Here is a 54,022-nt window from a genome sequence, read left to right as displayed (position 1 = left end):
ACGACCCCTTCGCCGTCTACGACAGCCTCTTTCTGGGCGCGCTCGGCAACCCCATCAACCCGCTGTTCCAACCGCTGCAGGGGCAACTCGCGCCTCCGTTCCGCAGAGGGTGGACGCCGCTGAACGGGCAGATGGCGGTCACGCTCCGGGAGACGACGATTCTCATCTTCACCGGCCTCGGCGTCGCGCTCGCGTTCCGCGCGGGCATCTTCAACATCGGGATGCAGGGCCAGCTAGTCGTCGGCGCGCTGGCGACGGCGCTCACCGTGCTGTGGGCATCCCCGCTGGTCTCGGGCTTTCTCGGCACGCTCGTGCTCGTCCCGTTCGGGCTCGTCGTCGGCGCGCTCGCGGGCGGCCTCTTCGCCGCGATTCCGGGGGCGTTGAAGGCGTACGCCGACGCCAACGAGGTCATCACGACCATCATGCTGAACTTCGTGGCGACGAGCGTCGCGCTCTTCTTGGTAGCGAACCCGTTCAAAGACCCCGAGAGCCCGGCCAACGAGACGGTCGGTCTGCCCGACTACGCCACCATCCCGCCGATTCTGTACGAACCGCGCGACGACTTCTCGCTCGTCGCGCTCGGCGTCGCGCTCGCGCTCGTCGGCGCGGCGTACTACCTGCTCGAACACACGTCGTTCGGATACGACATTCGAACGAGCGGGATTCAGCCCGAAGCCGCCGAGTACGGCGGCGTCGACGCCGCGCGAACCATCGTCTCCAGCATGACGCTGTCGGGCGCTATCGGCGGCGTCGGCGGCGCGATGTACGTGCTCATGATTCTCGGCAACTACCAGACCGGCGTTCCGGCGTACGGCTTCGACGGCATCACCGTCTCGATTCTGGCGGGTAACAACCCGCTCGGCGTCGGCTTCGCCGCTCTCCTGTTCGGCATCCTGAAGAGCGGCTCTATCATCGTCGACGTGAGCACTGACGTGCCGCCGCAGCTCGTCGGCGTGCTCCGGGGGCTCATCATCCTCTTCGTGGCGATGCCGGAGTTCTTCCGACTCGTCGGACAGAAGTTCGTCGTCGACACGAGCGACGAGAAGGCCGTGGCGACGGATGGGGGAACCGAGATGGACGCCGACGACTCGGCCGCGGCGCTCGGAGGTGAGACCGATGAGTAACGCGACGTTCAGTCGCGGTTCGGAGCTCTCGACGCGCCGACTCGCGGGCATCGTCGCGCTCGTCGCCGCCGCCGTCTTCGTGCTGTGGGGACTCGTCGCGCCCGGTTCGACGCCGGGTCGCATCCTCCGCGTGATGTTCACCAAGAGCGCGTTGTCGGCGACGCTTCGGCTCTCGGTGCCCATCGCCTTCGCGGCGCTGGGCGGCATCTTCGCCGAGAAGAGCGGCGTCATCAACATCGGCCTGGAAGGGCTGCTCATCATCTCGGCGTTCGTCGGCGTCTACGCGACGGACGTGACGGGCGACATCTGGCTCGGCCTGTTCGTCGGCGTCGTCGCCAGCATCCTCCTGGCGGCGCTGTTCGCCGTCGTCTGCATCGAGTTCCGCGCCGACCAGATCATCGCCGGTCTCGCGGTGTGGCTCATCGCGCTCGGTCTCGCGCCGTTCGCCTCGCAGGTCATCTACGGCGGGCCGAACACCGCCAGCGTCCAGACGTTCGGCACCATCACGGTGCCCGGCCTCGCTGCCGTCCCGTTCTTCGGTGCGCTGTTCGACGCGACGCCGATGGTCTACTTGATGTTTGTCGCCACCGCGGCGTCGTGGTACACGCTGAATAGAACGTCGTTCGGTCGGTGGGTCATCGCCAGCGGCGAGAACCCGAAGGCGCTCGACACCGCGGGCGTCGACGTGAACCGCGTCCGCTACGCGGCGGTGCTCATCTCGGGACTGCTCGCGGGTCTCGGCGGCGCGGCGCTGTCGCTCAGTCTCGGCCAGTTCGTCGGCAACGGCCAGACGATGGTCAACGGAAAAGGGTTCATCGCCATCGTCGCCTACCTGTTCGGCAACTACAACCCCGTCGGGGCGCTGCTGTCGACGTTCCTCTTCGCCGGACTGGACGCGCTGCAGCTGCGTCTACAGGCGGCGGCTATCATCGCCGTCCCGCAGTCGCTCGTCCGGACGATTCCGTACGTCGCGGTCATCGTCGTGCTCGCGCTGTTCGGGAAGACCCGACTGCCGGAGGCGGCGGGCGAGCACTACGAGTCCGGCGAGAACCGGTAGTCGACGTCGCCGTCTTTCCGGCTCTGCTTCCGCGGAGTGCTCACTCCGGAGCGCGTAGGGACCCGACCACCGTCTCGACGAACAGTTCGGGGGCGGTGTTCGTCGCCTCGTGGCCCTGACCCGGGAGCGTGACGATTCGGGTGTCGGGCAGCGCTTTGTCGACGAGCGCGGTCGCTTGCTCCATGAACAGCGGGCTCTCGCCGCCGGACAGAAGCAGCGTCGGGACCGTAAACGCCGCGAACCGGTCGGGATCGACGCGGTAGCCGTCAAGGGCGCGAACCTCTCTCGGGACGGTGTGCGCCACCTCGATGCCCACATCCCAAGCGGGGCCGGCTTTCAACGTTTCAATCTCCGCTTGCGACTCGCCGGCGACCTCGCGCAGAAACACCGTGAGCGCCGCTTCCCGGTCCCCCTCCGAGAGCAGCGTCTCGATACGGGCCACGGTCTCCTCGGGGACGAGGCTCTCGCCCGCCTCCGTAATCGGCGGTTCGTAGAGCACCAGTCGTTCGAGGTTGTCGGTCAGGAGCGCGGCTTCCAGCGAGTAGAGCGCTCCGGCGGAGTGGCCGAGCAGGACGACCGGGTCGTCGACCACGTCGACGACGGCGGCGACGTCCTCGAACTCCCGTTCGAGCGCGTACTCGTCGGAGTCGCCGCTCTCGCCGCGTCCGCGACGGTCCAGCGCGTACACGGTGAACTGCTCGGCCAAGCCGGGGAGCACCAATCGCCAGTCGGTGCGGTCGCCCGCGGTCCCGTGGACTAACACGAGCGGCGGTCCCTCACCGGTTCGTTCGTACGCGATTTCGGTCCCGTCTCTCGACGCGACGCGGGTCACCGCGTTTCCGGAGCTCATCGAGCGGCTCCGGTCGCCCCGTCCGGCACGACGTTCTGGTTAAGTCTGAACAGGTTCTCCGGGTCGTACTCGCGCTTTACGTCGACCAACCGGGCGTAGTTCTCGCCGAACAGCGTCCGAGCGGGGTCCTCGCCGAACCCGGGGAAGTTACCGTACGCGCCGGCGGCGACGGGCATCTCCCGGAGCTCGGCGAGGCCGTTTCGAGCCCACGCGACGTTCGCATCGTCGGTCTCTGGGTCCTCCCAGTTCGCCTCGAACGTGACCATGAACGGCGCGCCGCGGTGCCAAAAGGCCGTCTCGTCGGGGGCGACGTCCGAGATAGCGCCGCCAAGATGCCAGATGTCGACCGTCGACAGCGGCGACGGACTCTCGCGTCCGTATCGAACTACGAGGTCGACGACGTCGTCGGTGAGTTCCCTCACGTAACTGGCCTTCCAGTAGTACTGGAGGCCGTCGGGAAAGTCCTCGTCGAGCATCGACTGAAGTTCCGTGTACTCCATCACGCCGCTGAAATCGACCAGCGGGTCGGCGACGGTTCGCAGCGCCTCGAACTCGGCTTCGGCGTCTCCGATGGCTCCGTCGTAACAGCCGAGGAATACGACCGTCGACTCGCCCCACGCGTCCTCGGGGAACTCGTCGAGTTCGGGCACTGTCGCGTAGAAGGGTAGCACGCTCCCGTCGCGGGAGGCGTCGGCGGCGTAGTCACGGAAGGTCCGGAGCGCCGTACTCGCGTCGTCGCCGCGGTACCAGACGAAGAGGCCGAACACCTCCGGACCGACCTCGTGAAGTTCGTACTCGAAGGCGGTGACGACGCCGAAGTTACCGCCGCCGCCGCGGACCGCCCAGAAGAGGTCGGGGTTCACCGTCTCGCTCGCGGTTCGAACCGTCCCGTCGGCGGTGACGAGCTCGACCGAGACGAGGTTGTCCAGCGCGAGGCCGTACCTCCGGCGGAGGTGGCCGACCCCGCCGTTGAGCGTGAGCCCGGCGATACCGGTCTCGGAGACGACGCCGAGTGCTGTCGCGAGGCCGAACAGTTGGGTCTCGCGGTCCACGTCGCCCAGCGTCGCGCCGCCCTGCGCGCGGACCCGTCGCGCGTCGGGGTCGACGAACACGCCGTTCATCGCCGAGAGGTCGACGACGACGCCGTCGTCACAGACGGCGGTGCCCGCGACGTTGTGGCCGCCGCCGCGGACCGCGAGCGGCAGTTCGTGCTCGCGGGCGAACCGCACCGTCTCGACGACGTCGGCGGTCCCCGAGCAGCGGGCGATGAGCGCCGGCCGCCTGTCTATCATCCCGTTCCAGACTCTCCGTGCCTCCTCGTAGCCCTCGTCCGACGGGAGCAGTACATCGCCGCCGAAGGCGTCGACGAAATCGTCGACCGCCTCCGGAACGAGCGTCGAACGCCGGTCGTCCGCGGGAGTTCGTCCTTGCGAAGCCATGACAAGATAAGTACGTCTCCGGAGGAATTAACGGCGTATTTGGGGTCGTCGTGTAAGTCGTTTCGTCGGCGAACAAAACTCCGTGTACGGCTGAGACTCGCGCTTCGCAGAAGTTGGCGAGAAGGAATACTGTCGTCGTCGACGGGACAAGTTCGGGAATAAAGAGTTTTGCTTCCGCCTGCGAGAGTCACGACCAATGACTACGCACGAGTACGACGTCGTCGTCGTCGGCGCGGGAACCGCCGGTTGCTACGCCGCCGCGACGGCGTCGAACGCGGGTCTCGACACCGTCGTCGTCGAGCGGAAGGACGCAGAGGAAGCGGGCCACATCGCCTGTGGCGACGCGCTGAAGGGCGCGGACGCGTTCCCCGAGTCGATTCCGAAAGAGCAGATTCAGCCCGCGTTCACCAACACGGGCGTCGACCACGGCCGCTTCGAGATTCCGAGCCACGACACAGTGCTGGAAATTCCTGTCCCCGGCGAACTGGCGGTCATCGACCGCTGGGAGTACGGCCGACTGCTCATCGAGGGAGCGGAGAACGCCGGTGTCGAGTTCCACTACGACACCGTGGTTCAGGACGTGACGCAGGCCGACGACGGCACCGTGACGGGCGTCCGCGGTAGGCACAAGGGCGACGTCGTCGAGTACGAGGCTGCGGTCACCATCGACGGCGCGGGGTCGCTCTCGCTGCTGCAGGACAAGGTCGACTTCTCGGGTTCGACGTTCGACACGAACGTCCGCTACTCGCAGTTCTGCTCGGCGTACCGCGAAATCGTCGAGGTGAAGGAACCCGTCGAGTGGGACGACGCGCTCGTGTTCAAACCGACGAAGCGCGCGGCGGGTTACCTCTGGTACTTCCCGCGCACCTCGACGACCATCAACGCCGGCCTCGGCTTCCAGATGAACGAACAGCCGATGAAACTCGTCGAGGACCTCAAGCAGGACCTCCGTGCGCGCCCTGAGTTCGAGGGTGCGACGGTCACCGACAAACTCGGCGCGGCGCTGCCGACTCGCCGACCGTACGACTCCGCCACCGCGCCGGGGTTCATCGCCGCGGGCGACGCCGCGGGCCACGTCAACCCGACGACCGGCGGCGGCATCGCCGGGGCCGCCTACGCGGGCAAGTACGCCGCCGAGCAAGCCGTCCGCGCCATCGAGGAAGGCGACGTGAGCGAGGACGCCCTCTGGCGCTACAACGAGCGCGTGATGGACCACTTCGGCGGTCGCTACGCCGGCCTCGACGTCTACAACGTCCTCTCGACGGCCGTCGACGTCGACGACCTGATGGGGCTGCTCGCGGCGCTCCCCGGCGAGAAACTCGCCGAGGCGCTGTACTCCGGTAAGACCTCGATGAGTCCGCTCCTGATGGCGCAGACCGGCTTCAAGAGCCTCAGCTACTGGCGGGAGATAAAGATGTTCTACCAGACGAAGCGGCTCGCCGAGAGACTGATGACCCACTACGACCGCTACCCGACGCGCCCGAGCGCGCTTTCGGGGTGGCAGACCCACCGCGACGACCTGATGGACCAGATCTACGAGACGACTGGCGCGGAAGCGAAGTACTGAACTCGCACCTCTTTGCTGCGAGGGGGTGCGCGGAGCGCACTCCCGCTTGCAAAAATCTGCACCAAAAAGGCGCTCGCTCGTTTCACTCGCTCGTGGTGTGACGAGATACCGACTACCCGCACGGGCGTGCGTCCGCCGAACGGACGAAAGAAAAGCGCGTCCGCGGTAGGGGGACGATCACCGCCCCCGCGGCCGGACGTTCCGATTCGAGCGGAACACGTTTTCGGGGTCGTACGTCGTCTTGACCTCGACGAGGCGGTCGAAGTTGTCGCCGTACGTCGCTCGGATTCGCTCGTCGCCGTCGTCTGCGGTCTGGAAGTTGACGTAGTTTCCGCCCGTGGAAAACGGACGAAGCCGCTGCCACGCGCCACGGACCCACCGTTTGAACTGCTCCTCGTTCGGTTCGTCCGGGGGCCACATCCCCGCCGCACCGTAGACGAAGCGGGCGTCGCGGTTCCCGACCGCTCCGTCGTCGGCGTCGCGGTCGTTGAGGGATCCGCCGATGTGGGCAACTACGAGCTGCGCTCCCGGGATGGGGCACTCGGCGGCCAGCTCCCGCAGCGTCGAGAGGAACTCGTCGCTCAGTTCGGCGGCGAACTCGGTCTTCCAGTAGTAGTGGTTCCCCTTCGGTTGCGTCGCGTCGAGCGAGGACTGGAGCTCGGCGTAGGGTCGCGCTCGGAGCTGATCTATCACGGGAGTACCAAGCGCACGAATCGGGGCGAACATCTCGTCGACGTCGTCTAAGTCGCCGCTGTAGCAGACGGCCATGGCGCAGATTCGCTTTCCGTGCCACTCCTCGGGGGCAAAGGGGGCGGGCGGTGCCCGGCGAAGGACCAGAAACAGCGTCAGCTCCCGTGGCGCACCGGCGGTAATCTCCCGGTAGGCCGACAGAACTTCGTCGGCGCGGTCGGCCGGCCAGGCGATGAGCCCGCCGTAGACGGTCGGTCCGACCTCGTGGAGCCGATAGGTGAACGACGTGACGACGCCGAGATTGGCACCGGCACCGCGGACGGCCCAGAAGAGGTCCGCGTTCTCCTCGCGGTTAACGCGGCGGACCCTCCCGTCGGCGGTGACGACCTCCGCTTCGAGCAGGTTGTCGACGGTCCACCCGAACCGGCGCGAGAGGTAGCCGAACCCCCCGCCTAACGTCAGTCCGGCCACGCCGGTCTCGGAGACGAAGCCCAGCGCCGTGGCCAGCCCGTACAGCTGGGTCTCTCGGTCCACGTCGCCGAGGAGACAGCCCGGCTGGACCGTCGCGGTTCGCGCCGTCGGGTCGACGAAAACCCCGCAGAGTCCGGACATATCGAGAGTCAGACCACCGTCGGTCAGCGCCGTGCCGGCGATGTTGTGGCCGCCGCCTTTCACCGAGAGCGAGAGGTCGTGCTCGCGGGCGAAGTTCACCGCGGTCACGACGTCGACGGTGCCCGTCGGCTGGACCACCAGTGCGGGCGATTTCTCGACCATCCCGTTCCAGAGACGCGTCGCGCTCTCGAACGCCTCGTCTTCCGGGGTCAACAGAGACCCGCGCAGTTGTCGTCGGAACGCTTCGACGGTCTCCTCGGGCAACGTGACGGCCGATCCGTCGCTGGTGGCGACGATGTACTGGGCCGTTAGCCCCTCTTTCCTAGCCGATTCTCGTGCGTCTGACATTGTCACTCACATCGCATACTGCTACGACACTTGTCAGAATAAACTAGCATAGCTCACGAATTGATACTATCATCGGACGGTTTTGACCGAAACACGGAACGATTCGCGCTCACGAGGTCCTCGGCGGCGAACGTCAGTTCTTCTAAACCGAGGGTGACGGACGCGAGCTCCGTTTCGAGCGGCGATCTGAGGGCGTCGCGTACCGCGTCTGCGCTTTCGACGTCGACCCGTCCCGCGTCGACCCCGCCGCCACGGGCACGCCTCAACCGTTACCCGTCTGGGCGTTGCCACGACCCCATGAGCCAGACGGTTCTCGTCACGGGCTGTTCCTCGGGTATCGGACGCGCGACCGCCGAGCGGTTTCTCGACGGCGGCTGGACCGTGTACGCGACCGCGCGCGACGTCGACGACGTCTCCGACCTCGACGCTCGCGGCTGTCGCACCCTCGAACTCGACGTCACAGACGACGAGGAAGTCGAGCGCGCGGTCGACCGCGTGTTCGACGAGCAGGGGCACCTCGACTGTCTCGTCAACAACGCGGGCTACGGGCAGTTCGGCCCGGTCGAAGACGTGCCGATGGCGGGCGTCGTCGAGCAGTTCGACGTCAACACGTTCGGCCCGCTGCGGCTGATTCGCGCGGTGGTCCCGCGGATGCGCGAGCGCGGACGCGGCACCGTCGTCAACGTCACCGCCGGCGTCGGCGGCCTCACGGTTCCGGGGCTCGGTATCTACACGGGCTCGAAGTACGGCCTCGAATCGGTGACCGACGCGCTGCGCCAGGAGACCGGGCGGTTCGGCGTCGACGTGGTGACCGTCGAACCCGGCATCGTCGCGACCGACTTCTACGACCGCGTGCTGACGGAGGTCGCGGAGGCGGACCGCTCCTCGGCGTACGCCGACCTCTACCGCGTGCTCGACGAGATTTCGGTGGTCGAGACGAAGCCACCGGGCGTCAACTCACCCGAGCGGGTCGCAGAACGGCTCTACGACGTGGCGACCGTCGAGAACCCGAAGCCAGTGTATCGGGTCGGCCCGAGCGCCAAACTCGGGACGCTCGTCGGCGCGCTCGTCCGCGGTCGGGTTCGTGACGCCGCGTCTCGATTTGGACTACGCGTGCTCTCGAGCGACCCGGCGATACGCACCCTCCGGTGGTGGCGGAACCGGCGGAGCGGGTAGCGACCGAGGGCAGCGTTCCGGGCGATGACGTCTCGTTTACCCTTCGCCGCCGCGCGGCATCTCGGCCGCCGTGTTCTGGAGATACCGCATCGCAGTGGCGATGGACATCAGTCCGCTCATGAGCGCCTGCTGGCTCGCGCCGTCGGGGTAGATGCGGTGTTCGAGTTGGATGGAGTGCGCTTCGGCGAGCGGACAGGAGACGCCCTCCTCGTCGAGAAAGGTGTAAAAACCCGGCGTCGCCGCCAGCACCGGTCCGAACCTCGTGAGCAACTCCTCGCGTCGGGCGTCGTCCTCGACGAGTTCCACTACCTCGTCGGTGTCGAAGGCGTTGTTACCGACCAGTCGAATCGGCCCCCACGTCTCCTCTTTGATGACGTGTAGGGGAAGCCGCGAGAGTTCGAGCTGGAAGTTGAACTCGGTCTCGTCGCCGGAGACGCGCTGGACGTCGCGGACGACCTGTTCGTCCAGCCAAGAGCGGACCTGGTCGGCACTGACGTGTCTCGTCATAGGGTGCGGGCCACGGGGACGGGGAAAAGAATTCGTCTCGGACTTCGGCCGCCCCGACAGTTCAATCGACCGACGAGATACCGATACCGGACTATCTGACTTCCGACTCCTGTCGCCCCCAGCACTATCTATCTGGGCGTCGTCACTACCCTATGACGTACCGAACAACCATCGGCTGGTCGCTTTTCACCTCCGGCCTCGTCACGCTGCTGCTCGCGTTCCTGCCCGGCGACTCGTTCTGGTACGGAATCGCGCTGCTCGTCCTCGGCGGCGTCGTCCTCGCCGTCAGGCGATAAGCGGAGGCGAGCGAACGAGCGGCGGCCTACGGCCGCGTCGCCGCGATTTCGAGAATCGAGTCGGCGAGCACCTCGACGCCCAGGTCGAGGTCGTCCTCGTTCACGTCGAACGTCCGGGTGTGGTGGCCACCGGGGTGGTCGGTGCCGACGCCGACGTAGGCGGCTTTCCCGCCGTTGTCCTGTACTTTCTGCATGAGGAACGTCGCGTCCTCGCTGCCGCCGAGCACGTCGCGTTCGACGAGCGACGTGACGCCGTCGTTGCCGCCCGCGACCGCCGAGACGACGTTCACGAGGGCGTCGTCGCTCCGGGCGCTCGGCGCTTCGCCCTCCGTCGACAAGGAGACCTCACAGCCGTGCATCTCCGCTGCGGCCTCCATCACGCGGTACGCCTTCTCCCGCATGTACTCCATCAGTTCGGTCGTCTCGCCGCGGACCTCGCCGTCGATGAACGCCTCCTCGGGGACGATGTTCGTCGCGGTGCCGCCGCCGACGAGGCCCGCGTTGATGCGGGTCGCGCCGTCGGCGTGGCGCGGAATCGCGTAGAGGTTCTGAATCGCCGCCGCCATCGCCTGCACCGCGTTGTCGCCCTCCTCGGGACGCGCGCCGGCGTGGGCGGGGTGCCCGGTGAACTCCGCGCGGAAGTGGTGGACCGCGAGGAACCCGTCGACGCCCGCGACGATCTCGCCGGAGGGGTGGTCGAGGCCGATGTGGACGGCCAGGAGGTAGTCCACGTCGTCTACGTGGCCGCTCTCGGCCATCGGCCCGCCGCCGGAGACGATCTCCTCGCTCGGCTGGAAGAGCACCTTGAACGTGCCCTCGAAGTCGCTGTCGACGACCGCGTCCAGCACGCCGAGGCCGATGGTCGCGTGGGCGTCGTGGCCGCAGGCGTGCATGAACCCCTCGTTCTCCGAGCGGAAACCGCCCGGTACCGGCGCGTGCCCGTCTTCGTCGGCCTCGGTGATGGGAAGCGCGTCGATGTCGACGCGGAGCGCGACGGTCGGTCCCTCACCCTTCTCGACGACGGCGACCGCGCCGGTGTAGCCGCCCTCCAACCGTTCGAGGACGTCCTCGCGCGCGCCGGCCTCGCGGGCTCGCTCGAACCACTCGTCGAGTTCCGCGTCGTCGGGGACGCCGGGGCGGTCGTCGGCGAGCACCTCTCGGCCGACGTAGAGCGCGTCGAGGTCGCGTTTCTCCAGTTCGTCGACGATACGGGCGGTGGTGTAGAACTCCCGCCACGCCGGTTCGGGGTGCCGGTGCAGGTCGCGGCGGAAATCGACGTAGTCGAACTCGCTTTGGCTCATGTCGCGGAGATTGGGAGGCGTTCACATAAAGCCGGAGAAAAGGGCAATCGGAGCGCGCCGCGGACACGTTTCCGCGCTTTCAGGTTCCGAGACGCATCGCTTATTTGCCCGGCGGGAGTCGACAGAACTGATATGAGTCGTGCGGAACTCGGCGACGACTCCGAGGGCCCGCCGCTGCGTTTCCGCGGCGGTCCGCTCGCGAGCATCGTCCCGATTGCGTTCTTCATCGTATGGGCCATCGTACAGAGCGGTCTCTTCGGCATCGGCGACACGACGGGGCTGGTCGCCGGGATGCTTCTCGGCCTCATCCTCGGGATGCTGTTCGTGAAGGGAGACTGGAAACACTACGCCAACGCGCTGTTCGAGGGGATGACCCAGCGCGTCGCCGTCACCGCCATCGTCGCGTGGCTGTGGGCCGGGATGTTCGCCGAGACGATTCAGGTCGGCGAGTTCGTCTCCGGTCTCGTCTGGGCGGCGGACGCGCTCAGCGTCGGCGCGGCGCTGTTCCCCGCGCTGACGTTCCTGCTCGCGGCGGTGCTGGCGACGGGTATCGGGACGGGCTACGGTACCGCTATCGCCTTCACCGGCCTCGTCTTCCCGGCGGGCGTGCTCCTCGGCGCGAACCCCGTGCTGCTGTTCGGCGCGATCCTCTCGGGGTCGGTGTTCGGCGACAACCTCGCGCCCGTCAGCGACACGACCATCGTCAGCGCCGTCACGCAGGACGCCGACATCGGCGGCGTCGTCGCCTCTCGATTCAAGTACGCCGTCATCGCGGCCGTTCTCGCGTTCGCGGCCTACCTCGTCGCGGGAAGCGAGATGGCCGGTGAACCGATGTCGGTCGGTGCGTCCGTCATCGAGGGCGCGACGGCGCTCGGCCTCGTTCACCTGCTCTCTATCGCCGTCGTCATCGTGACGGCCGTCTCGGGCCGGCACATCGTCGAGGCCATCTCGTGGGGTATCATCCTCGCCATCGTCCTCAACCTCACGCTCGGACTCGCGCCCGCCAGCGAGATGCTCGTGTTCAACGCCCCGGCGTCGTCGGGCATCGCCACCGCGCTCGCGGACGCGCCCGTCGTCGGTGCCGTCGTCGAGACGGTTCCGGTGGGCGCCGACGCCGACCCGTCGGTCGGCGGCAGCATCTACGACGGTGCGGCGGGCTTCTTCCCGCTCATCGTGCTCGTGTTGCTCATCGTCGCGGGCGCGAAAGTGCTCCAGCGCGGCGGCGGCTTCGAGGCGATTCAGGACGTGCTGTTGAACCGCGTCGCCACCAGCGTCCGCCGCTCCGAACTGACGATGGTGCTCGGCACGGCGCTCGTCAACGCGATGATCACGATCAACACCGCCGCCGAGATCGCCATCGCGCCGTACGTCTCGACGCTCGGTCGCCGGTTCAACATCAACGGCTACCGCCGAGCCAACATCCTGGACGCCAACACCTCGGCGCTCGGCTACATCTTCCCGTGGGGCGGCGGCGTGCTCGCGGGCTACTCGGTGATGCTCGGCCTGCCCGACCAGTACGAGTGGTTCACCCAGTCGATGCTCGTCAACCCGGCCTCCGTCTGGCCGTACGTGTTCCACGGCTGGTTCCTCGTCGGCGTGTTCGTCCTCGCGGCGATAACCGGCTACGGCCGCGAGTACGTTCCCGACCGCGTCTCCGAGGAGGTGAGTCGCGTATGAGCGACCGACGGTCGCAACGCGACGCGCGGGCCGACGGCGGAGGGGCCCTCCGAAAGCTCCTCGCCGGATGGACGTTCCGGACGAGCACGCCCTCGTACGACGTCGGCGACGAACTGGTGGCGTACGTCACCGGCGTCGACGGCGACGCCCCGGTCGTCCGCGTCGGCGACACGGTGTTGCGGCTCACGAAGACCGCAGACGACGTCGGTCTCGCTCCCGACGGCGACCTCCTCGACCGAAAAGTGCGACTCCGCGTCGACTCCTTCGACGACGCCGCCCACCAGGGGACCGCCGAGTTGCTCGCGGTGTCCGACGAGTCGGGAGCGACGTTCTGAGGCGGGCGGCGGGGGTTCGCAGAGAAGGGTTCAGTTCGCGCTAAAGCGGGCTCGTTCGCGGTAAAGCGAGTCAGTTCTGTCGGTGGCCGAGCGGTTTCTTCTGTTCGATCTCGATTTCGACGTGGACGCTGTCGGGGAACTGCCGCTCGGCGACGCGTCGGGCGACCTGGTCCGCGCCGTGGATTTCGAGGCGGCGCGTGTACACCGTGTACGACCACGGCGAGAACTCCCGGCCGCGCGTGAGATTCCGGTACTGCGGGACGCTCAGTCGGTCCGGCGGCGAGGAGTGCGGGCCCTTGCACTCCGCGCCTTTCCGTTCGAGCATCCGCTTGAGATCCGTCACTACGTCGTCGAGGACGGCGCGGTCGCCACTTTCGAACGTGAGTTTGGTTACAAAAGTCATGAGTTGGGGTTACTCTCTGTTTCAGACGCGGAGCGGTAAAAACACATCTACAGCGTACGCGGCACGTGACAGTCCCGCACGGGGACTCGCGTCTCGGCGGTATCGCGGCGAGCGAACCGGTCGACGCCGGGTCACTGATAAAGTAGGGTACGTTTCCGTAGAAATCGCGCCGCCGAGCGTCGACTGTGCGAGACTTTGCCGACGCCTCCGATATTCTCTTAACATGGGATGGTCTACGTGGGTGCAATGACGGTCGAAGCGGTCAGTGCTGGAGCCATTCTCTTCCGCGACACCCGCGGCCGACGGGAGTATCTGCTCCTGAAGAGCCGACCCGGGGACTGGGAGTTCCCGAAAGGCGGGGTCGAAGGCGATGAGGAACTGCAGCAGACGGCGATTAGAGAGATCGGAGAGGAGGCGGGAATCGACGACTTCCGCCTCGTCGACGGATTCCGCAGAGAGTACGACTACGTGTTCGAGGCCGGTGGCAAAACCATCCACAAGACGGTCCACCTGTTCATCGCGCGCTCGTTCGAGGCCAGCGCCGAGCTGTCGAGCGAACACCGCGACCTGCAGTGGCGCGACTACGAACAGGCCGTCAACACCATCACGCAGGACGGCCCGCGCGAGATTCTCGAGGAGGCCCACGAGTATCTCAACGAGCTCGCCGCGGAAAACGGCGAAGAGGAATCCGAACGGAGGTACCTCGCCTGAGTCGGCCGAGACACCGCCTCTTCGAAGACGGTACCGTAACACGAATAGCGGCCGCGCTCGCACCCTCTGTGTGAGCTATCCGGCCGACTCGGAGTTCGTCTTCGAACTTCTGACCTGTCGGTGGGCCGAGCGAGCGTGGCCGCCCGACGGCGACAGGGACTCGGCGCTCGTCGTCGCGCGCCAACTCGGCACGAAGCGGCGGCGCTGGGACACCGTCGTGGTCGAAGCCGACCCCGACGCGCTGGCCGCGCGCGCGGCGTTCGGCGACGACGAACTCGACTCGGACCTCCTCCACGTCGTCCGCCACGCGCCCGCCGAGTGGGCGTGGTACCGCGACGCACTGCCGCATCCGGGCTACCCGTGGCGCTACGTGCTCGCGGCCGTTCACCGCGCCGCCGCCCGCGGCGTCGTCGAAAAGCGCCGAAAGGGCAGACGAATCGAGATTCGCTGCGTCGCGCCGTACCCCGACTGGGTCCGTCGCATCGTCGCCATCGAGAACAAACCCGATCTGGACGCCAGCGCCGCCCGCGCGCTCTCGGGGCAGTTAGAGCACGACGTGGGAACCGCGCTGGCCGACGAGGTGTGGCTGGCGACGGCGGCGACGGGCGCGGCCGTCGAACCCGCGCTGCTCGAAAACATCCCCGTCGACGTGGGCATCCTCGCGCTCGATTTCGCCGACGGAGTCGACGCCGAGGCGGGCGAGGTGGCGTGGTATCCGAGTTCGCTGTCGCCGGTCGCGGGCGAAGAAAGGAACGGAGACGGCGGAGAGGACGACCGAGCGGAGACGCGTCTTCAACTCGCAGAGCGCGCCTACGGCCGCGGCTGGCGGTCGTACCACGGGACGATGCGCCCGGACTGTCGGTATTTCGAGCTTCGGCGCGCGGGCGACGCGTTGCTCCCGTGGTGTGCGGCGAAAGAACGCCACCAGACCGCCGCCGAATGCGCGGGGTCGTGCGATTCGTTTCAGCCGGAACCCCCGCAGTGGCGAACGAAGGGGTGGCCCATCGAGGGCGGCCCGGGTAAGGGAATCAAGCGCCTGCTCGAACGGCGGCGAGCGCGCGTCCGCGAGCGCTCCGCCCCCGACTCCTGAGACGTCTCACGCCGGGTCGTCGTCGATACGGCCGAACGCGTGCCACGTACCCGGGTCTCCGCCGTCGACGCAGACCCAACCTATCGGACTACCGGGCGAGGGGTCGGTGTTGCGCACGCGGCTTCCGACGTCGAACCGTCCGTCGGCCGGTGGCGCGGACCCCGGGAACGTCAGCGTCACGTCCGCGCAGTCGGAGCCGACGCGGACGTCGGCGTGGGGCAGTTGCCCCTCGACGTCGACCGAATCCGACAGGAGCGTCGACCGCTCGAACCCCTGGGCGTCGTTGTCACGGAAGCGTAGCTCCTCGCAGCCGTCGAGGTGGTAGCCGATGTCGCCGTTTTCGCTCCCTCCGTCAGGTTCGTCGCCGCCGCCGACGACGTCGGTGTCGCGGAAGAACACCCGTCGGACGCCGAGCAGTTCGACGCCGCGGGCGACCCGCCGGCAGTCATTACCGTCGAGTCGGTGGTCGAACCCGCCACGGAGGCGGATGCCGCAGCGCGACCTTCGTGTCCCTTCGAGCGTGTTGCCCGCGATGCGCACCCGCGCCGTCGGCGTCGGGTCGGAGACGGCGAGGACGCCCACCTCGAAGCCGAACAGTTCGTTCGCCGCGACGGCGACGTTGCGGCCGCCGCGGACGACGAAGCCTGCGCCCGCGACGTTCCGGCAGACGTTGTCGGTGACGGTGACGCCGTCGCCGCGCTCGACGACGACGGCCGCCGGTTCGTGGACCGGGAGGCCTCGCAGTAGCGCGTCCTCGCGGCCCTCGTTCTCGCTGTCGCCGCCTTCGTCGCGCTCACTCGCGTCGAGTCCGACGTCGTACACGTAGTTATCGGCTACTTCCCCCGAGGCCCGACGGAGCGCGATGCCGGCCCCGCCGACGCGCTCGATGGTGTTGTCGGAGACGCTGACGCCCTCGGCGACGGCTTCCTCGAACTCGCCGGTCGCCTTGCCCGCACTGTGGCCGCCGGGGTAGACGGTGATGCCGTCGCCGCCGTGGTTTCGAACCGTGTTGTTCTCGACGGAGATGTTGCGGTAGCGTCCGTCGAGGCGGATGCCGGTCGAGGTTTCGGTTCCTTCGACGATGTTGCCGGTGATGCGCACGTCGTGCCAGTCGGTGCCCTCGTCGCCGAGGATGCCCACGTCGGTGCAGCGTCGAATCTTGTTCTGGTCGACCGAGAGGTCGTGGCCGCCGCTGCGGTGGAGGTGGACGCCGCGCGCGCAGTCCTCGGCGACGTTGTGGACGATGGCGACGTTCTCGTTAGCGGAGCCGTCGACGACGGCGTTCTCGACCGGGCCGTCCGGCGGAGCGACGACGAGGCCGCCGTGTTCGGTGAGGTTGTCGGCCTGGTAGGCGGCCGACCGGAGACCGACCGCGTAACAGTTTCGTACGAGCACGTCTTTCCCGCCCGCGACGTCGACGAGGTGCCAGCGGAGGTTCTCGCCGCGACAGCCGCGGACGGTGACGTCTTCGGCGTGGGCGACGCCGATACCGTTCGCCTTCGCGGGGTCGGCCGTCGTGAGCGTCAGTCCGTCAACGACGACCTGTCTCACTCGCTCGCCGCCGCCGTAGCTTCGGGGGACGAGCGCCGTCGCGTCGGGGTCGGGCGGGTCGAACAGGAGGGTCGCGCCGTGGCCGTCGACGACGAGGTTCGACCCGTAGAGCAGCGAGCGGGTGTGGCGGTACGTACCGGGCGGTATCGTCACTCTGCCGCCGCCGCGATCTGCCGCCGCGTCGAGCGCGGCCTGCAGGGCGGGCCCGTCGTCGGCGTCGCCGTCGCCGGCCGCGCCGAACGTCGTGACGTCGAGTGGGTCCCTGAGACGGTCGTCTTCGGGTGTCTCCGTCTCGGCGTTCGACCGTCCGGAGTCGCCGTCGTCTCTCATGGTGTCGAGTAACGGCCGGCCGATCGGAGAACGTTTCGGCGGGTCGGACGGAAGTGGAGCGATTCGGGGCTCGCTCGCGTCGACTCAGACGACCTCGACGTCGACGTCGTCGCGTTCGACGGCGAGTTTGAACGTCGGCACCGTCCGGTAGGTGACTTCGACGACGCCTTTCCGTTTGAGACTCTGCAGCGCTCGGCGGACGTCGGCGGCTTCCGGGTCGACGCCGAACCGCTCGCGCAGTTTGTTCAACACGCTGACGACGCTCTCGGAGCGCTCGTCGGGTCCGGCGACGACCTGGAACACCTGCGATTCGAGTTCGGGGACGCGGAGGACGCTCGGCGCGCCATCGTCGCTGTCGTCCATAGGCGGTTCGATGCCGAGCAGCTCTGCGGCCTCCGTCGTCGCCCGGATGAGGCTGTTCTCGTCGCGGTAGTAGTACTCCTTGAGCGTCCCTTCGAGGTAGCGGTGGACCTCGCTGCCGCTGTCGAGATCCCAGCGGTTCTGCAGTTCCTTGTTCTTCGTCGGTTGGAGTTTGACCACGTCCGCCAACCGCTCCTTGTCCTCGTCCGAGAGGGTCATTGTCGGGTGTTCGAGGAGGGAGGATATCGGTGTTCTGGAGTGTGGCTACTGCCGTGGGCTGAGATGGCGTACCGTAGCCTCGAAGAACTCGCGGCGGAGAGCTCCGGCAACGGTCGATGTACGCCGTCGTCTTCGTCGATCGGCACTCGACTGCGACCCGCCGTCGACGGCGAAAGCGTGCTCCCGTATCGACCGCGGGGCGAACGATTATCCCGAGTCGGCGTGACCCACGAGTATGTCGGATACCGTACTCCTCGACATCGACGCCGACGACGTGGCGACCGTCACCGTCAACCGACCGGACCGACTCAACGCACTCAACGTCGAGACGCTCGAAGCGCTGCTCGACGTCCTCGACGAGGCCGAGGCGGCCGACGCGCGCGTCGTCGTGCTCACCGGCGCCGGCGAGAAGGCGTTCATCGCCGGCGCGGACATCTCTTACATGCAGTCGCTCTCGGTGCCGGAGGCGCAGGCGTACGCCGAACTCGGCCACCGCGTCGCCGAGCGCCTCGAAACGTTCCCCGCGCCGGTCATCGCCGCCATCAACGGCTACGCCTTCGGCGGCGGGTGCGAACTCGCGCTGGCCTGTGACCTCCGTATCGCGTCCGAACGGGCGGTCGTCGGCCAGACCGAAATCGACCTCGGCATCACGCCCGGCTGGGGTGGCAGCCAGCGCCTGCCGCGTCTCGTCGGCGACGAACTCGCCCGGCGGATGATATACTTCGGCGACCGCGTCGACGCCACCGACGCCTACGACCACGGACTGGTCGGCGACGTCGTCGCTCACAACGAACTCGACGACGTCGTCTCCACCCAGGCCGCCGAACTCGCCTCGAAGCCGAAGTTCGCCCTCCAGACGGCCAAGGAGACGATCAACGCCGTCCACGAGGAACCACAGGGGGCGGGCCTCGTCTACGAGCGCCGGGCGTGGAGCGGCCTGTTCGGCACGCACGACCAGCGCGAGGGGATGGAAGCGTTCCTCGACAAGCGTGACCCCGACTTCGAGTGAACGGCCGCCGAATTAGATGGTGACTAACCGCTGAAACCACCGTTTTTAGTCCGTTCATAACAATGTTATATTCGTCCTTCCGCAGAGTTATGAATCCGTTCGCGGCCATCATCGACCGCTTCTCCGAGAACGGTGAGGCGACCGGTGGACCGTACGAGTGTCGAGGCTGCGGCGAGACGTATCCGGTCGAATATCACGTCTGCCCGACCTGTGGCGGCTACTCCGTCGAGAGCGACTACGAACCGGTCGCCGGGTTCCACGACGACTCGACCGGCTGACAGACGCGGTTGCGAACGCGGTTAGAGAGAGTATCCGGCCGTTCTCGGGAACGCCGAGGGGCCGCCGTCGGCGACACGGGCCCTGCTTAGCGACGTCGTAATCGTTCGCGTGTCCGTCCGGACGTGAACGCCGAGAATCGTATCACCGCTCTACATACTGCGTTCGGCGGAACACTCTCCACGGCGTTGACACCGAAGCTATGTGTTCCGAGGTCGATATCGAACTCATGAGTGAGACGATAAAACTGAGTCGAGTCGATACCGCGTTCGAGCAACTCTCGTACCCTATCGCCCGCGATGATGCCGCTGCAGAGTACGCCGAGACGACCGTGACGTTCGCCGACGGGGAGGCGAACCTCGGCGAGTTGATCTCCGAGACGCACAGCGAGACGCTCCGCAGTTCCGAGGAACTGTCCGAGGAGTTCTACAACGTCCTGCCCGTCGAAGCGCTGGGTGAACCGGGGCAGTCCGAGGGTGACGCCTGAGAGCTCAACTCGAGACGCGAGCGTCCGGACGAGCGAGCACCGTGACGGTGACGCGCGGTGACGCTGTCGGGCGGTTCCGACACCGAATCCCGACGTTTAAGTAGCCGAGTACGCTGATATCATTCCTATGGAGTTCTGCGACGAATGCGGTTCGATGATGCAGACGCAAGGCGACAACTGGGTCTGTACGAAGTGCGGCCACGAGAAACTGCGCGACCAGGCCAAAGAACAGGCGATGGTGACGACCCAGGCCCAAGAGGAGTCCGAGGTCATCGAGTCCGAAGGCGGCACGAGCGGCCTGCCGACGACGACGGCGCACTGTCCCGAGTGCGGCAACGACACCGCCTACTGGTACATGCAGCAGATTCGTTCGGCCGACGAGTCCGAGACGCGATTCTTCGTCTGCACCGAGTGCGAACGCAAGTGGCGCGAAGACGACCACTGAGCGATGCGCGTGCCGCCCCCGGCGGTCCCCGAGGACCGACTCGACGGGTGGCAGCGGGTCGAATCGAGCGTCGAGCGGCCGTTCGACGCCGGAATCGTTCGCGCGACCGCTCACACGCTCGTCTACGAGGACGAAGAACGCCGCGACCGAATCGCGGAACGGACGCGCGAGAGACGGATACGACGGTTTTTCTTCGCGAGTCGAGTTCTGCTCACGCCTCGTCCGCCGGCGTCGCGGACGCTGCTTCGTCTCGTCGCCGACCGGTCGATGGCCGGATTCGAAGACGAACTCCGCGAGCGCGGGCTCCGCTCCGTCGAGAGAGCCGAAGTGCGACAGTTCGACGTTCGGGGACACGACGCTCGCCTCGCACGGTACGACGCCCGCTCGCGGGCGGTAGCACGAGTCGTCACCGTGCAGGGGTGGCTCGCCGTCTGGCCGACGGACGCGCGCGGCGAGTTTCTGCTGGCCGGCGGCGCGTATCCGACGGGCGTCGACGAGCCACCGACGGACGGAAGCGACGACTCGTCGTTTCACGGAAGCGACGGGGCGGAAGGCAACGAGAGCGACGAGGCGGCGGCGCTCTCGGAGACGTTCGACCCGGAGCGCTTCAGAGAAGAGTTGTTCGAGTTGATTCGGACGACCCGCTGAGTTCGCTGGCGGGGTTAGCCGCGGAGCAGCGCCAGCGCGACTCCACCGAGCGAGAGGCGGGCGGGGGCGACGCCGAGCGCTCGGGAGAGATACCCCGGCCGGAGGTCCGGTCCGAGACGGGCGACGCTCACGCCGTCGACTCGGACGTCGACGGTGACGTCGGCGGCGCGGACGTTCTCGCCGAACTGTTCGGTCGGTAGTTGTCCCGCCCCGCGGAGAAGGGCGAACGCCCCGCCGAGCGAGGGGGCGTCGACGACGACCAACTCGCCGAAACCGACGACGCGAACTTCCTCACCCTCGACTGTCAGCGTCAGTTCGGCCGTGACGTCCAGGGGGCGGCGCGTGTCGGTCACTCGTCCGGTTCGCGGGTACTGATGCGCAGCGTTCCGTCGAGTCGCCAGTGCGCGTGGTCGGCGTCCTCCCCCGTCTTGCTCGGCACGTCGACTTCCATATCCTCGAACTCGTAGGTGATCTCGGCACCGCGTCCGGTCAACCGCTCGTAGAGACCGAGTGCGAGTTCGGGCCACGTTCGCGTCTCGTCGATTTCAGCCATCTCGTCCGTGCTCATATTACATCTCGTGTAAGCGTGCTGTGGACTTAGTGCTTCTGCGGCCGAGAAAAGAACTGCACGCGGCGTCGTCGTGCCGACGCGACCGCGCGCGGCCGCCGCTACTCGTTGCGCGCGAACGTCAGATACCCCGTGTGGCCGACGCCCGCCGTCGACGGGCGCGACCCCCGGTCGCTGAAGTCCATCTCCCGTTGGATAGTTTCGAGCGTCTCGACCCCGGAGAGACCGACTTCGCGGGCCGTCCGGACCGTCTCGTGGGAGTTCTCGACGAACGGCGAGTAGACGGCGACGAAGCCGCCGGAGACGAGGAGGTCGGGCGCGTGAGCGACCACCTCGGGGGCGTCGCCGGTGTCGAGCGTCAGGAGGTCGAACCCCGACAGGGAGTCGAGTTCCTCCGTCAGGTCGCCGGTCCGCACGTCGACGCGCTCGGCGACGCCGGCGAGCTCCATGTTCTCGCGGGCGACGTCGGCGAAGTCGGGGTCGCGCTCGAACGTCGTCACCTCCGCGCCGAGACGCGCGAGGTACGCCGAGAGCACGCCGGTCCCGGTGCCGGCGTCGAGGACTCGGTCGCCCGCGGCCGCCCCGGTGTGGCCGACGATGAGGCCGACGTCGCGGGGCATCATCGGTGCGCCGGTGCGCTCGAAGTGGTTGAACAGGTCCGGGCCGCGCGGGGCGCGGACGATGAACTCCTCGCCGAGATGCGTCTCCAGCACGTCGCCCGGCGAGACGTCCTCGGGGACGGTGAGTACGCCGAGGTCGGTCTGCAGTTCGTCGCCGGGGCCGCGCAGATACTCGCGGTCGCCGTGGACGAGGAGTATCACTCCAGACGCGAGATCGCCGCGGCGAGGTCGCCGTTCTCGGCTTCGAGCGCCTCGCGGGCCTCCTCTTTGCTCGCGCCGGCGCGCGTCGCGACGATTTCGACGTCCGAGTCGGGAATCTCGTCGCCACCGGCATCGCTCGCCTCGACGTCCACCGTCTCGTCAGTTCCGGCGTCGCCCGCGCCGAGCGCTCGGGACTCGGGTTCGCCGACGATCTGGTAGGTTTTCTGCCCCTGCGCGTCCATCTGCGTCACCTGCGCGTCGCTGAAGACGAGCTCCTCGTCGGCCGTTCGGATGACGACCTCCTCGGCATCGAGCTCGGAGACGTCGATGCCCATCTGCTTCATCATCTGCTTCATCTTCCGCGGGTTCATACCGCCGCCACCAAACATACCCGGAGCGTCGTGGCGGGCGGGCAAAAACGTGGCGAACGCCGGCGAGAACGCGGGGACTGCGCGGCGGTCGGCATCGGCGACCTCGACGGCACGGGTCGGTGACGCCCGACGCCGAGACGTCACCGTATCAGAGGCGTGGATGACACGCATCTTCTTGCACTCTCCTCTCTACGTCCGACCATGTACGTCGCCGACCGGACGTGGCCGGAACTCGGAGAGTACGTCGCCGAACAGTCGCTCGCGGTCGTCCCGCTGGGTTCGACCGAACAGCACGGGCCGCACCTCCCGCTTTCGACCGACCACCTCATCGCCGAGTCGCTGGCGCGCGCCGCGACTGAACGGACGGGCCACCTCTGCACGCCGACGGTGAACGTCGGCGTCAGCCCCCACCACCGGCAGTTCCACGGGACGATGTGGGTCGACCCGCCCGCCTTCCGCGATTATATGGAGAGCCTCACCCGAAACCTGACGTACCACGGCATCGACCGCGTCGTCTACGTCAACGCCCACGGCGGCAACACCGTCCACCTGCGCGAGGTCGGCCGTCGCCTCCGCGACGACGGCGACGCCTACGCCATCGAGTGGATGTGGGACGAGTCGATCCCGGAGCTCGTGACCGACCTCTTCGAACACAACGGTCCTCACGGCGGCCCGAAGGAGACGGCGATGATCATGCACATCGCCCGCGAGTTGGTCCGCGAAGGCGAACTCGAATCCGCGCGCGACGGCGGCGTGCGGAGTCTGGCCGACGCCGACCCGCGGAAGTTCGGCGCGCGGACGTTCTACGACGCGGCCGATAACACCGAAAACGGCGTGCTCGGCGACCAGACGGACGCAACGCCCGAGAAAGGAGCGGAGATCTTCGAGGCGGCGACAGACCAACTCGTCCGCCTGTTGGAGTGGCTCGACGCCCGGCCGTTCGAATCGCTGCTGGCGAAACCGCACGTCGACCCGCAACCGGGGAGTCGACGTTGAATTTCTTTTGAAGTACACTATCTCCTTTCACGACATGATACTGGGGGAAACGTTGAGATATTCGGAGAACCACTGAGTGGACGATGCCCGACTCATGTCGCCGACGGTTCCTGCACGCCAGCGGCGTCGCCCTCCTCTCGGCGCTCGCCGGTTGCGGCGGAACGCTCCTCGAAGACGAGATGCCGCCGTCTACCGCAGAACCCGCGCCGGGCACCGAGACACCGCCCGGCACCGGCGTCTCGACGCAGGGGCCGCAGTCGACCGACGGTGGGGCGAACCTCCGCGTCGTCCACGCCGTCCCGAACGCGCCGAACATCGACATCGTCATCTTCGGCGACCCGGCGCTGAAAGACGAGACGTTCCGCCAGATCAGTCAGTACCTCTACCTCGGTGCCGAACAGACCGATTTCAGTCTCGTAGCGACCGGGAACCCCAACCGCGTCTTCTTCGAGGACACCATCGACTTCGAGGTCGGAAGCTACACCGGTATTATCCACGGCGAAGTCGGGGCTGACACCGACAGACCGATCGAATTCCGCCTCTTCGAGGAAGATCTCTCGCTGCCGGAACAGGGGAGCGCCCGTGTGCAGTTCGTCAACGCCGCGCCCGACAGCAACTCGCTGCGAGTCGTCCGCGACGACGGCGAGGAGACGCTGTTCGACGGCGTCGACTACGCCCAGACGGCGACCGCCACGCTCCCGGCCGGAACTCACCACCTGGACGTCCAACGGGCCGACGGCGGCGAGACGGTGACCACGACCGAGGTGACGCTCGACGACCGCGGCGTCTACACCGCTTTCGGAATGGGGTATCTCACACCGGGTGACGCGCCGACGAACGCGCCGTTCGAGGTCGCGCTCGCCGAAGACGGCGACTGAGCGGCGTCAGTGTGGCGGAGACGAGCGGAGAGCGCGGACTCCCCGGACGATTCAGCGCGGTTCTCACAGAAAACTTATCACTCACAGTACGAGTCGATGCCGTGTGAAGCGCAGAAACGCCCTGAACGCGACCGCAACTGCGGTGTCGACCCTCCTACTGGGCGGTTGTATCGCCAGCGACGCCGACCCGCCGACACAGACGAACCCCGCGAGCGGCGGCGAAGATGGGCCGGAGTCGCAAGGTCCGGTCCGCGGGGAGAGCGACGCACCTGTCGACGCGAGAGCCGTCGAAGACGACGAGAACGTCGAGTACGTCGTTGCGGAGGACGCGGTCCGGTACGTCGCTGCGTGGCGCTCGAACAGCCACGAAGCCGAAGAAGGAGAACCCCCGGAGCGCGAACCCGTCTTCGAGACGACGCCGTTCGAGCGATGGGGCGAGACGCAGTGTCTCTCGGCGGCCGCAAGCGCCGCCGCATCGCACGTCGAAACCGAACTCGACACCGACGAGGTCAGTGGCGGTATCACGTCCGCTGTCGATGGTGAGGACCGTGCCGCGTACGTCTTGCTGACCACGTTACTCGACCGAGACGGGGATGTTCTCACCAGTCCGGAGACTGACTTCGAGACGCTCGTCGCGGCGACGCCCGCGACGGTCAGTGCGACGTACCTCCTCGACGAGCACGAGTACACGCTCGACGTACCAATTTACGTCAGACACGAGGTAATACAGCAGGAGTGAGCGCCCACAAAATAGGTGACCCTCTCACCGACCGCTGTCGCCGGCGAGAGGAAGAGAGTCGTTTCGGACGCGAAGCGTCTCGGCGCTACGAGGGTGTGGTTAATCCCCGATACTCCGGCTCCTACGGCGTCTTGATGTACGCGTAGCCATCGCCGGCCTGCAGTTTCGTCAGTTCACCGACGCCGGAGGGGACCGTCTCGACGCCGTCGACGAGATCGTCTTGCGACGCGCTGAACCGCTCCATCGTGTTCTCGCAGGCGCGAATCGACACGCCCTGCTCCTGGAGTTCCTGCAGTTTCTCGGCGTGTTCGGTCTGCGCTTCGAGGACGAGCTTGAACCCCGATCCGTTGACGAGGAGGACGACGTCGTCGAGGTCGATAGTCTCGTCCGCGAGGAGGTTGCTGACGTTGCCGAGCGCGTGTTCCTGGTGCGATTCGTCGTCGGTGAAGTGAAAGACGGTGCTCATGGTGGGGTCGGGAGTCTCGGTTTCGGTCTCGGTTTCCGTCGGCGAGTCGGCCGGGTTGGGCGTCGGCGACGCGTCGTCGCCCTCCGACGCAGGCGCGTCGGTGCCGCCGCCGACGCACCCGGCGAGCGCGAGGCCGGTGCCGACGCCGGCGAGTTCGAGAACCCGTCTCCGAGTGTGCTCCGAATCCATCTCGGTCGAGCGAAGCGGCGGCGAGGCCTTTATTATCGACGTGCTAAGCGGGCGTCGACGGGGGTCGTGACAGCGCGGTGGCAACCGACGGCGTCTCTCGAACGCTTAAGGTACCACCTATCTTCATATTCGACTATGTTCGACCCCGACGATTTGGAGCGGATTCGCTCCGCGAAGGCGGAGTGGGAGGAGGAGACGCTCGGGCCGACGCTGGAGCGGTTTGGGGAGCGCGAGGAGACCTTTATGACCGACACCGAGGGTAACGAAGTGGGCCGGCTCTACACGCCCGACGACATCGCCGACACCGACTACGTCGACGACGTCGGCTTCCCCGGCGAGGAGCCGTACACCCGCGGCGTCTACCCGACGATGCACCGCGGGCGACTGTGGACGATGCGGCAGTACGCCGGCTTCGGCACCGCCGCCGAGACGAACGAGCGCTATCAGTACCTCATCGACAACGGCCAGACCGGTCTCTCGGTGGCGTTCGACCTCCCGACGCAGATGGGCTACGACTCCGACGCCGACATGGCCGCGGGCGAAGTCGGCAAATCGGGCGTCGCCATCGACTCGCTGCGCGACATGGAGACGCTGTTCGAGGGTATTCCGCTGGACGAAGTCTCGACCAGCATGACCATCAACGCGCCCGCGGCGGTGCTCTTGGCCATGTACGTCGCCGTCGGCGACCAGCAGGGCGTCGACCGCGACCAGCTTCGCGGAACGATCCAGAACGACATCATGAAGGAGTACGTCGCGCGCAACCTCTACATCTACCCGCCGGAGCAGTCGATGCGGCTCATCACCGACATCTTCGACTTTTGCGCCTCTGAGACGCCGAAGTTCAACACCATCTCCATCTCGGGCTACCACATCCGCGAAGCGGGGTCGACGGCGGCCCAAGAAGTGGCGTTCACGCTCGGTAACGGCATCGAGTACGTCCAAGCGGCCATCGACGCCGGACTCGACGTCGACGAGTTCGCGCCCCAGCTCTCGTTTTTCTTCAACGCGCACAACAACGTGCTGGAGGAGGTCGCCAAGTTCCGCGCCGCCCGCCGCATGTGGGCGAAAATCATGGAGGAGCGCTTCGGCGCGGAGAACCCCAAATCCAAACAACTGAAGTTCCACACCCAGACCGGCGGGTCGACGCTGACCGCCCAGCAGGTCGAGAACAACATCGTCCGCGTCTCGTACCAGGCGCTCGCGGCCGTCCTCGGCGGGACGCAGAGCCTCCACACCAACGGGAAGGACGAGGCGCTGTCGCTCCCGACCGAACAGAGCGTCCGCACCGCCCTCCGCACACAGCAGATTCTCGCCCACGAGTCGGGGGCGGCCGACACCATCGACCCACTCGCCGGGAGCTACTACGTCGAGGCGCTCACCGACGAAGTCGAGTCGGACGCCTTCGACATCATCGACGAGGTGGACGAGCGCGGCGGGATGCTCGACGCGGTGAAAGAGCAGTGGGTCCAGCGCCAGATTCAGGAGGTCGCCTACGAGCGCCAGCGCGAGATCGAGCAGGGCGAGCGCGTCATCGTCGGCGTCAACGAGTTCAAGGTCGACGAGGAGGCGCACGTCGACATCGAGGAGGTGTCGGAGGAAGACGAGCGCCGGCAGGTCGAGTCGCTGCAGGAGCTGAGAGACGACCGCGACACGGAAGCCGTCGAAGACGCGTTGGAAGCGATTCGGGACGCCGCCCACGGCGACGCGAACCTCCTGCCGCTCATCGTCGACGCGGTGAAGGCGTACGCGACTGTCGGCGAGATCTGCAACGTGCTCCGCGACGAGTTCGAGGAGTACCACCCCAGCAGCGCGGTGTAGGCCCTCTCGAATCCGCTCGAAGCGAGCGAAGCGGGGTTTCTCGTACGCGTCTGCTTCCCGCTGCGTCCCGAGTTTGTTTTCCGAGCGTGCTTCCGCCTCGGTCGGCCTTCTGAGCCTCTATATTTATATCTTATAGAGAACATCAATCTTCAATGAATTTCATCTTTTCTGACCAAAACGTCGGTCGGTGGGAGTTACTCGGAATACTCGGGATTCTCTCGTGTCTGTTCGCCGTGCTCGCCGTGCTTCTCCCGCAAGAACTACTCGTCGTCCTTCTCGCGGTCGGGAGCATGGCGACGGTGTACTACTCGACGACACTTCTCATCGCCCACCACAGCGATCGACTGCCGGGGTGGGTCGGAACTGTGCCGATATGGCTCACCTTCTTAGCGCCGCTGACCATCACGACGGTCGTCGTCGCCCGCTACTGGGCGTCCGTCACGCTGACACTCCTGCTCCTCGTCGTCGCTCTCCTGGCGGTCTTCTTCTACTACTGGTTCGTGATTCCGTTGGCCCTCTACCAGAAGTTCGCAGAGCAGGGTCGGTCCCGGTCGGTCGACGAGTGGCCGCAACTGAGCGTTCTCGTCCCGGCGTACAACGAAGCGAACTACATCGGCCCGTGTCTCGACGCGCTCCTCCGCGCCGACTACCCGCGAGAGAAACTGGAGATACTCGTCGTCGACGACGGAAGCACCGACGACACGTTCGAGGAGGCCCAGCGACGCGTCGGCGACGTGGTCACGGTGATTCGCAAGGAGAACGGCGGAAAACACTCCGCGTTGAACGACGGTCTCACCCACGCGTCGGCGGACCTCATCGTCACTATCGACGCCGACTCTCTCGTCGCCGAGGACGCGCTCTGCGAACTCGTCCGCAGCTTCCAGCACCACCCCGACGCCGGTGCCGTCGCCGGTAACGTCAAAATCTCGAACCGAGAGTCGTTCGTCACGAACGTCCAGGCGCTCGAATACGTGATCGGAATCAATACGTTTCGGCGAGCGTTCGACCTTCTCGGCATCGTGACGGTCGTTCCGGGTTGTCTGGGGGCGTTCCGGCGCGAGACGCTCGAACGGATACACGGTTACAGCGCCGACACGCTGACCGAGGACTTCGACGCGACGATAGCGGTGCTCAAACAGGGAGTTCCGATACACCACAGCGATGCCGTCGTCTACACGGAGGCACCCGACACCTGGACGGACCTGTACAACCAGCGACTCCGCTGGTTCCGAGGGAACGTACAGACCGTCTGGAAGCACCGCCACGTGTTTCTCGACGGGCAGTTCGGTCTCCTCCACCGAATCGCGTTCCCCTACGTGCTGTTCTCGATGTCGGTGTTGCCGGCTCTCGGCGTCGCCATCGTCTCGCTCGTCGTCTGGTCTCTGATCAGCGGCAGCTATCTGCATGTGTTCGGCATGTTGATGTTCTTCGTCGTGCTCCAAGTACTGCTGTCGATTCTGGCGGTGAGAGTCGACGACGACGACCTCTCGTTGGTGTGGTACGCCCCGTTCTCGATAGTCGGGTACAAACAGTTTCTCGATGCGGTGTTGATACGGAGTCTCTTCGACGTTCTCCGTCGACGGAACCTCCGGTGGACGAGCGCACGCCGCAGTCGTCAGCGCGACGTCGTGACAACCGAAAAGGGCCACTGAACCACGAACCGGCGGAGAGCGAGACTGCGAACGCCTTCGAACCGCCTCGCTACCGCTGACGACCGTGGAAGCGCTAACACACCGATTTCGGATTTAAACCCAGTTCCTCCAGCGCGTCGGCGTAGTCGTCGTACGCCAACTGAATCGTGTACTCCGCCGTCGCCCGCGCGCGCTCCCACTCCTCGTCTGATTCGCAGTCGTCCGCGAGAAGTTCTAGCCCGCGTTCGAGGGTGTCCCGCGTCTCGCTTTTCAGCTCCCGAAAGAGGTTCGCTCGCTTCTCGTCGGCTTCGTTGACGAAGAAACTGGTAATCTGGGTGTGCGTCCGCAGCGAGAGCAGCGACCGGCCGACCATCCCGCCGGCGACGCGCGAGACGGTGTCGTCGCGCCCGCGGAGGTAGCCGTGCATCGGGCCGCTGTCGGCGTCGGCGGCCTCCTCGACGCTCTCGCCCGCGGCGTCGCCTGCGTCGTCCATCGCGGCGACGACGCGTTCGTAGTGGTCGGCCTCCTGCTCGGCGACCGACTCGAACGCCTCTCGGGCCGCGCCGTCCGCCTCGTCCTCGGCCCACGACGAGAACGTCCCGTAGGCGGCCGCCTCGCTCCTGGCGGCGACGCCGAGCACCGACTCGGCGTCCAACTCCGCGTCGGTCAGCGCGACGAGCAGTTGACTCGACCCCAATCTATCGAGTTCGGTTCGCTTCGACGCTTCGACCGTCTCGCGGAACTCCGTGATGTCCATAGCTATCGTGACGGGTGCCCGCGAGTTCAACGTTGTTCTGCCCGCCCGCCGCGGGCTGTTCGCGGGTCCCGCCCGGCGCGGGCTTTTGGCGTCCGAGGACGTACTCCGAACCATGACCTCCGACGGAGTCACGGTCTCCCCGGCGGCGCTGGCCGAGACGCTCCGCGCCGGCGAGCGAGTGCGGGTGTTGGACGTACGAAACCGCGACGAAGCAGAACAGTGGCCGCTCGGCGGCGGCGACGTGGAGACGACGCACCTGCCGTACATGCAGTTCGTCCAGGCGCAGGCGAAGGACGAAATCAGTGACCTCGCGGCTGACTTCGACGACGACGAGCGAGTGGTCGTCATCTGCGGCCGCGGCGAGTCGAGCGCGACGGTAGCCGGGGCGCTCCGCGACCACGGCGTCGACGCGGTGAACCTCGAAGAGGGAATGCGTGGATGGGCGCGGGTGTACCACACCCAAGAACTCGACGCCGACACCGGGGGCGCGACGGTGATTCAGTACCAGCGGCCCGCGAGCGGCTGTCTCGCGTATCTCGTCGTCTCCGGCGACGAGGCGGCCGTCGTCGACCCGCTTCGGCTCTTCGCCGACCGCTACGTCGAGGACGCCCGCAATCGCGGCGCGGAGCTCCGGTATGCGATGGACACCCACGTCCACGCCGACCACGTCAGCGGCGTGCGCGACGTGGCCGAGCGGAGCGACGCGGCTGTCGTGGTCCCCGAGGGAGCGACCGACCGCGGACTCGCGTTCGACGCCGAACTGGTCGGCGACGGCGACGAACTCCGCGTCGGCGACGTGACGCTCGAAGCGATGCACGCGCCGGGACACACTACCGAGATGACCGTCTACCGAGTCGGGAACCTCCTGGTCGGCGGCGACCTGCTTTTCACCGAGAGCGTCGCCCGTCCCGACCTGGAACGCGGCGACGAGGGAGCCGAGGAGATGGCACGACAGCTCCACCGGACGCTCAGCGACCGGGTGCTTTCGTTGCCCGACGAGACGGTGGTCGCACCCGGCCACTACGGCGACAGCGCCGAACCCGCCGAGGACGATACCTACACCGCGACGCTCGGCGAACTCAAAGCCCGATTAGCGGCGCTCTCGATGGAGGAAGGCGAGTTCGTCGACTACGCGCTGTCGAGGATGCCGCCGCGGCCGAACAACTTCGAGGAGATAGTCGAGACGAACCTCGGCCGCGGCTCGGTCGACGACGAGGCGGCGTTCGAGTTGGAACTGGGTCCGAACAACTGCGCGGCGACGGCGGACTGATATCGGCGTTGGCGTTGCCGGCGTCGTGCTGACGCCATCGGCACTGGCGGGAGGGGAGAACGCGAGAGTGAGGGCAGTTAGTCGTCGTCGGCCGCGGCGGCGTCGCCCGTCGCCTGTGCGTCGCTCTCGATGCTCGGCGGGTACTTGCCCCGGTCGAGTTTCAGGTCGCTCTGGGGGCGAGCCATGCAGGTGAGCGCGTACTTCTCGGCTTCCTCCTCGGTGAGTCCGCGCGCGGCCGGTTGCGTGACTTCACCCTCGACGATCTCGGCCGAACACGCCAGGCACATGCCGACGCGGCAGGAGTACTCCTGTGCGATTCCTTCGTCGATACAGGCTTTGAGGATGGTCTGCGTGTCGGAGACTTCGATGCTCTCGCCGGTGCCGACGAACTCGACAGTGTATTCGGGCATACCCGCCGGTACGAAAAGCCCGGAGAAAACTCTTTATGGTAAATACTGTCGTCTCGGAAACGACTGAATTCGGGGAACGCCCGAGAGCGCGGCGGCGAGAGACCCACCGGTCGCGGTGTAACGGTCGAATCGGAAAGTGGCCGTGTGATTGTCGGTGCTTCGTGCGTCGACGGGCCTGTGGCGTACCCGCCCGCGCGTCCGACAATCACGCTCGAATTCTTCGGATTGACGTATAGCCGATTTGCTTGTTACTACCGAATCGCGGACGCGGGCGTCGGCTCACTGTCGCGTCGCTGTTCGCTCGTCGGTCGGGTTCGGAGAAGGTGGTGTGTCAGGTGTGCCAGCAGATGCCCACTCTGCACGATTGCTGTCCGGGGCTTCTGTAGCAACAACTGGTTATCAAACACAGTTATGATAAAAGTTTCTAAATGTATCTCACAATGGATAGTCTGTCTATCGTATAGGTTTCGGCGGAGGCGATCGACCGCGTGGAGACCCGGTGGTGGCCGCGACTCCAGCCATGAAAAGTCCGATTCAGGGGGAGTGCACTGAACCGGGAAACGCATCCGGACGCGAACCATGCAAGCTCTCGGACGCCGCCGTCGCCACACCAGGGGGACTGTGCAACCGTACGGCGACGTCTATGTCGGGATGCAACCTAACCGAGGGGCTACACCCCCAAAGTAACGTGCAGCCAAATGACGGGCAAGCCGGTATTTCCCGTCGATTCGACAGTATCATGGCCGTCGTAATCGATTTCACCGCCGATTACGCCGAGATTGTACGCCCGTAGGCACCTCGTGTCCGTTCGGCTCGACGGAACGTTCGAGATGACAAAGTGTCTACGACGGGGAATCCGACCGCCGTTTTCCGAATCGCGTGGCCGTCGGGTCCGACGGTTTGTCATCCCATCTGGGAAACAGTTATAGGGAGAACGCGTGTGTTCGATATCGGTTGCCGAGGTGGCCGGACGCTCCCGTGTCCGGACGTTCCACCGACCGCGACGGAGTCTACGGCCGTCGCCTGCGCGGCGACCATGCCTCTGATTTCGGAACCGGTCCACACCGGACCGGGTTCCTTCCACCGACGTCGAGCGGACGCACCGTCCCCCGAACGCCGGCGGTATCGACGACTTACTCCGCGTATGCCGACGTTATTCGACGTGTGTGGCGCGCCTCACTGTGAGCACCGGCACGTCGGCGCTTCGGACGACTCGCTCGGCGACGCTGCCGAGCAGATACCGGTCGAGTCCGCGGCGGCCGTGCGTCGCCATGACGACCAGGTCGACGTCGTGGTCTGCGCTGTAGTCGACGATGATGTCCGCCGGCGACCCCGCCTCGACGGCGGTGACGACATCGATGCCGGCGTCGACGGCGCGAGCGCGAATCCGCCCGACGGCGGCGTCGCCCTCCTCTTCGAGCGTCGAGAGCACCGTCTCGGCACCCAAGTCGACGGTGGCGAGCGTCCGCGTATCGACGACGTAGAGAACGTGTATCTCCGCGTCGTACGTCTCGGCGAGTTCGAACGCGTCGGGAACGGCCGCCTCCGCCGCCTCGCTTCCGTCCGTCGGCAGGAGGATTCGGTCGTACATACGAGAGCGTACGCGAACGATTGATTAGAACTCTCGCCCGAAACGTCGTGAGAGTCACGCCGAGAGCAGTGACCCGGCCACGTCGGTTGCGACGTCGCTCTTGATTCCTGACGACGGTCAGCCGCGAAGCGACCGGACGCTCTCCTCGCACTGCTTTAGCGCTTCGTAGCGCTCCCGCTCGTCGAGCGACGCCGTGTCGGCGGTTCGCCACCCGTCGCCGTCGAACACGAGCGCCTTCACCCATGATTCCGTCGCCAGCAGGAGCGCCTCCGTCGGCCCGTCGTCGTCGACGGCGATGGCCAACCCCACGGCATCGGCGCGGTTCAACGCGGCGAGTTCGGCGTCCGAGAGCGGACGACTCGGCAGCGAATCGAGTATCGACATACGACGCGGTACGTCGGTGCGCCTGTTGACGGTTGCGAACCGAGTCGTCGCGGATCGGTACCGCCGACACCGGGCGACGGAACCCGAAAGGCTTCTACCTCAGGGTGCGGCAGGAAGGGACATGACACCTCGCGGGGACGCCGCCCGCTCCCGGTTCGACCGCACGACGCTCGCCGTCGTCGCGCTCGCGGTCGTCGGTCTCGTCGCCCGTCTCGTCGGACTCGGCGCGAGGGCGTTTCACTGGGACGAAGCGCGCGTCGGCTACTGGACCCTCCGGTATCTCGACTCCGGTGCGTTCGAGTACCGGCCCGTCGCCGGCGGGACGTTCCTCCCGCTCGTCAATCGCCACGTGTTCGCGCTACTCGGCGCGAACGACTTCACCGGCCGCCTCGTCGTCGCCCTCGCGGGCGGGTTGCTCCCGCTGGTCGCGCTCCTCTACCGGAGCCGACTCCGCGACGACGAGACCGTCGCGTTCGCGCTCGTCCTCGCCGTCGAACCGGTGTTGCTCTACTACTCGCGGTTCGCTCGCGGTGAGCTGCTTCTGGCGGCCTTCTCGCTGCTCGCGGTCGGGTGTTTCCTCCGCGCAGTCGACGCCGGGAGCCGTCGGTCGCTGTACGCCGGCGTCGCCGCGGTGGGCCTGCTGCTTTCGACCTCGGGCTTCGCGCTCGTGACGCTCATCTGCTGGACGCTGGCGGCGTTTCTGGCGTTCGACCACCTCCGCGTCCGCGGCGACGCGAACCCCGTCGCGGCCGCCGAACGCGTCTGGAGGGCGCTCGTCTCGTGGGCGACGCCGCTGGCGCGGTCGCTGTTTCTCCTGCTCGCGGTGCTTTTCGTCTTCTACGCGCCACGTGCCGGCGACGCCGACGACGTCGGTCTCTGGAACCTGAGGACGCTCCCCACAACCGCCGAATCGGCGTTTCTCGGCTCGTTCCGGAAGTTCTGGGCGGTCCGCGTCGACTACCGTCGGACGGGCGGCCACGAACTGCTCCCGTACGTCGCCGACTACGCCGAACTGCTCGTCGTGGCGTCGCTGCCGGTGCTCGGCCTCGCCGTCGGCGCGTTCTTCTACGAACGCTACCTGACCGGCGGCCGACGACCGCTGCTGCATTTCTTCGGCTTCTGGGCCGGCGTCTCGCTGCTTTTGGTCCCGATGCTCGCCGAGCAGTTCGCGCCGTGGCTCGCCGTCCACACCGTCGTCGCGCTGACGCTCCCGGCGGCGCTCGGCGTGGCGGCGCTCGCCCGACTGGGGCGAACCGGACTCGAACGCGACCGGGCGGCGCGCGTCGGTGCCGTCGCGCTCGTCTCGCTCGTCCTTCTGGCGCACGTCGGCGGCGTCGTCGCCACGAACGTCTACGGCCAACCGGGTCCCGACGACGACCTCGCGCAGTACGCCCAGCCTTCGCAACCGCTGGAGCCGATGCTCGAGAACGCCTCGGCGGCGATGGAGCGCACGGACGGCCCCGACGTCGTCTACGTCGGCGAGGCGTTCTACACGCTGAACGCCGACAGCGACCGCCGACCGCCGGTGTCGGACGCGTGGGGGAACCGACTGCCGCTGCCGTGGTACTTCGAGCGCATCGACGCGCGACAGACGAGCGTCGAGGCGCCGAACGAGTTGGTGATGGCCGCCGGCGAACCGGCGGTCGTCGTCACGGACAGCGAGACGCGAAGTCAGGTCGCCCGACGACTGGAGGGGTACGAGTCGACGCGCTACGAACTCGGCCTGTGGAATCGTGAAGTGTTCGTCTTCGTCAGGCAGTAGTCACTCGCAGATAGCGCGGACCGTCCGGATGCGCGCACACCCGGCGAGGCCGACGGTCGCACCGCTACCGGGCGCGTGGAGGATTGGGCGGCGGTTCAAACTACCGCCGTCGAGAAGGGGTGGTAAGTCCTTTCAGGTCGGTGAACAGGTCAGCGGAAGCCCATCGCTTCGATCTGTTCCTGATACCGATTACGGATGGTGACTTCGGTCACCTGCGCGACGTCGGCGACCTCGCGCTGGGTCTTCTTCTCGTTGCACAGAAGCGACGCCGCGTAGATGGCGGCGGCGGCGAATCCGGTCGGCGACTTGCCCGAGAGCAGGCCCTGCTCGGCGGAGACGTCGATGATTTCGGTCGCCTTCGCCTGTACCTCCTCGGAGAGGTCGAGCGCAGAGGCGAAGCGCGGAACGAACTGCTTGGGGTCGACGGGTTTCAGTTCGAGACCGAGTTCCTGAGAGATGTAGCGGTACGTCCGTCCGATTTCCTTCTGCGGGACGCGGGAGACTTCGGCGACTTCGTCGAGGCTTCGCGGGATGCCTTCCTGTCGGCAGGCGGCGTAGAGGGCGCTCGTGGCGACACCCTCGATGGAGCGCCCGCGGATGAGGTCCTCGTTGAGCGCGCGACGATAGATGACCGACGCGACTTCGCGGACCGAGCGCGGGACGCCCAGCGCGGAGGCCATCCGGTCGATTTCACTGAGCGCGAACTGCAGGTTACGCTCGCCGGCGTCCTTGGTTCGGATGCGCTCCTGCCACTTGCGCAGGCGGTGCATCTGGCTGCGCTTTTCGGACGAGAGCGAGCGTCCGTAGGCGTCTTTGTCCTTCCAGTCGATTGTCGTCGTCAGTCCGCGGTCGTGCATCGTCTCGGTGATAGGCGCGCCGACGCGGGATTTCGACTGACGCTCGGAGTGGTTGAACGCCCGCCACTCCGGTCCCCGGTCGATAGAGCGCTCGTCGATGACGAGGCCACAGTCGTCGCAGACGAGTTCACCCTGGTCCGCATCCGTGATAACATCAGTAGAACTACATTCCGGACACTGCAGGGTCTCGTCCGACGTCTGTTCCGCTTCCTGCTCTCGCTGACGCTGCCGACTCGGACGTTCCATAAAAAGCTTGTGGGCAACGGAAGGTTTAAACCTTTGTAACAGAACTCTGACTGACAATTTGTCACAAGGAGACGCCTGCTGCCATGTTTGGCAAATTATGTATATTTGCGGATAAATTTGTTGCTCGTCCGTAGTTGTGTTACCGAATTTAACATTCCAGTTCCGAACCATACGACAGGGAGTTCCGGCGTCCCCGACACGACGCGAGCTACGTGGTCGGTAGACACCGGTTTCGAGGGGAGTGGGGGTTGGAGCGTGTGACCCCCGTGGTTCGTTATGTCAGCATCGGGCATTAGTGTTCGTGACGCCCGTTCGACCCGACCGCTCGTCTCGACCTCGGCGACGCTTGACGGACGGGAGTATGAGCACTGTGCATTCACAAAGATTTTTGTATAACCAAAAGGTATGGCGTAGTAGCATGAGTACCACTCGCTCCCACAACCTTCAACAGGCGCTCGACGGATGTCGGCCGGCGGACGTCACTCCAGTCCGTCTCGACGCGACGGCGCTCGACTCGACCGCGCCGTCGTACCTCCGCGACCTGAAAGCGGAACTCGGCGAGAAAAGCTACCAGCCGGCGACGCTCGTCGTCGAGGCGCGGTTCGACGAGGACTGCTCGCTTGCGACCCAACAGGAAGCCGACCGTCTCCGAGACCACCTCCGCGCGGCGGCGTTCCTCGGCGCAGGTCGTCTCGACGTCGTCGTCGACGAGGTGTGTACGGCCGAGAAAGTCGAACCCGCACTCGCGGCGCTCCGCGAACGCGCCGAGCACGAGGGTGTCACGCTTACGCTCTCGGGAGACGCTACTCTCGCCTGATGGGAGACAGGCGCGCGCTGGAGACGCAACTGGCCGTCGTCGTCGGGTTCGAGAACCCGCAGGTCCGCCTCGAACAGTATCCGACGCCGCCGGATATCGCCGCCCACGTCGTCCATCTGGCGGATTTGCAGGGCGACATCGACGGCCGGACGGTCGTGGACCTCGGCACCGGCACGGGGATGTTGGCGCTCGGCGCGGCGCTTCGCGGCCCCGCCCGCGTCGTCGGCGTCGAAGTCGACGCCGAAGCGCTCGCCACCGCCCGCGACAACGAACGCCGCGTCGGAACCACGACGCCGATTCACTGGGTTCGCGCCGACGCGACGCGCGCCCCGCTGTGCGGCTCCGGCGGCGACTCGAAGACGACGGTGCTGATGAACCCGCCGTTCGGGGCCCAGAACGGGAACCGCGGGGCCGACCGGGCGTTTCTCTCCACCGCGGCCGAACTCGCCGACGTCTCGTACTCGATTCACAACCAGGGGAGTCGGGAGTTCGTCGAGTCGTTCGCCGCCGACGAGGGCGGCGAGGTCACCCACGCCTTCGGCGCGACGCTGACGCTGGAGCGACAGTTCGACTTCCACGACGAGGCGACGAGAGACCTCGACACAGAGGTGTTCCGGATTCGGTGGTCGTGAAGTGCCTCGGCGTCGTACGAAAATCGGAAATTTCCGTGATGGCGAGACGCTTCGCGTCTCGAACCACTCGACCCCGAGGCACTCTGCCTTGACTTCTGTAGAGTTCGGTTACCGATACCGTTCTCTCGACGCGACTCGCACCCGCGTCCCGTTCGTCTCGGCGTACAGGTTCCCTTCGCGGTTCGTGAACTGAATCTCTCTGAGCGTCACCGACTCGTTCACCCGAGGGACGGGCGCGGAGACGGTGTCGTTCTCCGTGCCCACGACGAGACGGAAGCTCTCGTTTTCGGCCGCGATGGAGACGTTCTGTCCGGCGACGACCGGTTCGGCAGTCGCCGGCGGTGAGGTGTACGCGACCGTCTCGTTGCCGTCGGCGGCGAGCGTCACCCGATAGCTCGCGTTGCTACCGGCGAGCGTCCACCCGGTTCGGTTGGCGACGACCGTCTCGCGCCACCCGACGCCGCCGACGCGGACCGCCGACCGCCCCCTGAACGCGAGCTGCGCTTTCGACACCTCTCTCGTCCAGATGTTCCGGCCGGGGTTGCGCACGACGACGCCGGAGGTGGTAACGCTCGTCGACTCGCCGAACCCTTCGAGTTCGAGCACCGACACCATCCCGTTGGTCACGTTCTCCGCGTACGTCACCTCGTACCCACGAACCTGCACCGACTCGCCGAGTGACTCGTCGCCCGCCGTCGTGACCAGGTTGACCGCGATCGCCGGACCGGTTATCGCCGCCGCGCCGACCAGCAACAGGGCGACGGCCGCCTGTCGTCCGGTTACCGTTCGGAGCCCGTTTCGACCACCGCCCCCGCCATCGCCGGCGGTCCCGTCTCGAATCCGACGCCCCGACCCGTCGCCGACGATGTCGTCGGCCCGCTCGCGCACCGACGCGCCGAACCGGTCGAGAAGCGGGCGGTCGCTCGCGCTGGCGGCGACGGTGACGAGCGTCGCCAGAAGGAAGACGAGAGCGAGACCGGTCGCCCGAAAGAGTACGTAGCTGTCGCCGCCGCGGTACCAGTACACCGCCCACAGCGACTGCGAGACCGAAAAGAGGAGGACGCCCGTCCAGAGTCGCAACGCCGAGGGGGACTCGTCGCCGCGACGGTCGACCAGCCACAGCGCGAGAAACACGCCGACGAGAAGCCCGATGGCGTGTCCTTGAATCGCTATCTGCGCCCACCACGGAGAGACGATGGTCTCGCGCGAGGACGCGACGGTCGTCGGGTCGAACAACGAGTCGTACAGGAGGTCGACGACGCGGCTGGCCGACAGCGCCAGAACGGCAGTGAGCGGGTAGTAGACGAGCGCGAACCCGGCGAACGCGAAGACGACGCCCGAGAAGCCGATGATGGGACCGACCGAGAACAGGGCGGTGAACACGCCGACGACGAGGACGGCGACGGGAAACAGCAGAAAGGCGCGGACTCGCGGGTCGGCGCGCCACCCCGACGAACCGAGCTCGGCCGTCGTTCGTTCCCGCGGATAGTGGCCCCACGCGTACTCGACCAGCGGCGCGAGGGTGAGCGTCCCGAACAGGTTGCCGACGAGGTGGCCCGCCCCCGAGTGCGAGAACGCGGCGGTGAGCATGCCGGTCGGGTAGAGATACGACCACGCCCGGAAGGGGACGACGACGGGGCGATACCAGTACTGGTACCCGCCCTGAACGACGAGGTAGACGGAGAGTACGAACAGCACCGAGACGAGCGTCCCCCACGGCACGCCGTAGAGCAGGCGCGACCGAAGCGCGGCGACTCGCCGCTCCCGTCGGTCGTCCAGCCCCCACGCGACGTACAGACAGACGACGGCGACGGAGACGAGCGCGAGTTGAGAGAGAGGCAACCACGACGGAACCGCGAACATACCGACTCCAAGGTGGGGCGGAGTATCAAACCCGATGCTCGCAGCGCTATCTCGTCCGCTTCGACTCAGAGCGAACCGCAGTTCCGCCCGCGGAGCGACGACCCACTCCGTCCCCGTCCCGGTTATCTCAGTCGTCTCCGCCTGACCGACGTACCCCAGTCGGTGTCGACGCCGAGCTCCAGCGCGTGAATCACTTCCCGGCGATGAGCGTCCGGTCTACGGCGGACGCTCACGGGGGAGGTCGATACTCGTTCGCGCGGCGGAACGACGGCGTGACGAAAAGAGATTATATCTTCGATTCGGCGTCGTTGGCCAGTTCTTCCATCCGCTTGCCGACGCGGCCCGCGTTGGAGAACTCGTCCTCGCTCATCGCGCTCGCTAGCGCGTTGCCAAGGACGAAGACGGCGTGTTTGTGTTCGCTCTTGGACTTGTGGACGTGCGAGGGTTCGACACTCAGTTCATCGTAGGGGTCGAACAACGACGAGTCGACGTCCTCCTGGGAGCGAAAGTACTCCATGATAATCACCATCTGTTCGTGTAGTTCGAGCAGGTCGTCCTTGTGCATGAGGGGCCGTAGGTCTGTTTTCGTGTTAAGGGTTGTTGCGGCGTTCTGCCATACCGACACGATGGGCTCAGAAGACGTACTCGTCTTCGTGGCCCATCATGCCGTCGTCTTCGAAGCCCGGTTCGTCGTTGTCCATCGGTCCGCTCGTCTTGTAGGCTTTCATACCCGTCGAGAGCAACTCTTCGACCGCTTCCTCGCGGTTGACGAACTCGCCCTGTTCGACGAGTTGAGCGATCTGCATCTCGATGTGCTCGGGGATGTTCATCTTTACTTGCGGCATCTATCGAACGTGGGTTTGAATACGCCGTATTTAAAATTGACGGCGTCGTACCCACCGGCGACCAACCGCGTCACGGTATCCCACGAAAATAGTTGGGAAGTTGCGAACATCAGTTCGGTTTTCGCGTACGTTTCGATTCCATAGTGTAAATTCTCGGAAGAAGGCGATAACCATAGGTGAGTGGCGACCAACCACGAGATATGTCCAGAAACCTCACCGGTCTCTACGAGGAATTCGGCGGGGAGCGACTCCCGCCCGGCCAGCGCAAGACCGAGCGCTTTCCGGTGCTCTCGAAGAGCGGCACGCCGTCGTGGGACCCGGCGTCGTGGCAGTTCGACGTGTGGGGGGCGGTGGACGAGCAGTTGCAGTTCTCCTACGAGGAGTTCAAAGACCTGCCCTCGGAGACTCAAGTGCAAGATTTCCACTGCGTCACCGGGTGGAGCAAGTTCGACTGCGAGTTCACGGGCGTGACGTTCCCGACGCTCGCGGAGATTGCCGGCGTGCACGACGACGCAGTCCACGTGATGTTCCACGCGCTCGACGGCTACACGACGAATCTCTCCTTAGAGGAGTGCATGCGCGACGAGGTGCTGTTCGTCTACGAGTACGACGGCGAACCGCTCCCGGCGGACCACGGCGGACCCCTCCGCGTCGTCACCCCGCACAAGTACGCTTACAAGGGCGCGAAGTGGGTCGAAGGTGTCGAGTTTCTCACCGAACCCGAACGCGGCTACTGGGAGAAGCGCGGCTACTCGAACACGGCGAACCCGTGGAACGAAGAGCGGTACAGCTAATCACGTGATTCGGTTGAATCCTCAATCGGTGATAGTTTATCGGGCCCGTGCTGGATTCAAAGCGCGTATCGGCCAGCACCGGACAGTTAGCGTATTTTCGGTTAGATGTTAGGCTTTCACGAATACTTTTCCTGTCTTGGCCAGTGCTATGTCTTGCCGCCAGAAGACGATTACTGACTGTTCTCAGCGCTGCTTTACAACTGTTTCATAATCGAACTACTGATGAACGTTCATGTTTCAAATAGACGCGACTATTACCCGTCTTCTGTGCTTTGCAGTATTCCGTCATGCGATGTCCCAGTTTGTACCGTCTGCAACCAAATCACCATTTTCCTTGATCAAGAAATAAGAGTCGTACTTTTTCCCGCTTAGACTATTATCATATCCTTTGAGAAGATATTTGTCGTTGTTATATGAACCGTAGATGACAAAAGATTCTCCCTTATGAGGGAAATTATCAACCTTGAGTTGTTCTCCCGGGCCTATATCATAGTTAGTAGTCAAACTTTGTTCTCCCCCAATAAATATACGCAAATCAAAATTTATCTGCTCGTCTAATTTGTTCCAGATTTTCACACTAGAGATAATCACCTCACTGTCGGGCTTTCCGGAATCTGTTTCAGAAGTGGATTGATTGTCTTGAGGACCCTGAGATGCAGTACACCCACTGATCAAAGTGGTACCGCTTATAGCCAAGTACTCCCTTCTATTCATAACATATCCATAAATTTAGAAAATAAATATCTTTTGGGGAGTCTACGTGATTAGACGCAATTGTCTCTGTTAATCGAGCGGGAAAAACTCTCTTCCTCCCATCTATGACAGAGTTCGACGGGCGTGCTGAATAGAGTGTGCGAAACGAGATTCTGTTCGGTCTGTCTAGTTATAGTCAAAGTTAATTTACCGAATACGAATAAATGGTACTGAAATATAGTTCTGTCTCGAGATAATACCAGAGATGTTATGAATATAGCTCAGGCTATTTACAATTTCCTAACAGGTTAGTATTTCGAATGTGAGCTACTGGGAATACAGCGAGACAACCAGTTGATTTGAGTATTGAGGGGATGTCACCCTATACGATTAATTGTGAAGGCTCGCACGGTTATTCGGCAGGAAGCGAAGAGTTTGTGGGGCGAGGGAAAAGGGCCGATACTTACGACAATCGCAATCGGGTGGGGATTGATCATTGGCGTACGGATGATCATGCCGGTCATTATCCCTCATCTGCAGACCGGTTACGGACTGAGCCTGTCGGTTTCTGGATTATTGATGACCGTTCTGTTCGTGTTTTATTCGGTCGGTCAGCTCCCCGGAGGGATGCTGACGGACAGATATAACGAAAGCACACTCATGGTGGCGAGTCTGCTCGTTACCGCCGCGGCAATAGGGCTCTTTACTGTTGCACCCACGGCGATAGCTTTGTTTCTCGCGACCGTAGTATGGGGGCTGGGTTCGTCGCTGTTCCCCGTCGCTAGGATTACGTACCTTTCAGAGCTCTACCCTGAGAGACTGGGGAGTGCCAGCGGCATAACGTTGGCAGCATCGGATATTGGACAAACGGTGCTACCCCCGATTGGAGTCATCCTCGCTGCGGCATTCGCTTGGCAATTAGGTCTAGGATTCGCGATACCACTGTTGCTACTGGCTAGTATTAGTCTCCTCATCTTCTCTAACCAAAGTAAAACGAATCGAGCTGGATCTACTCTCTCGATTCGAGAGATGGTGATGGTACTTGAGGAACTGCGAAAACCTGCGATAGGAACGGTAGTAGCAGTGTTTTTTCTCTATTACTTCACCTGGCAAGCGTTCACGTCGTTTTATCCAACATATCTTATAACAAATAAAGAACTTTCTTCACCTGTCGCGAGCGTCGTGTTTGGTTTCTTCTTTGCTACCGGCGTCGTTGTAAAACCGTTGTCGGGGACGGCTTACGATCGTATCGGGATCCGCCGCTCACTTCTCAGCATCCTCATACCGGCAGCGGGAGGGTTTCTTCTCCTGCCGTTCATTCAAAACGTCTGGCTTATCGTTGGAGTAACCGCCCTCGTCAGCATGATGCTCGGTTCCGGCGCAATTACACAATCGTATCTCGCAAATTCGCTTCCTGAAGAAATGCAGGGAGTTGGCCTCGGCGTTATTCAAACGGTGACATCAACACTTGCTTCGGGAGGTCCCATCCTCTTCGGTGTGATCGCTGATCACGGGTTTCTCGACGAGGGATATCTCGCCCTTGCTGTGATCATGGCAGTGACAGTCCTATTTATTGCACGCATGCCGCGAATCTAGCCGTTGAAGCGTGAAGACGCAGCATACGACAGCCGCGAGCAGGTGCGTCTGTCCCGACTGATTATTGATGATTTCTCGACGGCGTCTAACAATTTATTGAATGACAAGTTGATGCGCTGTGCGTTTGTCAGCGGCTCGTCAGAGCGAAGCTCTGGCGGTGCTTTTGGTCGAGCTTTTGCCGGGGGTAGGCGAAGCGCAACCCGCAGCGCAAAAGGTCAAGGACGAAAGGTGGGGTTCAAAAGCCCCGCGTCCCAATCGAACGTAGATGAACCCGGCGCAGCGCAACCAGCAGGCGACGGCGTCGCACGCCGAGGCGACGCTCGTGAGCCGGTCCTGCGAGATTCCGGACGTTTCGTTTCGGGCCTTCCTCGCCGACCAGAACGCCCCGCGAGTCCACTGGGCGTCGCCCGACGGACTCGAACTCGTCGGCGGCGGCGCAGCCGCCCACCTCGCCGCGTCGGGACCGGGACGGTTCGACCGCCTCCGCGGCGAAGCCGACGCCGTCTTCGACGAAGTGGACCGCGACGGCCCGGCGGCGACGCGCCCGCGGATGCTCGGCGGCCTCTCGTTCGACGCCGAACACGAGGGAACGCCGCCGTGGACCGGTTTCGCGGCGGCGACGTTCGTCCTCCCGCGCGTCCAGTTGACCCGGAGCGACGACGCGACGTGGCTTACCGTCGTCGAGTACGGCCCGGACGCAACGCCAGAAACGGCCGCCACGGCGCTCGACGCCGCGCGCGAGTCGCTCTCGGAACTCCCGATGATGCGGCCCAGCGGCGGATCGCCGGGTGTGGTCGGCCGACACTGGCGCACGCCCAGAGACGAGTGGACCGCGCAGGTCGAACGCGTCACCGAGCGCATCCGCTCGGGCGACCTGCTGAAAGTCGTGCTGGCGACGGCGCTCGACCTCGACCTCGCCGAATCGGTCGACATCCCCGACGCGCTCGAACGCCTGCGTCGAACGTACCCCGAGTGCTATCGCTTCCTCGTGCAACCGACCGACGACGCCGCGTTCTTCGGGCCGCCGCCGGAGCGCCTCGTCAAGCGCGACGGTCGGACCGTCGAGACGGAGGCGCTGGCGGGGTCGATGCCGCGCGGGGAGACGCCCGAGGACGACGCCGGCTACGCCGAGTCGCTGTTGGAGAGCGAGAAACTCCAGCACGAACAGCAACTCGTCGCCGACACCATCTGCGAGCAACTGGAGCAGTTCGGCGACGTGACGGCCCACGACAAACGCATCCGCAAACTGAGCAACATCCAGCACCTCCAAACCCCCATTTCGGCGACGCTCGACGCCGACACGCACGTCCTCTCGCTCGTCGAGGCGCTGCACCCGACGCCCGCCGTCGGCGGCCTACCGCTCGAGGCGGCGCTGGAGACGATTCGACAGACGGAGTCGTTCGACCGCGGGTGGTACGCCTCGCCCGTCGGGTGGTTCGACGCCGAGGGTAACGGCGAGTTCGCCGTCGGGATTCGTTCGGGCGTCGCGGGCGGAACGCGGGCGACGCTGTTCGCGGGCAACGGTATCGTCGGCGACAGCGACCCGGAGGCGGAGTGGGAGGAGCTACAGCCGAAGGTGCGGCCGATTCTCGACGAGTTAGAGCGGTAGTCGGCGAGCCGAACTCTACCCGTTCTTCCCGCGCTGTCCCGTCACTCCTCGTCGACGACGGCGCGACCGGACTCCGAAGGCGTGTAGTCCCACTTGTCGTGTTTCTCGGCGAACTCGGCGTAGTAGTCCGCCTTCCGGCGGAGTCGGGGGACGATCTCTCGAAGCGTGTGCCCCTCGCGTCGGAGGTGACGAACGAGGTGGAGGATTTCGCGGTCTAACTGGTCTCTCGAATCGATGTCGTGCTGTTCGACGAGTGCGTCTACGTCGTTCACGGTCGGTCGTTGGCGCGGTCCGTTATAGGTCTCTTGAGAGGCGGCGACCCTCCCAACGGTGGAGCCGGCACGAGGGAATCACGCCGCCTATTTGACGACGCACGCCAACGTCCGAACGATGACTGCGCCGAACCGAAACACGCTGTGGGCGCGCGTGCTCGCCGACGAACTCGCCGAGGCGGGCGTGTCGGCTGTCTGCATCGCTCCCGGCAGCCGCTCGACGCCGCTGACCGTCGCGTTCGCTCGCCACGACGATATCCACGTCTTCTCGCACCTCGACGAGCGCTCGGCGGCGTACTTCGCGCTCGGCCGGGCGCGACGAACCGGCGAGGTGACGCCGCTGGTCTGCACCTCCGGCACCGCCGCCGCGAACTTCCACCCCGCCGTCATCGAGGCGTCGCAGGCGCGCGTCCCGATGCTCGTGTTGACCGCCGACCGCCCGCCGGAACTCCGCGACTCGGGCGCGAACCAGACCATCGACCAGGAGAAGCTCTACGGCGACTCCGTCCGCTGGTATAAGGACCTCCCCGAACCGGAGGCGACGGACCGAAAACTCCGGGGCCTTCGCACGACGGCACACCGCGCGCTGGCGCAGGCGACCGGTACGCCGTCGGGACCCGTTCACCTCAACGTCTCGTTCCGCAAACCGTTGGAGCCTGTTCCGGTCGAAGACGACGTGCCCGCCGACCTCCCGCCGCTGGCCGCTCGGGGCCGCGGCGGGGGTGGTGGCGACGGCCTGGGGAACCCCGACGGCGGTGCATACGTTCGAACGACCCGCGGCGTGCCCCAGTTGGACGACCGGGAACTCCAGCAGATTGCCGAACTGCTCTCGGTCGAACGCGGACTGATCGTCGCCGGACCCGCCGACCCGCCGGGGATCGACCCCGAGGCGATGGCGATTCTCGCCCACGGAACTGGCTTCCCGGTGGTGGCCGACCCGCTCTCGGGGCTCAGATTCGGCGGCCACGTCCGTACGACGCCCGTCGTCGGCGGTTACGACGGCTTTCTCGCTCCCGAGGCCGTCGCCGACTGGCCCGAGCCCGAGGTCGTCCTGCGAATCGGCGCGTCGCCCACCTCGAAACCGCTCAGAAAGTACCTCGCGCGGACCGCCGCCCGTCAGCTGGTCGTCGACCCGGCCGCCGAGTGGCGGGAAGCGGAGTTTACCGCCTCGGACCTCGTCGTCGCCGACCCCTCCCGCCTCGCCGCCCACGTCGCCCGTCTCGTCGCCGGACCCGACAGCTCCGCGTGGCGCGACCGGTGGCTCTCGGCCGACCGCGAACACTGGGCGGCGGTCGACGGGACCGACGACCTGTTCGAGGGTGAGATCGTGGAGCACGTGGCGGAGCTCGCACCGGACCCGTCGACGCTGTTCGTCTCCAACAGCATGCCGGTCCGCGACCTCGATCGGTTTGCCCGCCCCTCCGAGAAGAACGTCACGGCGCTCGGCAACCGCGGCGCGTCGGGCATCGACGGCATCGTCTCGACGGCGCTCGGCGCGGGTAGCGCGACGACCGACCCCCTGACGCTCGTCCTCGGCGACCTCGCGTACTACCACGACATGAACGGTCTGTTGGCGCTCGGCCGCTGTGAGGTGGACGCGACGGTCGTCCTCGTCAACAACGACGGCGGCGGCATCTTCCACATGCTCCCCATCGAGGAGTTCGACCCGCCCTTTACCTCGCAGTTCAAGACGCCTCACGGCCTCGACTTCGAGACGACCGGCGACCTCTACAGCCTCGACTTCGAGCGTGTTGAGGGACGGGAGGCGTTCCGCGAGGCGTACGCCGAATCCGTCGCTCGCGACGGCACGCAGGTCATCGAGGTTCGGACCGACGCCGAAGAGAGCCACCGGCTCCGCGAAGCGCTGCACGAGCAGGTCGTCGAACGCGTCGCCGGACTCGACTGACCAACGGTACCGTCGAACTTTTGACGAGTCGGCGAGAGCGTTTGGTCGATGCCCTCCAACGCGTGGAAAATCTCGACGTGGCTGCTCGCCGCCGCCATCTTCGCGTACTCGCTCATCATCGTCCAACAGCCGCTTCTGGGCGTGTTCGCGGCCACCATCGTCTACTTTCTCGGGTGGTTCGCCGGCGAGTTCCTCGAGGCCGGAGCGTTCTCGTCGACTCGCGCCGCCGTCACGGTCGCCCTCGCCGTACTGGTGCTGACGTACTCGCTGTTCGTCACCCAAGAGGTGCTGTTGGGCGTGCTGACGACCGGACTGGTGGTCGTCGTCGCGTGGCTGACGAGTCCGACGGGGCCGCTGGCGACGTGGCGCGAGCGGTGAAGACTCCGGACTCACCGAGCGAATTTAGATATCTCGGGGCGAACGCTTCGCGTATGACCTCTCCGAGTCGCGGCACCGACCCGTCGACCGAACAGCGACAGCTCCGCCCGCGGGAGGAGACCGACGGCTACGGTCGTGTCCTCGAAGACCTCTTCGCCGGCGGCAGCGCGGTGGCCGTGTTGACGATACCCGCCATGTTCTGGGTGCTCTCGGTGACGGCGGGTCAGCGCCTCCTCGCCGCCGCCGACGTCGTCTTCGTCTTCGGCGTCGCCTTCGTCTCGCTCGCGGTGTCGGTGAGCGCGTTCCGCGGCGACTGGTTCGACGCCGGTCCCGCGTGGCCGCCGCGGTCGTACGCGCTGGCCGGCCTCCGCGCCGTCGGCTACAACGTCGCCCTCTGGGCGGCGACCAGCCTCGCGCTCCTCCCGGGGCTTCCCGCCGGCCCGCGCATCGGCGTCGGCGCGGTTTCGGGCGACTTCGTCGGCGTCGTCGTCGCCGCCGCTCTGCCGCCGTTGGCCGTAATGGCGTTGCTCCGAGCGTGTTACGCCCTCTACCGGTTCAGGACGATGAACGTGCGCGGCTGAGGTGCACGTGCCGCCCGACCGCCCGACGGGAACCTTTTTCGCGGCTCCGGCCGCGCGTCTCGTATGGTCTCGGAGCTCTTCGACCCCGACCGCTGGGAGGTCGTCTCGACCGATTTCTCGGACATCACCTACCACCGCGCGGTCGACGCGCCCGTCGTCCGCATCGCCTTCGACCGACCCGAGGTCCGCAACGCGTTCCGCCCGGGGACCGTAGACGAACTCCACGCGGCGCTCGACCACGCCCGCAAGCAGGCCGATATCGGCTGCGTGTTGCTGACCGGCAACGGTCCCTCGGAGAAAGACGGCGGCTGGGCGTTCTGCTCCGGCGGCGACCAGTCGGTCCGCGGCGGCTCGGGCTACGAGTACCGCGGCGACGACGAGGCCGCCGAGGACGACGACCCGACGGTGAAAGCGGCGAAAGCGGGTCGTTTGCACATCCTCGAAGTGCAGCGGCTCATCCGCTTCATGCCCAAACCCGTTATCGCCGTCGTCCCCGGCTGGGCCGTCGGCGGCGGCCACTCGCTGCACGTCGTCTGCGACCTCACGCTCGCCTCCGAGGAACACGCGAAGTTCCTCCAGACCGACCCCGACGTGGCCTCCTTCGACGCCGGCTTCGGCTCGGCGTACCTCGCCCGGCAGGTCGGCCAGAAGAAAGCCCGCGAGATCTTCTTCCGCGGGAAGACGTACTCTGCCGAGGAGGCCGTCGAGATGGGGATGGCCAACGAGGCGATTCCGCACGCGGAGTTGGAGGACGTCGCGTTCGAGTGGGCCGAGGAGATAACGAGCAAGAGCCCGATGGCGATTCGCATGCTGAAGTTCGCGTTCAACGCGATCGACGACGGCATGGTCGGCCAGCAGGTGTTCGCGGGCGAAGCGACCCGCCTGGGTTACATGACCGACGAGGCAGCGGAGGGTCGAGACGCCTTCTTGGAGAAGCGAGAGCCCGACTTCGGCCAGTTCCCCTGGCACTACTAACCCACCGTTTTACTTCGTCGGTTGTCCTCGCGTGGCTTCGGCGCTCCCGGCTTTGCCGCTCGCACGGATGCTACAGTTTGGCTGGGTTTCGCGGCTCACGAATCTGGTTTAGCACTGCATCTGCGAACTCCCGGTCGAACGTCTTCTCCGGGAGTTCGTCGAACCACGCCGCTCGCTCGATGTTCTCGTCGTCGACGCCGAGGTCGGTGCCGACTTCAGCGTCGGTCGCCGTGGCCGAGAACGCGACGACGCGGAAGCTTCGGCTATCGTCGGCGTCGGTTCGGACCACGTCGCAGACGGCGCGCGGGCGCTCGGGAGTCACCGTGACGCCAGTCTCTTCTCTGACCTCGCGGACGACACCCTCGCGGAGCGACTCGCCGGACTGAATCGTCCCACCCGGAACCACCCACTGTTCGTCGTCGCCGTCGTAGGCGAGCAGGATTCGGTCTCGCTCGTCGAGGGTGATGGCGGTGGCGACCCACCCGGATCGAAACGCCTCGTACTCGCCGAGTTCGGCGAGCGTCGCGGCGTCGACGGTGCGCTCGTTGCGAACGACGTGGAGGTCGTCGAACCGGTCGCGCGGGTCGGTGATACTCACTGTCGGAGGGTTCGCTCGGTGACCGAAACCGTTTGCGGTCGTATCCGACGCAACTGTCTGCGCCGAGAGTAGAGCGCGAAACGGCTGAGAGCTGTACCGACCCGACATGCCAAATTTGACGACTCCCTAGCACGGAGACAGAGCCAATGAGTACGCAGAACATCTCGCGCCGGAAGGCGTGGGTCATCGCGGCGCGGCCGCAGACGCTGCCGGCGGCCGCCGCCCCGGTCGTCGTCGGCGTCGGCCTCGCGTTTCACGACTCGGTCTTCGCGTTCTGGCCCGCCGTCGCCGCGCTCGTCGGCGCGGCGCTCATCCAGATCGGGACGAACTTCGCCAACGACTACTACGACGCGATGCAGGGCGCAGACACCGAAGCGCGCGAGGGGTTCACCCGAGTGACCGCGGGCGGTCTCATCGAACCCGAGGAGGTCAAGCGCGCGATGTACCTCACCTTCGCCGTCGCCGTTCTCCTCGGCACCTACCTCGTCTACGTCGGCGGCGCGCCCATCCTCGTCGTCGGCTTGCTCTCGGTCGCCAGCGGCATCGCCTACACCGGCGGGCCGTACCCGCTCGGCTACCACGGGTTGGGCGACCTGTTCGTCTTCGTCTTCTTCGGTCTCGTCGCCGTCGCGGGCACCTACTACGTCCAGGCCGTCTCGATCCTCGCGGACCCGCTGACGGTCGGAGTTCCCGCCGGGACAGTGCCCCTCGAAGTGATTGTCGCCTCGCTGCCCATCGCGGCCATCTCGACGAACATCCTCGTCGTCAACAACGTCCGCGACAGGGAGGAGGACGCCACGACGGGCAAGCGAACGCTCGCGGTCCGCTACGGCTACGGCTTCGCGCGAGCGGAGTACGTCGCCATGCTCGTCCTCGCGTACGCCGTCCCGGTGTACTTCTGGCTGGCGGCGAACTACGCGCCGACCGTCCTCCTGCCGCTTCTCACGCTGCCGCTGGCGGCGAAAGTTGCGCGAACCGTCGTCACGGAGACGAAAGGCGAGAAACTCAACCCCGCGCTCGAACGAACCGGAAAACTGCTGGCGGCATATGCGATCTCGTTCGCCGTCGGCGTGGCCGTCGGGCCCGTGGTGTGAGATGCGCCGCACGAGACTCGAACTCGAACCGTTCTCGCTTCGTCTCCGGAAGCCGCTCGGCACTGCGAAAGGGGAGATACGCGAGCGCCGGGGCTTCTTAGTCGGCATCGAAACCGACGACGGCGTCCGAGGCGTCGGCGAGGCGACGCCGCTTCCGGGGTGGACCGAGTCGTACGCCGAGTGCCGCGCCCGGTTGGAGGAGATGCGGGACGCCGCAGACAGGGGCCACGAGTTCGATACGTCGACCCTCGGGTCGGCGGCCCGCCACGCGGCGAACCTCGCACGGATGGACGCCGAGGCTCGCGCGCAGGGAACGGCGCTTCACGACTGGCTCGCCGACCGATTCGGGACGAGACGCGACGGCGTCGACCGACCGACGACCGTCCCGGTCAACGCTACCGTCGGCGACGGGACAGCGGAAGAAACGGTCGCGACGGCAGCGGACGCCGTCGCAGACGGCTTCGACTGTCTCAAACTGAAAGTCGGCGCCCGGTCGTTCGAGGAGGACGAGAGACGGCTCCGCGCAGTTCGGGAAACCGTCGGCGACGAGGTCGCGCTCCGCGCCGACGCCAACGGCGCGTGGGACCGCGAGACCGCAGAGAGAGCCGTCGAACTGCTCGCCGAGCTCGGGTTCGCGTACGTCGAACAACCGCTCGCCGCCGCCGACCTCGGCGGACACGCCGGACTCACGGGTCGCGGCGTCGGCATCGCCCTCGACGAGACGCTGTACGACTCGTCGGTGTCGCTGCCGCTGAGCCTCCGCGACCACGCCGACGCGGTGATTCTCAAGCCGATGGCGCTCGGCGGACCGGGACCGACGCTGTCGCTGGCGCGGTATCTCCGTCGAAGCGGTGTCACGCCCGTGGTCACGACTACCGTCGACGCCGCCGTCGCCCGCGCCGCCGCCGTCCACGTCGCCGCCGCACTCCCCGGAGTTCCGCCGTGCGGCCTCGCCACCGGCGACCTGCTCGCGGAGGACCTCGTCGACGACCCGGTTTCCGTGACCGACGGGACGGTTTCGGTTCCCGAGGGACCGGGTATCGCGGGCGAGGCGTTCGACTCGCTGCTCTGGGACTGAGCGAGCCCCGACGACGCCGAGCGAAGCGCGACGAAAGGCGACAAAGAGCGAGCGAAGAGCAACGAAATGCGAGGGGAAATCGACACCCGGCGTCGGTTTATAATCGTTGTTCGAAATAAACCTTTTAGCATCGGCGGACATGTGGTGAGATGTCATATGACAAATTTAGTCACAAACATCGCTTCCACGGTGGAGGACCTCCCCGAGAACCTCGCGGTGAGCTTCGAGGGCAACGAGATGAGCTATCGGGAGTTCTGGGGACAGACGGGGGCGTTCGCCTCCGGACTCGCCGAGGCGGGTGTCGGCGAGGGCGACCGCGTCGCCATCTACCTGCCGAATCTCCCCCAGTTCGTCGTCGCTTTCCACGGGACGCTGCGGGCGGGGGGCGTCGTCGTCCCGATGAACCCGCAGTACAAGGCCCGCGAGATCGGCCACCTGCTCGCCGACAGCGGCGCGAAAGTCGTCGTCGCGCTCTCGGATTTGGTCCCCTTCGTCGAGGAGGTCAGAGACGAGACTGACGTCGAGCACGTGGTCGGCGTCGGCGGCGAGTCCGCGGGCGCGGCGTCGTTCGAGGCCTTCTGCGGGAGTCCCGAGTTCGAGACGGTCGACCGGGACGACGACGACGAGGCCGTCCAGCCCTACACGTCGGGGACGACGGGGCAACCGAAGGGCGTCCTCCTGACCCACCACAACCTCGCGTCGAACGCCGAGCAGTCTATCGCCATCGTCCCCGACGGCATCCGCGCCGACGACAAGCAGCTGGGGGTACTGCCGCTGTTTCACATCTACGGGATGACCGTCGTGATGAACGCGACGCTGTTCGGCGGCGGCGCGTACTACCCGTTGCCGTCGTGGGACGCCCAGGAGGCGATGTCGCTCGTCGGCGACGAGGGCCTGACGCTGATGCACGGCGTCCCGGCGATGTACAACGACGTCATCAATCAGCCGAACGCCGAGGAGTTCGACCTCTCCTCGCTCCGCCTCTGCGGCGTCGGCGGGGCCGGAATTCCGGCCGAGGTGCTCCGGAAGTTCGAGGAGCTCTACCCCGTCAAAATCTTCGAGGGCTACGGCCTCACCGAGACCAGCCCCGTCACCCACTTCAACAGTCCCAAGGACGGCCGCCGCGTCGGCAGCATCGGCAAGACGCTACCCGGCATCGACGCGCGCATCGTCACCGACGAGTTCGAGACGGTCGGCCCGATTTCGGAAGGACCGGTCGACGAAGACGAGGTGGAGTTCGACGACATCACGGGCGGGCTCGTCGTCAGCGGCCCGAACGTGATGAAGGGGTACTACAACCTCCCCGGGGCGAACGCGGAGGCGTTCACCGAGCGCGACGGTAAGCGCTGGTTCCACACCGACGACATCGGGTACCACGACGAAGACGGCTTCTTCTACGTCGTCGACCGGGCCAAGCATATGATAAACACCGCGGGCTACAACGTCTACCCGCGCGAAGTCGAGGAGTTGCTGTTCGAGCACGAGGCCGTCACCGCCGCCGCCGTCGTCGGCATCCCGGACGACCGCCGCGGCGAGACGGTCAAGGCGTTCGTCGTCCGCGCGCCAGACGCCGACGTGACCGCCGACGAGATTCGCGACTACTGCCTCTCGAACCTCGCAGAGTACAAACATCCCCGCGAGGTCGAGTTCGTCGACGAACTGCCGCGAACGACGACCGGAAAGGTCCAGAAGTTCGAACTCGTCGGCGAGGCCGAGGCGTCGGATGACTGACGGTGACTCCGCCGCCGGTGACGGCGCTACAGGTGGCGATGACGCCGACACTGGCTCCGACGCCGTGCTTCTCGACAGAGACGAGGAGACGGGAGTTGCCACCATCACGCTGAACAACCCCGGTCTCCGCAACGCACTCACCGCCGACGTCGCCGACGGCATCGTCGACGCCCTCGACGCGTTGGAGGGCAGTGACGCCCGCTGCGTCGTCGTCACCGGTTCCGAGGGGTCGTTCTCGGCCGGCGGTGACGTGAACGCGATGATGGAACTGCAGTCCGGCGGATGGACGCTCGACGAG

The 54,022-nt window shown here is 66.0% G+C and carries 58 protein-coding genes (2 of these 58 only partly in view); 34 read left to right on the top strand and 24 right to left on the bottom strand.

Annotated features, from left to right (window positions below; genetic code table 11):
• A protein-coding gene (locus LAQ73_RS00865; protein ID WP_224269375.1) for an ABC transporter permease crosses the window boundary here: on the top strand, positions 1 to 1,124 show its 3' portion. The gene continues 199 nt to the left of window position 1, outside the view; the window shows 1,124 of its 1,323 coding nt (coding positions 200-1,323); the start codon falls outside the window, past its left edge; the stop codon is at positions 1,122 to 1,124.
• Entirely contained in the window at positions 1,117 to 2,181 is a 1,065-nt protein-coding gene (locus LAQ73_RS00860; RefSeq protein WP_224269374.1) for an ABC transporter permease, read from the top strand. The genes LAQ73_RS00865 and LAQ73_RS00860 overlap by 8 nt, the downstream gene beginning before the upstream one ends.
• 40 nt (positions 2,182 to 2,221) lie before the next feature.
• On the opposite strand, the gene LAQ73_RS00855 is transcribed toward LAQ73_RS00860, so the two are convergent.
• Together LAQ73_RS00855 and LAQ73_RS00850 are read right to left on the bottom strand one after the other, a co-directional pair.
• Positions 2,222 to 3,031, bottom strand: a complete 810-nt coding sequence (locus LAQ73_RS00855; RefSeq protein ID WP_224269373.1) for an alpha/beta fold hydrolase — start codon at positions 3,029 to 3,031, stop codon at positions 2,222 to 2,224.
• Positions 3,028 to 4,470, bottom strand: a complete 1,443-nt coding sequence (locus LAQ73_RS00850; protein WP_224269372.1) for an FAD-binding oxidoreductase — start codon at positions 4,468 to 4,470, stop codon at positions 3,028 to 3,030. Before LAQ73_RS00850 ends, LAQ73_RS00855 begins: the two co-directional genes overlap by 4 nt.
• Before the next feature lie 196 nt (positions 4,471 to 4,666).
• Between LAQ73_RS00850 and LAQ73_RS00845 the strand changes: the two genes are divergently transcribed.
• Positions 4,667 to 6,037, top strand: coding sequence for a geranylgeranyl reductase family protein (locus tag LAQ73_RS00845; protein ID WP_224269371.1), 1,371 nt, complete (start codon positions 4,667 to 4,669; stop codon positions 6,035 to 6,037).
• A gap of 177 nt (positions 6,038 to 6,214) precedes the next feature.
• On the opposite strand, the gene LAQ73_RS00840 is transcribed toward LAQ73_RS00845, so the two are convergent.
• On the bottom strand, positions 6,215 to 7,687 hold the full coding sequence (locus LAQ73_RS00840; protein WP_224269370.1) for an FAD-binding oxidoreductase: 1,473 nt from the start codon (positions 7,685 to 7,687) through the stop codon (positions 6,215 to 6,217).
• A gap of 297 nt (positions 7,688 to 7,984) precedes the next feature.
• Between LAQ73_RS00840 and LAQ73_RS00835 the strand changes: the two genes are divergently transcribed.
• Complete coding sequence (locus tag LAQ73_RS00835; protein WP_224269369.1) at positions 7,985 to 8,863, top strand: SDR family oxidoreductase; 879 nt, start codon at positions 7,985 to 7,987, stop codon at positions 8,861 to 8,863.
• A 36-nt stretch (positions 8,864 to 8,899) separates the two neighbouring features.
• Here the strand turns inward: LAQ73_RS00835 and LAQ73_RS00830 are convergent, their stop codons facing one another.
• Positions 8,900 to 9,370, bottom strand: coding sequence for a hypothetical protein (locus LAQ73_RS00830; RefSeq protein WP_224269368.1), 471 nt, complete (start codon positions 9,368 to 9,370; stop codon positions 8,900 to 8,902).
• Between the two features lie 152 nt (positions 9,371 to 9,522).
• On the opposite strand from LAQ73_RS00830, the gene LAQ73_RS00825 reads away from it, so the two are divergent.
• A complete protein-coding gene (locus LAQ73_RS00825; RefSeq protein ID WP_224269367.1) occupies positions 9,523 to 9,666 on the top strand; it encodes a hypothetical protein in 144 nt (47 codons plus the stop codon).
• Between the two features lie 26 nt (positions 9,667 to 9,692).
• Here LAQ73_RS00825 and LAQ73_RS00820 read toward each other — a convergent pair whose 3' ends face one another.
• Positions 9,693 to 10,967: an amidohydrolase gene (locus tag LAQ73_RS00820; RefSeq protein ID WP_224269366.1), complete on the bottom strand. Its 1,275-nt coding sequence runs from the start codon at positions 10,965 to 10,967 to the stop codon at positions 9,693 to 9,695.
• Positions 10,968 to 11,099: 132 nt separating this feature from the next.
• On the opposite strand from LAQ73_RS00820, the gene LAQ73_RS00815 reads away from it, so the two are divergent.
• On the top strand, positions 11,100 to 12,644 hold the full coding sequence (locus LAQ73_RS00815) for a Na+/H+ antiporter NhaC family protein (RefSeq protein ID WP_224269365.1): 1,545 nt from the start codon (positions 11,100 to 11,102) through the stop codon (positions 12,642 to 12,644).
• A complete protein-coding gene (locus LAQ73_RS00810) occupies positions 12,641 to 12,979 on the top strand; it encodes a DUF7513 family protein (RefSeq protein ID WP_224269364.1) in 339 nt (112 codons plus the stop codon). Before LAQ73_RS00815 ends, LAQ73_RS00810 begins: the two co-directional genes overlap by 4 nt.
• Before the next feature lie 70 nt (positions 12,980 to 13,049).
• Here LAQ73_RS00810 and LAQ73_RS00805 read toward each other — a convergent pair whose 3' ends face one another.
• Positions 13,050 to 13,382: an uS10/mL48 family ribosomal protein gene (locus LAQ73_RS00805; RefSeq protein ID WP_224269363.1), complete on the bottom strand. Its 333-nt coding sequence runs from the start codon at positions 13,380 to 13,382 to the stop codon at positions 13,050 to 13,052.
• A gap of 246 nt (positions 13,383 to 13,628) precedes the next feature.
• Between LAQ73_RS00805 and LAQ73_RS00800 the strand changes: the two genes are divergently transcribed.
• Complete coding sequence (locus LAQ73_RS00800) at positions 13,629 to 14,093, top strand: bis(5'-nucleosyl)-tetraphosphatase (RefSeq protein ID WP_224269362.1); 465 nt, start codon at positions 13,629 to 13,631, stop codon at positions 14,091 to 14,093.
• A 70-nt stretch (positions 14,094 to 14,163) separates the two neighbouring features.
• A complete protein-coding gene (locus LAQ73_RS00795) occupies positions 14,164 to 15,183 on the top strand; it encodes a DUF5787 family protein (protein ID WP_224269361.1) in 1,020 nt (339 codons plus the stop codon).
• Positions 15,184 to 15,189: 6 nt separating this feature from the next.
• Here LAQ73_RS00795 and LAQ73_RS00790 read toward each other — a convergent pair whose 3' ends face one another.
• Both LAQ73_RS00790 and LAQ73_RS00785 read right to left on the bottom strand, forming a co-directional pair.
• Positions 15,190 to 17,064 carry a right-handed parallel beta-helix repeat-containing protein gene (locus tag LAQ73_RS00790; protein ID WP_224269360.1) on the bottom strand — a complete coding sequence of 625 codons (1,875 nt, stop codon included), beginning with the start codon at positions 17,062 to 17,064 and terminating at the stop codon, positions 15,190 to 15,192.
• A gap of 84 nt (positions 17,065 to 17,148) precedes the next feature.
• Entirely contained in the window at positions 17,149 to 17,643 is a 495-nt protein-coding gene (locus LAQ73_RS00785) for a DUF5797 family protein (protein WP_224269359.1), read from the bottom strand.
• Between the two features lie 235 nt (positions 17,644 to 17,878).
• Here LAQ73_RS00785 and LAQ73_RS00780 point away from each other — a divergent pair, with 235 nt between their 5' ends.
• The 5 genes from LAQ73_RS00780 to LAQ73_RS00760 all read left to right on the top strand — a co-directional run bounded on the left by LAQ73_RS00780 (position 17,879) and on the right by LAQ73_RS00760 (position 20,508).
• Positions 17,879 to 18,652 carry an enoyl-CoA hydratase/isomerase family protein gene (locus tag LAQ73_RS00780; protein WP_224269358.1) on the top strand — a complete coding sequence of 258 codons (774 nt, stop codon included), beginning with the start codon at positions 17,879 to 17,881 and terminating at the stop codon, positions 18,650 to 18,652.
• An 89-nt stretch (positions 18,653 to 18,741) separates the two neighbouring features.
• Positions 18,742 to 18,930, top strand: a complete 189-nt coding sequence (locus LAQ73_RS00775) for a hydrogenase maturation nickel metallochaperone HypA (protein ID WP_224269357.1) — start codon at positions 18,742 to 18,744, stop codon at positions 18,928 to 18,930.
• Between the two features lie 227 nt (positions 18,931 to 19,157).
• On the top strand, positions 19,158 to 19,415 hold the full coding sequence (locus LAQ73_RS00770; protein WP_224269356.1) for a DUF5789 family protein: 258 nt from the start codon (positions 19,158 to 19,160) through the stop codon (positions 19,413 to 19,415).
• 127 nt (positions 19,416 to 19,542) lie between these two features.
• Entirely contained in the window at positions 19,543 to 19,860 is a 318-nt protein-coding gene (locus tag LAQ73_RS00765) for a transcription factor S (RefSeq protein WP_224269355.1), read from the top strand.
• A 3-nt stretch (positions 19,861 to 19,863) separates the two neighbouring features.
• Entirely contained in the window at positions 19,864 to 20,508 is a 645-nt protein-coding gene (locus LAQ73_RS00760; RefSeq protein ID WP_224269354.1) for a DUF6517 family protein, read from the top strand.
• Between the two features lie 14 nt (positions 20,509 to 20,522).
• Here the strand turns inward: LAQ73_RS00760 and LAQ73_RS00755 are convergent, their stop codons facing one another.
• From LAQ73_RS00755 to LAQ73_RS00740, 4 genes are all read right to left on the bottom strand, one after another.
• Entirely contained in the window at positions 20,523 to 20,861 is a 339-nt protein-coding gene (locus LAQ73_RS00755; RefSeq protein ID WP_224269353.1) for a peptide ABC transporter ATP-binding protein, read from the bottom strand.
• Positions 20,858 to 21,076, bottom strand: coding sequence for a hypothetical protein (locus LAQ73_RS00750; protein ID WP_224269352.1), 219 nt, complete (start codon positions 21,074 to 21,076; stop codon positions 20,858 to 20,860). Before LAQ73_RS00750 ends, LAQ73_RS00755 begins: the two co-directional genes overlap by 4 nt.
• Before the next feature lie 101 nt (positions 21,077 to 21,177).
• A complete protein-coding gene (locus LAQ73_RS00745) occupies positions 21,178 to 21,897 on the bottom strand; it encodes a tRNA (adenine-N1)-methyltransferase (RefSeq protein WP_224269351.1) in 720 nt (239 codons plus the stop codon).
• On the bottom strand, positions 21,894 to 22,286 hold the full coding sequence (locus tag LAQ73_RS00740) for a nascent polypeptide-associated complex protein (RefSeq protein WP_224269350.1): 393 nt from the start codon (positions 22,284 to 22,286) through the stop codon (positions 21,894 to 21,896). Before LAQ73_RS00740 ends, LAQ73_RS00745 begins: the two co-directional genes overlap by 4 nt.
• 183 nt (positions 22,287 to 22,469) lie before the next feature.
• Here LAQ73_RS00740 and LAQ73_RS00735 point away from each other — a divergent pair, with 183 nt between their 5' ends.
• From LAQ73_RS00735 to LAQ73_RS00725, 3 genes are all read left to right on the top strand, one after another.
• Positions 22,470 to 23,264 (top strand): creatininase family protein, encoded by a 795-nt coding sequence (locus LAQ73_RS00735; RefSeq protein WP_224269349.1) that lies wholly within the window; start codon positions 22,470 to 22,472, stop codon positions 23,262 to 23,264.
• An 83-nt stretch (positions 23,265 to 23,347) separates the two neighbouring features.
• On the top strand, positions 23,348 to 24,142 hold the full coding sequence (locus LAQ73_RS00730) for a DUF4397 domain-containing protein (protein WP_224269348.1): 795 nt from the start codon (positions 23,348 to 23,350) through the stop codon (positions 24,140 to 24,142).
• 103 nt (positions 24,143 to 24,245) lie between these two features.
• Complete coding sequence (locus LAQ73_RS00725; RefSeq protein ID WP_224269347.1) at positions 24,246 to 24,881, top strand: hypothetical protein; 636 nt, start codon at positions 24,246 to 24,248, stop codon at positions 24,879 to 24,881.
• A 121-nt stretch (positions 24,882 to 25,002) separates the two neighbouring features.
• Here LAQ73_RS00725 and LAQ73_RS00720 read toward each other — a convergent pair whose 3' ends face one another.
• Positions 25,003 to 25,536 (bottom strand): DsrE family protein, encoded by a 534-nt coding sequence (locus LAQ73_RS00720; protein ID WP_224269346.1) that lies wholly within the window; start codon positions 25,534 to 25,536, stop codon positions 25,003 to 25,005.
• 135 nt (positions 25,537 to 25,671) lie between these two features.
• Between LAQ73_RS00720 and LAQ73_RS00715 the strand changes: the two genes are divergently transcribed.
• Positions 25,672 to 27,354, top strand: coding sequence for an acyl-CoA mutase large subunit family protein (locus LAQ73_RS00715; protein ID WP_224269345.1), 1,683 nt, complete (start codon positions 25,672 to 25,674; stop codon positions 27,352 to 27,354).
• A gap of 152 nt (positions 27,355 to 27,506) precedes the next feature.
• Entirely contained in the window at positions 27,507 to 29,006 is a 1,500-nt protein-coding gene (locus LAQ73_RS00710; protein ID WP_224269344.1) for a glycosyltransferase family 2 protein, read from the top strand.
• Between the two features lie 73 nt (positions 29,007 to 29,079).
• Here the strand turns inward: LAQ73_RS00710 and LAQ73_RS00705 are convergent, their stop codons facing one another.
• The gene (locus LAQ73_RS00705; RefSeq protein ID WP_224269343.1) at positions 29,080 to 29,742 is read right to left on the bottom strand and encodes a rubrerythrin family protein; all 663 of its coding nucleotides are present in this window, start codon (positions 29,740 to 29,742) and stop codon (positions 29,080 to 29,082) included.
• A gap of 112 nt (positions 29,743 to 29,854) precedes the next feature.
• Here LAQ73_RS00705 and LAQ73_RS00700 point away from each other — a divergent pair, with 112 nt between their 5' ends.
• A complete protein-coding gene (locus tag LAQ73_RS00700; protein ID WP_224270784.1) occupies positions 29,855 to 31,012 on the top strand; it encodes an MBL fold metallo-hydrolase in 1,158 nt (385 codons plus the stop codon).
• Between the two features lie 77 nt (positions 31,013 to 31,089).
• On the opposite strand, the gene LAQ73_RS00695 is transcribed toward LAQ73_RS00700, so the two are convergent.
• From LAQ73_RS00695 to LAQ73_RS00685, 3 genes are all read right to left on the bottom strand, one after another.
• The gene (locus tag LAQ73_RS00695; protein ID WP_224269342.1) at positions 31,090 to 31,422 is read right to left on the bottom strand and encodes a 2Fe-2S iron-sulfur cluster-binding protein; all 333 of its coding nucleotides are present in this window, start codon (positions 31,420 to 31,422) and stop codon (positions 31,090 to 31,092) included.
• 1,153 nt (positions 31,423 to 32,575) lie between these two features.
• Positions 32,576 to 33,013: a universal stress protein gene (locus LAQ73_RS00690; protein WP_224269341.1), complete on the bottom strand. Its 438-nt coding sequence runs from the start codon at positions 33,011 to 33,013 to the stop codon at positions 32,576 to 32,578.
• 117 nt (positions 33,014 to 33,130) lie between these two features.
• The gene (locus LAQ73_RS00685; RefSeq protein WP_224269340.1) at positions 33,131 to 33,397 is read right to left on the bottom strand and encodes a DUF7964 domain-containing protein; all 267 of its coding nucleotides are present in this window, start codon (positions 33,395 to 33,397) and stop codon (positions 33,131 to 33,133) included.
• Positions 33,398 to 33,518: 121 nt separating this feature from the next.
• Between LAQ73_RS00685 and LAQ73_RS00680 the strand changes: the two genes are divergently transcribed.
• Positions 33,519 to 35,159: a flippase activity-associated protein Agl23 gene (locus LAQ73_RS00680; protein ID WP_224269339.1), complete on the top strand. Its 1,641-nt coding sequence runs from the start codon at positions 33,519 to 33,521 to the stop codon at positions 35,157 to 35,159.
• A 149-nt stretch (positions 35,160 to 35,308) separates the two neighbouring features.
• Here LAQ73_RS00680 and LAQ73_RS00675 read toward each other — a convergent pair whose 3' ends face one another.
• Positions 35,309 to 36,262: a transcription initiation factor IIB gene (locus LAQ73_RS00675; RefSeq protein WP_224269338.1), complete on the bottom strand. Its 954-nt coding sequence runs from the start codon at positions 36,260 to 36,262 to the stop codon at positions 35,309 to 35,311.
• Positions 36,263 to 36,680: 418 nt separating this feature from the next.
• Between LAQ73_RS00675 and LAQ73_RS00670 the strand changes: the two genes are divergently transcribed.
• Positions 36,681 to 37,079, top strand: coding sequence for a DUF7961 family protein (locus tag LAQ73_RS00670; protein WP_224269337.1), 399 nt, complete (start codon positions 36,681 to 36,683; stop codon positions 37,077 to 37,079).
• Positions 37,079 to 37,711, top strand: a complete 633-nt coding sequence (locus tag LAQ73_RS00665) for an METTL5 family protein (RefSeq protein ID WP_224269336.1) — start codon at positions 37,079 to 37,081, stop codon at positions 37,709 to 37,711. Before LAQ73_RS00670 ends, LAQ73_RS00665 begins: the two co-directional genes overlap by 1 nt.
• Before the next feature lie 108 nt (positions 37,712 to 37,819).
• Here the strand turns inward: LAQ73_RS00665 and LAQ73_RS00660 are convergent, their stop codons facing one another.
• From LAQ73_RS00660 to LAQ73_RS00650, 3 genes are all read right to left on the bottom strand, one after another.
• Complete coding sequence (locus tag LAQ73_RS00660; RefSeq protein WP_224269335.1) at positions 37,820 to 39,574, bottom strand: rhomboid family intramembrane serine protease; 1,755 nt, start codon at positions 39,572 to 39,574, stop codon at positions 37,820 to 37,822.
• Positions 39,575 to 39,860: 286 nt separating this feature from the next.
• Positions 39,861 to 40,139, bottom strand: coding sequence for a UPF0058 family protein (locus LAQ73_RS00655; protein ID WP_224269334.1), 279 nt, complete (start codon positions 40,137 to 40,139; stop codon positions 39,861 to 39,863).
• A gap of 67 nt (positions 40,140 to 40,206) precedes the next feature.
• Positions 40,207 to 40,419 (bottom strand): DUF7120 family protein, encoded by a 213-nt coding sequence (locus LAQ73_RS00650; protein ID WP_224269333.1) that lies wholly within the window; start codon positions 40,417 to 40,419, stop codon positions 40,207 to 40,209.
• A gap of 200 nt (positions 40,420 to 40,619) precedes the next feature.
• Here LAQ73_RS00650 and LAQ73_RS00645 point away from each other — a divergent pair, with 200 nt between their 5' ends.
• On the top strand, positions 40,620 to 41,213 hold the full coding sequence (locus tag LAQ73_RS00645) for a sulfite oxidase-like oxidoreductase (RefSeq protein WP_224269332.1): 594 nt from the start codon (positions 40,620 to 40,622) through the stop codon (positions 41,211 to 41,213).
• A gap of 285 nt (positions 41,214 to 41,498) precedes the next feature.
• Here LAQ73_RS00645 and LAQ73_RS00640 read toward each other — a convergent pair whose 3' ends face one another.
• Positions 41,499 to 41,927, bottom strand: a complete 429-nt coding sequence (locus LAQ73_RS00640) for a hypothetical protein (protein ID WP_224269331.1) — start codon at positions 41,925 to 41,927, stop codon at positions 41,499 to 41,501.
• 375 nt (positions 41,928 to 42,302) lie between these two features.
• Between LAQ73_RS00640 and LAQ73_RS00635 the strand changes: the two genes are divergently transcribed.
• Both LAQ73_RS00635 and LAQ73_RS00630 read left to right on the top strand, forming a co-directional pair.
• Positions 42,303 to 43,502: an MFS transporter gene (locus tag LAQ73_RS00635; RefSeq protein WP_224269330.1), complete on the top strand. Its 1,200-nt coding sequence runs from the start codon at positions 42,303 to 42,305 to the stop codon at positions 43,500 to 43,502.
• 265 nt (positions 43,503 to 43,767) lie between these two features.
• Complete coding sequence (locus LAQ73_RS00630; RefSeq protein ID WP_224269329.1) at positions 43,768 to 45,111, top strand: isochorismate synthase; 1,344 nt, start codon at positions 43,768 to 43,770, stop codon at positions 45,109 to 45,111.
• Positions 45,112 to 45,152: 41 nt separating this feature from the next.
• Here the strand turns inward: LAQ73_RS00630 and LAQ73_RS00625 are convergent, their stop codons facing one another.
• Complete coding sequence (locus LAQ73_RS00625) at positions 45,153 to 45,383, bottom strand: hypothetical protein (RefSeq protein WP_224269328.1); 231 nt, start codon at positions 45,381 to 45,383, stop codon at positions 45,153 to 45,155.
• Between the two features lie 118 nt (positions 45,384 to 45,501).
• Between LAQ73_RS00625 and menD the strand changes: the two genes are divergently transcribed.
• The 4 genes from menD (at position 45,502) to LAQ73_RS00605 (ending at position 49,223) form a co-directional block, all read left to right on the top strand.
• Positions 45,502 to 47,289, top strand: a complete 1,788-nt coding sequence (gene menD, locus LAQ73_RS00620; RefSeq protein ID WP_224269327.1) for a 2-succinyl-5-enolpyruvyl-6-hydroxy-3-cyclohexene-1-carboxylic-acid synthase — start codon at positions 45,502 to 45,504, stop codon at positions 47,287 to 47,289.
• 48 nt (positions 47,290 to 47,337) lie between these two features.
• A complete protein-coding gene (locus tag LAQ73_RS00615; protein ID WP_224269326.1) occupies positions 47,338 to 47,667 on the top strand; it encodes a hypothetical protein in 330 nt (109 codons plus the stop codon).
• A gap of 53 nt (positions 47,668 to 47,720) precedes the next feature.
• A complete protein-coding gene (locus LAQ73_RS00610) occupies positions 47,721 to 48,248 on the top strand; it encodes a DUF8215 family protein (RefSeq protein ID WP_224269325.1) in 528 nt (175 codons plus the stop codon).
• A gap of 63 nt (positions 48,249 to 48,311) precedes the next feature.
• Positions 48,312 to 49,223: a 1,4-dihydroxy-2-naphthoyl-CoA synthase gene (locus tag LAQ73_RS00605; RefSeq protein ID WP_224269324.1), complete on the top strand. Its 912-nt coding sequence runs from the start codon at positions 48,312 to 48,314 to the stop codon at positions 49,221 to 49,223.
• A 70-nt stretch (positions 49,224 to 49,293) separates the two neighbouring features.
• On the opposite strand, the gene LAQ73_RS00600 is transcribed toward LAQ73_RS00605, so the two are convergent.
• Positions 49,294 to 49,821 (bottom strand): NUDIX hydrolase, encoded by a 528-nt coding sequence (locus LAQ73_RS00600; RefSeq protein ID WP_224269323.1) that lies wholly within the window; start codon positions 49,819 to 49,821, stop codon positions 49,294 to 49,296.
• A gap of 185 nt (positions 49,822 to 50,006) precedes the next feature.
• Between LAQ73_RS00600 and LAQ73_RS00595 the strand changes: the two genes are divergently transcribed.
• The 4 genes from LAQ73_RS00595 to LAQ73_RS00580 all read left to right on the top strand — a co-directional run.
• The gene (locus LAQ73_RS00595) at positions 50,007 to 50,915 is read left to right on the top strand and encodes a 1,4-dihydroxy-2-naphthoate polyprenyltransferase (protein ID WP_425601136.1); all 909 of its coding nucleotides are present in this window, start codon (positions 50,007 to 50,009) and stop codon (positions 50,913 to 50,915) included.
• A gap of 1 nt (position 50,916) precedes the next feature.
• Positions 50,917 to 51,993: a mandelate racemase/muconate lactonizing enzyme family protein gene (locus LAQ73_RS00590; protein WP_224269321.1), complete on the top strand. Its 1,077-nt coding sequence runs from the start codon at positions 50,917 to 50,919 to the stop codon at positions 51,991 to 51,993.
• A 156-nt stretch (positions 51,994 to 52,149) separates the two neighbouring features.
• Positions 52,150 to 53,724 (top strand): long-chain-fatty-acid--CoA ligase, encoded by a 1,575-nt coding sequence (locus tag LAQ73_RS00585; protein ID WP_224269320.1) that lies wholly within the window; start codon positions 52,150 to 52,152, stop codon positions 53,722 to 53,724.
• Positions 53,717 to 54,022, top strand: the start of a protein-coding gene (locus LAQ73_RS00580) for an enoyl-CoA hydratase/isomerase family protein (protein WP_224269319.1). The gene runs 552 nt beyond the window's last position; only the first 306 of its 858 coding nucleotides appear in the window; its start codon is at positions 53,717 to 53,719; its stop codon lies beyond the right edge, outside the window. The genes LAQ73_RS00585 and LAQ73_RS00580 overlap by 8 nt, the downstream gene beginning before the upstream one ends.

It is taken from the genome of Haloprofundus salinisoli, from assembly GCF_020097815.1.
GTDB lineage: Archaea > Halobacteriota > Halobacteria > Halobacteriales > Haloferacaceae > Haloprofundus > Haloprofundus salinisoli.
The sequence above is the reverse complement of the archived record's forward strand: the minus strand, read 5'-3'. Positions and strand labels throughout refer to the sequence as shown.

What these genes read in the sequence shown, in the direction of transcription:
- LAQ73_RS00860 (WP_224269374.1), top strand. Translation starts at nt 1,117, where the DNA reads ATGAGTAACGCGACGTTCAGTCGCGGTTCGGAGCTCTCGACGCGCCGA.
- LAQ73_RS00855 (WP_224269373.1), bottom strand. Translation starts at nt 3,031, where the DNA reads ATGAGCTCCGGAAACGCGGTGACCCGCGTCGCGTCGAGAGACGGGACC.
- LAQ73_RS00850 (WP_224269372.1), bottom strand. Translation starts at nt 4,470, where the DNA reads ATGGCTTCGCAAGGACGAACTCCCGCGGACGACCGGCGTTCGACGCTC.
- LAQ73_RS00845 (WP_224269371.1), top strand. Translation starts at nt 4,667, where the DNA reads ATGACTACGCACGAGTACGACGTCGTCGTCGTCGGCGCGGGAACCGCC.
- LAQ73_RS00840 (WP_224269370.1), bottom strand. Translation starts at nt 7,687, where the DNA reads ATGTCAGACGCACGAGAATCGGCTAGGAAAGAGGGGCTAACGGCCCAG.
- LAQ73_RS00835 (WP_224269369.1), top strand. Translation starts at nt 7,985, where the DNA reads ATGAGCCAGACGGTTCTCGTCACGGGCTGTTCCTCGGGTATCGGACGC.
- LAQ73_RS00830 (WP_224269368.1), bottom strand. Translation starts at nt 9,370, where the DNA reads ATGACGAGACACGTCAGTGCCGACCAGGTCCGCTCTTGGCTGGACGAA.
- LAQ73_RS00825 (WP_224269367.1), top strand. Translation starts at nt 9,523, where the DNA reads ATGACGTACCGAACAACCATCGGCTGGTCGCTTTTCACCTCCGGCCTC.
- LAQ73_RS00820 (WP_224269366.1), bottom strand. Translation starts at nt 10,967, where the DNA reads ATGAGCCAAAGCGAGTTCGACTACGTCGATTTCCGCCGCGACCTGCAC.
- LAQ73_RS00815 (WP_224269365.1), top strand. Translation starts at nt 11,100, where the DNA reads ATGAGTCGTGCGGAACTCGGCGACGACTCCGAGGGCCCGCCGCTGCGT.
- LAQ73_RS00810 (WP_224269364.1), top strand. Translation starts at nt 12,641, where the DNA reads ATGAGCGACCGACGGTCGCAACGCGACGCGCGGGCCGACGGCGGAGGG.
- LAQ73_RS00805 (WP_224269363.1), bottom strand. Translation starts at nt 13,382, where the DNA reads ATGACTTTTGTAACCAAACTCACGTTCGAAAGTGGCGACCGCGCCGTC.
- LAQ73_RS00800 (WP_224269362.1), top strand. Translation starts at nt 13,629, where the DNA reads ATGACGGTCGAAGCGGTCAGTGCTGGAGCCATTCTCTTCCGCGACACC.
- LAQ73_RS00790 (WP_224269360.1), bottom strand. Translation starts at nt 17,064, where the DNA reads ATGAGAGACGACGGCGACTCCGGACGGTCGAACGCCGAGACGGAGACA.
- LAQ73_RS00785 (WP_224269359.1), bottom strand. Translation starts at nt 17,643, where the DNA reads ATGACCCTCTCGGACGAGGACAAGGAGCGGTTGGCGGACGTGGTCAAA.
- LAQ73_RS00780 (WP_224269358.1), top strand. Translation starts at nt 17,879, where the DNA reads ATGTCGGATACCGTACTCCTCGACATCGACGCCGACGACGTGGCGACC.
- LAQ73_RS00775 (WP_224269357.1), top strand. Translation starts at nt 18,742, where the DNA reads ATGAATCCGTTCGCGGCCATCATCGACCGCTTCTCCGAGAACGGTGAG.
- LAQ73_RS00770 (WP_224269356.1), top strand. Translation starts at nt 19,158, where the DNA reads ATGAGTGAGACGATAAAACTGAGTCGAGTCGATACCGCGTTCGAGCAA.
- LAQ73_RS00765 (WP_224269355.1), top strand. Translation starts at nt 19,543, where the DNA reads ATGGAGTTCTGCGACGAATGCGGTTCGATGATGCAGACGCAAGGCGAC.
- LAQ73_RS00760 (WP_224269354.1), top strand. Translation starts at nt 19,864, where the DNA reads ATGCGCGTGCCGCCCCCGGCGGTCCCCGAGGACCGACTCGACGGGTGG.
- LAQ73_RS00750 (WP_224269352.1), bottom strand. Translation starts at nt 21,076, where the DNA reads ATGAGCACGGACGAGATGGCTGAAATCGACGAGACGCGAACGTGGCCC.
- LAQ73_RS00740 (WP_224269350.1), bottom strand. Translation starts at nt 22,286, where the DNA reads ATGTTTGGTGGCGGCGGTATGAACCCGCGGAAGATGAAGCAGATGATG.
- LAQ73_RS00735 (WP_224269349.1), top strand. Translation starts at nt 22,470, where the DNA reads ATGTACGTCGCCGACCGGACGTGGCCGGAACTCGGAGAGTACGTCGCC.
- LAQ73_RS00730 (WP_224269348.1), top strand. Translation starts at nt 23,348, where the DNA reads ATGCCCGACTCATGTCGCCGACGGTTCCTGCACGCCAGCGGCGTCGCC.
- LAQ73_RS00720 (WP_224269346.1), bottom strand. Translation starts at nt 25,536, where the DNA reads ATGGATTCGGAGCACACTCGGAGACGGGTTCTCGAACTCGCCGGCGTC.
- LAQ73_RS00715 (WP_224269345.1), top strand. Translation starts at nt 25,672, where the DNA reads ATGTTCGACCCCGACGATTTGGAGCGGATTCGCTCCGCGAAGGCGGAG.
- LAQ73_RS00710 (WP_224269344.1), top strand. Translation starts at nt 27,507, where the DNA reads ATGAATTTCATCTTTTCTGACCAAAACGTCGGTCGGTGGGAGTTACTC.
- LAQ73_RS00705 (WP_224269343.1), bottom strand. Translation starts at nt 29,742, where the DNA reads ATGGACATCACGGAGTTCCGCGAGACGGTCGAAGCGTCGAAGCGAACC.
- LAQ73_RS00700 (WP_224270784.1), top strand. Translation starts at nt 29,855, where the DNA reads ATGACCTCCGACGGAGTCACGGTCTCCCCGGCGGCGCTGGCCGAGACG.
- LAQ73_RS00695 (WP_224269342.1), bottom strand. Translation starts at nt 31,422, where the DNA reads ATGCCCGAATACACTGTCGAGTTCGTCGGCACCGGCGAGAGCATCGAA.
- LAQ73_RS00690 (WP_224269341.1), bottom strand. Translation starts at nt 33,013, where the DNA reads ATGTACGACCGAATCCTCCTGCCGACGGACGGAAGCGAGGCGGCGGAG.
- LAQ73_RS00685 (WP_224269340.1), bottom strand. Translation starts at nt 33,397, where the DNA reads ATGTCGATACTCGATTCGCTGCCGAGTCGTCCGCTCTCGGACGCCGAA.
- LAQ73_RS00680 (WP_224269339.1), top strand. Translation starts at nt 33,519, where the DNA reads ATGACACCTCGCGGGGACGCCGCCCGCTCCCGGTTCGACCGCACGACG.
- LAQ73_RS00675 (WP_224269338.1), bottom strand. Translation starts at nt 36,262, where the DNA reads ATGGAACGTCCGAGTCGGCAGCGTCAGCGAGAGCAGGAAGCGGAACAG.
- LAQ73_RS00670 (WP_224269337.1), top strand. Translation starts at nt 36,681, where the DNA reads ATGAGTACCACTCGCTCCCACAACCTTCAACAGGCGCTCGACGGATGT.
- LAQ73_RS00665 (WP_224269336.1), top strand. Translation starts at nt 37,079, where the DNA reads ATGGGAGACAGGCGCGCGCTGGAGACGCAACTGGCCGTCGTCGTCGGG.
- LAQ73_RS00660 (WP_224269335.1), bottom strand. Translation starts at nt 39,574, where the DNA reads ATGTTCGCGGTTCCGTCGTGGTTGCCTCTCTCTCAACTCGCGCTCGTC.
- LAQ73_RS00655 (WP_224269334.1), bottom strand. Translation starts at nt 40,139, where the DNA reads ATGCACAAGGACGACCTGCTCGAACTACACGAACAGATGGTGATTATC.
- LAQ73_RS00650 (WP_224269333.1), bottom strand. Translation starts at nt 40,419, where the DNA reads ATGCCGCAAGTAAAGATGAACATCCCCGAGCACATCGAGATGCAGATC.
- LAQ73_RS00645 (WP_224269332.1), top strand. Translation starts at nt 40,620, where the DNA reads ATGTCCAGAAACCTCACCGGTCTCTACGAGGAATTCGGCGGGGAGCGA.
- LAQ73_RS00640 (WP_224269331.1), bottom strand. Translation starts at nt 41,927, where the DNA reads ATGAATAGAAGGGAGTACTTGGCTATAAGCGGTACCACTTTGATCAGT.
- LAQ73_RS00630 (WP_224269329.1), top strand. Translation starts at nt 43,768, where the DNA reads ATGAACCCGGCGCAGCGCAACCAGCAGGCGACGGCGTCGCACGCCGAG.
- menD (WP_224269327.1), top strand. Translation starts at nt 45,502, where the DNA reads ATGACTGCGCCGAACCGAAACACGCTGTGGGCGCGCGTGCTCGCCGAC.
- LAQ73_RS00615 (WP_224269326.1), top strand. Translation starts at nt 47,338, where the DNA reads ATGCCCTCCAACGCGTGGAAAATCTCGACGTGGCTGCTCGCCGCCGCC.
- LAQ73_RS00610 (WP_224269325.1), top strand. Translation starts at nt 47,721, where the DNA reads ATGACCTCTCCGAGTCGCGGCACCGACCCGTCGACCGAACAGCGACAG.
- LAQ73_RS00605 (WP_224269324.1), top strand. Translation starts at nt 48,312, where the DNA reads ATGGTCTCGGAGCTCTTCGACCCCGACCGCTGGGAGGTCGTCTCGACC.
- LAQ73_RS00590 (WP_224269321.1), top strand. Translation starts at nt 50,917, where the DNA reads ATGCGCCGCACGAGACTCGAACTCGAACCGTTCTCGCTTCGTCTCCGG.
- LAQ73_RS00585 (WP_224269320.1), top strand. Translation starts at nt 52,150, where the DNA reads ATGACAAATTTAGTCACAAACATCGCTTCCACGGTGGAGGACCTCCCC.